This is a genomic window from Nocardiopsis ganjiahuensis DSM 45031 (assembly GCF_000341085.1).
In the GTDB taxonomy this organism is placed as follows: domain Bacteria; phylum Actinomycetota; class Actinomycetes; order Streptosporangiales; family Streptosporangiaceae; genus Nocardiopsis; species Nocardiopsis ganjiahuensis.
The window spans coordinates 1-43,042 of record NZ_ANBA01000038.1 but is presented as its reverse complement, the minus strand read 5'-3'; the positions used below and the strand labels follow the sequence as shown (position 1 = coordinate 43,042).

39 protein-coding genes and 1 pseudogene are annotated in these 43,042 nt (G+C 70.7%); 21 read left to right on the top strand and 19 right to left on the bottom strand.

Going from position 1 to position 43,042, the window contains the following annotated elements:
* Nucleotides 1-58 precede the first annotated feature (58 nt).
* The 3 genes from D458_RS0132435 to D458_RS0132425 all read right to left on the bottom strand — a co-directional run bounded on the left by D458_RS0132435 (nucleotide 59) and on the right by D458_RS0132425 (nucleotide 3,594).
* Nucleotides 59-3,070 carry a helix-turn-helix transcriptional regulator gene (locus tag D458_RS0132435; RefSeq protein WP_017590886.1) on the bottom strand — a complete coding sequence of 1,004 codons (3,012 nt, stop codon included), beginning with the start codon at nucleotides 3,068-3,070 and terminating at the stop codon, nucleotides 59-61.
* Nucleotides 3,070-3,225, bottom strand: a complete 156-nt coding sequence (locus D458_RS37125) for a hypothetical protein (protein WP_017590885.1) — start codon at nucleotides 3,223-3,225, stop codon at nucleotides 3,070-3,072. The genes D458_RS0132435 and D458_RS37125 overlap by 1 nt, the downstream gene beginning before the upstream one ends.
* A gap of 165 nt (nucleotides 3,226-3,390) precedes the next feature.
* The gene (locus D458_RS0132425) at nucleotides 3,391-3,594 is read right to left on the bottom strand and encodes a hypothetical protein (protein WP_017590884.1); all 204 of its coding nucleotides are present in this window, start codon (nucleotides 3,592-3,594) and stop codon (nucleotides 3,391-3,393) included.
* A gap of 296 nt (nucleotides 3,595-3,890) precedes the next feature.
* On the opposite strand from D458_RS0132425, the gene D458_RS0132420 reads away from it, so the two are divergent.
* From D458_RS0132420 to D458_RS0132410, 3 genes are all read left to right on the top strand, one after another.
* The gene (locus tag D458_RS0132420; RefSeq protein WP_026119901.1) at nucleotides 3,891-4,586 is read left to right on the top strand and encodes a hypothetical protein; all 696 of its coding nucleotides are present in this window, start codon (nucleotides 3,891-3,893) and stop codon (nucleotides 4,584-4,586) included.
* A 92-nt stretch (nucleotides 4,587-4,678) separates the two neighbouring features.
* Nucleotides 4,679-5,017 carry a hypothetical protein gene (locus D458_RS0132415; protein ID WP_017590882.1) on the top strand — a complete coding sequence of 113 codons (339 nt, stop codon included), beginning with the start codon at nucleotides 4,679-4,681 and terminating at the stop codon, nucleotides 5,015-5,017.
* A 337-nt stretch (nucleotides 5,018-5,354) separates the two neighbouring features.
* Nucleotides 5,355-7,169: a carbohydrate-binding module family 20 domain-containing protein gene (locus tag D458_RS0132410; RefSeq protein ID WP_017590881.1), complete on the top strand. Its 1,815-nt coding sequence runs from the start codon at nucleotides 5,355-5,357 to the stop codon at nucleotides 7,167-7,169.
* Between the two features lie 148 nt (nucleotides 7,170-7,317).
* Here D458_RS0132410 and D458_RS0132405 read toward each other — a convergent pair whose 3' ends face one another.
* Nucleotides 7,318-7,923, bottom strand: coding sequence for a M15 family metallopeptidase (locus D458_RS0132405; protein ID WP_017590880.1), 606 nt, complete (start codon nucleotides 7,921-7,923; stop codon nucleotides 7,318-7,320).
* Nucleotides 7,924-8,115: 192 nt separating this feature from the next.
* On the opposite strand from D458_RS0132405, the gene D458_RS0132400 reads away from it, so the two are divergent.
* Complete coding sequence (locus D458_RS0132400; protein WP_017590879.1) at nucleotides 8,116-8,790, top strand: response regulator transcription factor; 675 nt, start codon at nucleotides 8,116-8,118, stop codon at nucleotides 8,788-8,790.
* On the top strand, nucleotides 8,787-10,025 hold the full coding sequence (locus D458_RS0132395; RefSeq protein WP_017590878.1) for a sensor histidine kinase: 1,239 nt from the start codon (nucleotides 8,787-8,789) through the stop codon (nucleotides 10,023-10,025). Before D458_RS0132400 ends, D458_RS0132395 begins: the two co-directional genes overlap by 4 nt.
* Here D458_RS0132395 and D458_RS0132390 read toward each other — a convergent pair.
* Nucleotides 10,013-13,084, bottom strand: a complete 3,072-nt coding sequence (locus tag D458_RS0132390) for a bifunctional [glutamine synthetase] adenylyltransferase/[glutamine synthetase]-adenylyl-L-tyrosine phosphorylase (RefSeq protein WP_017590877.1) — start codon at nucleotides 13,082-13,084, stop codon at nucleotides 10,013-10,015. The two genes, D458_RS0132395 and D458_RS0132390, sit on opposite strands and share 13 nt — an antisense overlap.
* 92 nt (nucleotides 13,085-13,176) lie before the next feature.
* On the opposite strand from D458_RS0132390, the gene D458_RS0132385 reads away from it, so the two are divergent.
* A complete protein-coding gene (locus tag D458_RS0132385) occupies nucleotides 13,177-13,665 on the top strand; it encodes a glutathione peroxidase (protein ID WP_017590876.1) in 489 nt (162 codons plus the stop codon).
* A gap of 120 nt (nucleotides 13,666-13,785) precedes the next feature.
* On the opposite strand, the gene glnA is transcribed toward D458_RS0132385, so the two are convergent.
* Nucleotides 13,786-15,210, bottom strand: coding sequence for a type I glutamate--ammonia ligase (gene glnA / locus D458_RS0132380; RefSeq protein WP_017590875.1), 1,425 nt, complete (start codon nucleotides 15,208-15,210; stop codon nucleotides 13,786-13,788).
* A gap of 330 nt (nucleotides 15,211-15,540) precedes the next feature.
* Between glnA and D458_RS0132375 the strand changes: the two genes are divergently transcribed.
* The 5 genes from D458_RS0132375 to D458_RS0132350 all read left to right on the top strand — a co-directional run bounded on the left by D458_RS0132375 (nucleotide 15,541) and on the right by D458_RS0132350 (nucleotide 20,400).
* Nucleotides 15,541-16,047 (top strand): RDD family protein, encoded by a 507-nt coding sequence (locus D458_RS0132375; RefSeq protein ID WP_017590874.1) that lies wholly within the window; start codon nucleotides 15,541-15,543, stop codon nucleotides 16,045-16,047.
* A gap of 231 nt (nucleotides 16,048-16,278) precedes the next feature.
* Nucleotides 16,279-17,697 (top strand): LCP family protein, encoded by a 1,419-nt coding sequence (locus D458_RS0132370; protein WP_017590873.1) that lies wholly within the window; start codon nucleotides 16,279-16,281, stop codon nucleotides 17,695-17,697.
* A gap of 268 nt (nucleotides 17,698-17,965) precedes the next feature.
* Nucleotides 17,966-19,351: an LCP family protein gene (locus tag D458_RS0132360; RefSeq protein WP_026119900.1), complete on the top strand. Its 1,386-nt coding sequence runs from the start codon at nucleotides 17,966-17,968 to the stop codon at nucleotides 19,349-19,351.
* A gap of 165 nt (nucleotides 19,352-19,516) precedes the next feature.
* Nucleotides 19,517-20,176 carry a DUF2975 domain-containing protein gene (locus D458_RS0132355; RefSeq protein ID WP_017590870.1) on the top strand — a complete coding sequence of 220 codons (660 nt, stop codon included), beginning with the start codon at nucleotides 19,517-19,519 and terminating at the stop codon, nucleotides 20,174-20,176.
* The gene (locus D458_RS0132350; protein ID WP_017590869.1) at nucleotides 20,176-20,400 is read left to right on the top strand and encodes a helix-turn-helix domain-containing protein; all 225 of its coding nucleotides are present in this window, start codon (nucleotides 20,176-20,178) and stop codon (nucleotides 20,398-20,400) included. Before D458_RS0132355 ends, D458_RS0132350 begins: the two co-directional genes overlap by 1 nt.
* A 75-nt stretch (nucleotides 20,401-20,475) precedes the next feature.
* On the opposite strand, the gene D458_RS0132345 is transcribed toward D458_RS0132350, so the two are convergent.
* From D458_RS0132345 to D458_RS34685, 10 genes and pseudogenes are all read right to left on the bottom strand, one after another.
* The gene (locus D458_RS0132345) at nucleotides 20,476-21,192 is read right to left on the bottom strand and encodes a DUF4191 domain-containing protein (protein ID WP_017590868.1); all 717 of its coding nucleotides are present in this window, start codon (nucleotides 21,190-21,192) and stop codon (nucleotides 20,476-20,478) included.
* 217 nt (nucleotides 21,193-21,409) lie between these two features.
* Nucleotides 21,410-22,363 carry a lipoyl synthase gene (lipA, locus tag D458_RS0132340; protein WP_017590867.1) on the bottom strand — a complete coding sequence of 318 codons (954 nt, stop codon included), beginning with the start codon at nucleotides 22,361-22,363 and terminating at the stop codon, nucleotides 21,410-21,412.
* Between the two features lie 96 nt (nucleotides 22,364-22,459).
* The gene (gene lipB, locus D458_RS0132335) at nucleotides 22,460-23,164 is read right to left on the bottom strand and encodes a lipoyl(octanoyl) transferase LipB (protein WP_026119899.1); all 705 of its coding nucleotides are present in this window, start codon (nucleotides 23,162-23,164) and stop codon (nucleotides 22,460-22,462) included.
* Nucleotides 23,165-23,197: 33 nt separating this feature from the next.
* Nucleotides 23,198-24,106 carry a TIGR01777 family oxidoreductase gene (locus tag D458_RS0132330; protein WP_026119898.1) on the bottom strand — a complete coding sequence of 303 codons (909 nt, stop codon included), beginning with the start codon at nucleotides 24,104-24,106 and terminating at the stop codon, nucleotides 23,198-23,200.
* A 391-nt stretch (nucleotides 24,107-24,497) separates the two neighbouring features.
* Nucleotides 24,498-25,061 (bottom strand): NADPH-dependent FMN reductase, encoded by a 564-nt coding sequence (locus D458_RS0132325; RefSeq protein ID WP_017590864.1) that lies wholly within the window; start codon nucleotides 25,059-25,061, stop codon nucleotides 24,498-24,500.
* A gap of 208 nt (nucleotides 25,062-25,269) precedes the next feature.
* Complete coding sequence (gene sucB, locus D458_RS0132320) at nucleotides 25,270-27,033, bottom strand: 2-oxoglutarate dehydrogenase, E2 component, dihydrolipoamide succinyltransferase (RefSeq protein WP_017590863.1); 1,764 nt, start codon at nucleotides 27,031-27,033, stop codon at nucleotides 25,270-25,272.
* 121 nt (nucleotides 27,034-27,154) lie between these two features.
* A complete protein-coding gene (gene lpdA, locus D458_RS0132315; RefSeq protein ID WP_017590862.1) occupies nucleotides 27,155-28,531 on the bottom strand; it encodes a dihydrolipoyl dehydrogenase in 1,377 nt (458 codons plus the stop codon).
* Between the two features lie 145 nt (nucleotides 28,532-28,676).
* Nucleotides 28,677-30,200 (bottom strand): leucyl aminopeptidase, encoded by a 1,524-nt coding sequence (locus D458_RS0132310; protein WP_083936497.1) that lies wholly within the window; start codon nucleotides 30,198-30,200, stop codon nucleotides 28,677-28,679.
* A gap of 348 nt (nucleotides 30,201-30,548) precedes the next feature.
* Nucleotides 30,549-31,340, bottom strand: coding sequence for an adenosylcobinamide-GDP ribazoletransferase (locus D458_RS0132305; protein ID WP_017590860.1), 792 nt, complete (start codon nucleotides 31,338-31,340; stop codon nucleotides 30,549-30,551).
* A pseudogene (locus D458_RS34685) lies at nucleotides 31,337-32,333 on the bottom strand (bifunctional adenosylcobinamide kinase/adenosylcobinamide-phosphate guanylyltransferase). Before D458_RS34685 ends, D458_RS0132305 begins: the two are co-directional and overlap by 4 nt.
* 206 nt (nucleotides 32,334-32,539) lie before the next feature.
* Between D458_RS34685 and D458_RS0132295 the strand changes: the two are divergent.
* Nucleotides 32,540-32,743, top strand: a complete 204-nt coding sequence (locus D458_RS0132295) for a hypothetical protein (RefSeq protein WP_017590858.1) — start codon at nucleotides 32,540-32,542, stop codon at nucleotides 32,741-32,743.
* Nucleotides 32,744-32,910: 167 nt separating this feature from the next.
* On the opposite strand, the gene D458_RS0132290 is transcribed toward D458_RS0132295, so the two are convergent.
* Together D458_RS0132290 and D458_RS0132285 are read right to left on the bottom strand one after the other, a co-directional pair.
* Entirely contained in the window at nucleotides 32,911-33,915 is a 1,005-nt protein-coding gene (locus tag D458_RS0132290; RefSeq protein ID WP_026119897.1) for an aldo/keto reductase family protein, read from the bottom strand.
* A gap of 183 nt (nucleotides 33,916-34,098) precedes the next feature.
* Complete coding sequence (locus tag D458_RS0132285) at nucleotides 34,099-34,761, bottom strand: DUF3043 domain-containing protein (protein WP_026119896.1); 663 nt, start codon at nucleotides 34,759-34,761, stop codon at nucleotides 34,099-34,101.
* A gap of 96 nt (nucleotides 34,762-34,857) precedes the next feature.
* Here D458_RS0132285 and D458_RS0132280 point away from each other — a divergent pair, with 96 nt between their 5' ends.
* The 7 genes from D458_RS0132280 (at nucleotide 34,858) to rpsD (ending at nucleotide 40,533) form a co-directional block, all read left to right on the top strand.
* On the top strand, nucleotides 34,858-35,625 hold the full coding sequence (locus D458_RS0132280) for a PspA/IM30 family protein (RefSeq protein WP_083936496.1): 768 nt from the start codon (nucleotides 34,858-34,860) through the stop codon (nucleotides 35,623-35,625).
* Nucleotides 35,622-35,900, top strand: a complete 279-nt coding sequence (gene pspAA, locus D458_RS0132275) for a PspA-associated protein PspAA (RefSeq protein WP_017590854.1) — start codon at nucleotides 35,622-35,624, stop codon at nucleotides 35,898-35,900. The genes D458_RS0132280 and pspAA overlap by 4 nt, the downstream gene beginning before the upstream one ends.
* Before the next feature lie 328 nt (nucleotides 35,901-36,228).
* Nucleotides 36,229-37,155, top strand: a complete 927-nt coding sequence (gene htpX / locus D458_RS0132270) for a zinc metalloprotease HtpX (RefSeq protein WP_017590853.1) — start codon at nucleotides 36,229-36,231, stop codon at nucleotides 37,153-37,155.
* Nucleotides 37,156-37,185: 30 nt separating this feature from the next.
* Complete coding sequence (gene pspAB, locus D458_RS0132265; protein WP_017590852.1) at nucleotides 37,186-37,806, top strand: PspA-associated protein PspAB; 621 nt, start codon at nucleotides 37,186-37,188, stop codon at nucleotides 37,804-37,806.
* A 290-nt stretch (nucleotides 37,807-38,096) separates the two neighbouring features.
* A complete protein-coding gene (locus D458_RS0132260; RefSeq protein ID WP_017590851.1) occupies nucleotides 38,097-38,447 on the top strand; it encodes a HesB/IscA family protein in 351 nt (116 codons plus the stop codon).
* A gap of 215 nt (nucleotides 38,448-38,662) precedes the next feature.
* Nucleotides 38,663-39,634: a carbohydrate kinase family protein gene (locus tag D458_RS0132255; protein ID WP_017590850.1), complete on the top strand. Its 972-nt coding sequence runs from the start codon at nucleotides 38,663-38,665 to the stop codon at nucleotides 39,632-39,634.
* A gap of 287 nt (nucleotides 39,635-39,921) precedes the next feature.
* Nucleotides 39,922-40,533 (top strand): 30S ribosomal protein S4, encoded by a 612-nt coding sequence (rpsD, locus tag D458_RS0132250; protein ID WP_017590849.1) that lies wholly within the window; start codon nucleotides 39,922-39,924, stop codon nucleotides 40,531-40,533.
* A 291-nt stretch (nucleotides 40,534-40,824) separates the two neighbouring features.
* Here rpsD and D458_RS0132245 read toward each other — a convergent pair whose 3' ends face one another.
* Nucleotides 40,825-41,076 carry a sulfurtransferase TusA family protein gene (locus D458_RS0132245; protein ID WP_017590848.1) on the bottom strand — a complete coding sequence of 84 codons (252 nt, stop codon included), beginning with the start codon at nucleotides 41,074-41,076 and terminating at the stop codon, nucleotides 40,825-40,827.
* 370 nt (nucleotides 41,077-41,446) lie between these two features.
* On the opposite strand from D458_RS0132245, the gene ctaC reads away from it, so the two are divergent.
* Nucleotides 41,447-42,433, top strand: a complete 987-nt coding sequence (ctaC, locus tag D458_RS0132240) for an aa3-type cytochrome oxidase subunit II (RefSeq protein ID WP_449406598.1) — start codon at nucleotides 41,447-41,449, stop codon at nucleotides 42,431-42,433.
* Nucleotides 42,434-43,042, top strand: a 609-nt coding sequence (locus tag D458_RS0132235) for a cytochrome c oxidase subunit I (protein WP_017590846.1), incomplete at its 3' end; no start/stop codon positions are given.

Here is a 43,042-nt window from a genome sequence, read left to right as displayed (position 1 = left end):
TCAAGCGGTCATTGATCGCTTACGACCACTGACCAGGGCACATTTTCCCATCAACGATCTAGGCCAGGCCGAGTTCGCGGGCGCGGGCTCCGGCGGTCGCCCGGTTGGGGACGTCCAGCTTGCCGAGGATGTTGGACACGTGCACGCTGGCGGTCTTGGGGCTGATGAACAGCTCGGCGGCGATCCCGGCGTTGGTGGCGCCGGCGGCCAGCAGGCGCAGCACCTCCGTCTCGCGCGCGGTCAGGCCCGCGGGCGAGGGCGGAGGCACGGACTCCTCGGACAGCCCCGTGCCCAGTCTGCGGGCCAGGTCCTCGGCGGCGCGGGCCAGGGGCAGCGCCTCGCACTCCGTGGCCGCCTCGTGCGCTTCGCGGACCCTGCTCACGGCCAGGGCCCGGTCGCCCGCGGCGACCAGTGCCTCGGCCTGGCGCAGCCGCGCCCGGGCCAGGTGCAGCCGTAGGGGAGTGGCCTCCCAGGCCGCCACCGCCGCGGCCCACAGCTCGGCCAGTTCCGCGGGTTCGGTCCCCTCGGCCTCGGTGAGCAGCGCGGTGACCGTCGCCGCGTGCGCCGGGCGGACCAGGCCGTTGGCCGGCAGCTTCGCCGCCACCTCGCCGACCAGCTCGCGCACCCGCAGGGCCGACTTGGCCGTCCCGGCGTCACGGCCCCGTTCCGAACCCAGCCGGGCGGCGTCGGCCATCTGCTCCAGCAGCGGCCACGTGTACCCCGGGGAACGCTCCAGCGCCACCCGTTCCAGAACGTCCCGGGACAGCTCCAGCGCCTCGGTGACGTCACCCTCGGCCACAGCGGCGTCCAGGGCGCCCATGGTCCGCAGCTGGACGATGTTCATCCGGTGCGCGTCCAACATGGAGCGGTCGCCCACCGGACCCGCCTCGGCCCGCGCCGCGGCCGTGTCCCCCATCGCCGCGGCGGCCCGCGCCTCCACCGCCCTGATGTAGAACTGGTGCTTGCTGTCCCGGTGGTCGGGGGTCAGGTAGCGCCGGAAGATCTCCCGGGTCCGGCTCAGCTCGCCCAGCTCCAGGAGGATCTCGGCCCGGTTCTGGTGGTTGAAGGACTTGCGCGCCGGGGCCCAGCCCAGCGCCTCGTGCCTGGCCAGGGACTCCTCCAGGACCCGGAGCCCCTCCTCGTGGTGGCCGAGCTCGCGCAGGAAGTGGCCCAGGTTCCCGGCCCCGCGCACCTCCATGCCGGGCTGGCGCAGCTCCTTGGCCTTTTCCAGCCCCTCCTCCAGCAGCGGGCGCCCGCGTTCGAGGTCGCCGTCCTGCATGTAGGAGCCGCCGAGGGTGATGCGGGCGTCGGCGGCCGCGCACAGGTCGGAGAGGCTGTCGGTGTCGGCCGCCTCGATCGCCCGTCTGGCCAGGTCGCGCGGGGCGTGTCCGTCGCGGGTCAGCTCGCGGAGGAGTCTCTGCTCGTGGCTCTCCTCCCGGTCCTCGCGGTGCAGGACGCACTCCCGGGCCAGGATGGCCAGGAGCTGGCTGTACCCGGGCATGTGCGGCGGGTGCAGTTCCAGGGCCCGCACCAGGTCACTGATCCCGCCGTCGCGCACGTGGTGGGCGCGGGCCTCGCCGCGCTGGCGCAGCAGGACCGCCCGCAGTGTGAGGGTGTCGTCGTCGGCGGCGTCCTCGGGCAGGGTCGCGAGCGCCTCGTCGACCAGCTCCAGCGCCCGCCGGGTGCGGTTCGCGGAGAGCGCCGAGCCCGCGGCCCGGCTGACCACCGCAGCCCAGCTGAGCCCCTCCACCCGGCTGCTCGGGTCGGGCACCCGGTCCCACAGGGACAGGACCCGCTCCAGCATGTCCAGCCGCTCGTCGAAGGCGAGCACCTTCTGGGCCTGGGCCGCCGCCCACCAGGCGGCCTGCATGGCCCGGGGCAGGTCCTGCGCGGCCTGGTAGTGGTGGGCCTGTTCGGCGGCGCGGCGGTCGGCGGGCACCGCGTCGGGGTGCTCGTCGATGAGCTGGGCGAAGCGCAGGTGCAGCCGCGAGTGGGGGCCGGGCAGGATCTCGTTGTGCACGGCGTCGCGCAGGAGCGCGTGCCGGAACCGGTAGCCGGTGCGTCCGGGGCGCAGCACGTTGGCGTCCACCAGCGTGTGCAGCGCGGACTCCAGCTCGCGTTCGGGCAGCCCGGCCGCGTGGTAGAGCACCTCGTGCTCGATGCCGTCGGCCACGGCACCCACCGCGGCCACCCGCAGGACCGTCAGGGCGGTGTCGTCGAAGCGGTGCACCGGCTCCAGCAGGAGGTCGCGGAAGTGGTCGGGCAGATCGGGGTCCTCCTCGGCCGGACAGCTCTCGGCCGCGGCCAGTGCCTCCACGAACAGGGGTACGCCCTCACTGCGCCGGTAGAGCGTGTTCAGGGCGTCGGTTCCCAGCTCCTCCCCCCGGATGGCCGAGGCCTGGCGGCCCACCTCCTCGCGGTTGAGCGGCTCCAGGGAGATCCGGCCCACCCCGGGCAGGCGTTCGAGCTCGGGGAGCAGACGGCGCAGCGGGTGCGCGCGGTTCAGGTCGTCACTGCGGTAGGTGGCGACGATCTGGGTGCCGGGCCGGTCCAGGTTGCGGATCAGGAAGACCAGCAGGTCCCGGGTGGCGCCGTCGGCCCAGTGCAGGTCCTCCAGCACCACCGTGATCCCGTTCTCCCCGGCCACCTGGTCGAGCAGGCGCAACACCTGCTCGAAGAGGATGCCCCGGTTCTCCCTGCGGTCGTCGGACGGCTCGCCCAGTTCGGGCAGCAGGCGTGCGAACTCGCCGACCCCGCCCGGCGCCGCGGCGTCGAACGGGGTACGGCCGCGCTCGCGCAGTATCTGGCGGAGCACCGCGGTGAAGGGCGCGTAGGACAGACCGTCCCCGCCCAACTGCAGACAGGCTCCGAGGAACACCGTCCCGGCGGGCCGGGTGGCGGCGAACTCGGTGACCAGACGGCTCTTGCCGACTCCGGCGTCACCGCCGACCAGCAACGTCTCCGGCGGCCCTGTGCGCACACGGTGGGCCTGGTCGGTCAGGGTCCGCAGGTGTTCCTCGCGGCCGACGAAGAGGGGACTGGTGTCGGAAAGCAGGGGCATACCGCCCATTATGCTCTCCGCGGCCGAATACTCTTCCGGTTTTCCCGGTGCCGGGACCGCTCCTCGGCGCGCTGGCGGCGGGCGTGGCGGCTGAGTTCCGCCTGGCGCAGGCGCTCGTCGTGCAGGGCCTGGGCGGTGGCGGAGCGCAGGTCGTCGAAGCTCATGGTTTCCCCTGGTGTCGCGGGCCGGTGACTCTCACCGGCCCCACCACCCAAGGTGCCGCTAAGAACCCCCGGCGGGCATGGGGAGAAAACCCGGACTTCACGTGCCGGAACGGGGGTCCGCGGCCGAGTCCCTAAGACGCGCCCCCGCGACCCGGGGCTCCGCGCTCACTCCCGGTCGACCCGGTCGGCACCGCCCCGAAGGCCCACTCCGAAGCCGGGCCCGGGCCAGGTGGAAGGGTCGCGCCACCGTCGTCGGCGGCGCGCACGGGTCTCGGCGCGCGCCTGGCGTGCGGCGCTCAGCTGCTGGTGCTCGCGTTCGGCGGTCCTGGAGAGGGTCCGGCTGTCGGGAAACTGCTCGAAGGGGAACACGGTGGTCCTTCCGTGGCGAGGCGGAACCCGTGTCCCGCCTCCGTGGCCTCCACGTTCCGGCTGAGGGGGAGCCTCGCGCATCGGGAGGAAGGGCCGGGTTTCGGGGCGCGGTGCCCGTCGGTCGGGGCGAGTGCCCTAAGACGTCCGGGAAACTCCCTAAGCACAGGCCCCCAGGAGGGCCCGGAAGCAGTTTCCACCCGGGGTTCCGCTGGTCAGGGGCGTGTCACTGAGTGTTCGAGGGTGATCGCTCGTAGTTGTCTTGGAGTGTCACAGGGTGAACCTCAAGGAGGCGTGGGATGACTCTGGTCGCTTGCGGGACCGATCGGCGGGGCACGGGCGGAGGCGGTGGCCGGGCAGGGGGTGGCGGCGGCCGAAGGGCCGGGTGGGCCGTCACGGTCCTGGCCGCCGCAGTTCTGTGCGCGGCGCCCGCCGTCGCGGACGAGGAGGAGAAGGAGTGGGGTGTGCCCGCCGGCCTCTCCGAGGACGAGGAGGGGTTCACCGACGCGGACCTGGTGCAACTGGCCCTGTCCGGTCCGGGGCAGCCGCCGGTGCCGGGGGAGGAGGTGGTCTACCGGGCGACCGTGGCCAACGGCGGCGCTGAGCCGGTCGAGGGCGGTCTGCTCGCCCAGCACGTGCCCGAACCCGTGGAGGTGCTCGACATCGACCAGGGCGGGATGGTCGAGGAGGGCGTCGCCAACTGGCGGGTGGACGTTCCGGAGAACGGCGAGAGCGTCTACACCGTCCGGGTCCGGGTGCCCGAGGACGCGAAGGCGGGGGAGCGGGTGGTGAGCACGGCCTGCCTGCTGCTGGACCGGGACGCCGAACCCTCGGCCTGTGCGAGCGACACCCTTCTGGTCGCCGACCGGACGGTGCTCGCACGGGTGGGGGCGCTGGTCGACCGCGACGGCCTGGTGCGGGCGGCCGGCGTGGGAGTGTTGATGGTGCTGGTCTGGCTGCTGTGGCGGCAGTGGGGTCCGGCCCGGAAGGCGTGAGGCCGCGGCGTCAGGGGCGGGTTGTCTGATTTGTTACGTCAGGGCGTCAGTAAAACGAACTCATAAACTACAGCGCGTAGTAGTCTGTCGCCATGGACTTTCTCTACTCCGCGCTCGTATTCCTGCACATGCTCGGCCTCGCCGGGATCATCGCCGGTTTCCTGATGCAACTGATGACCGACAACGCCAAGGCGACCAAGGTCCTGCTGCACAGCTCCCTGCTCCAGTTCGTCTCCGGCCTGCTCCTGGTCGGGGTCGCCGAGATGGCGGACCTCACCGACCTCAACCACGTCAAGATCGCGGTCAAGCTCGTCATCGCCCTGGCCGTCGTGGTCGTCGGTGTGCTGAACCTGCGCAAGCCCGCCAAGAACCTGGCGGTCGTCGCCGGTGTCCTCGCCGTCGTCAACATCGCTGTCGCGGTCTTCTGGTAGCCCCTTCCCCTGACGGCTCCGGGAGTCCGCTCTCCGCGGGGCGCCTCCCCGACCCGCCCGCACGGGTCACCGCCGGTGGCGGCCCGGACCACGAGGTCCGGGCCGCCACCGGCTTTTCTGTGCCCTTCGGGGCCGCGGAGAAAGACTTTTCATGATCTTTCGTAGAGGTCACGCGGGCTTGCGGGCTCAGGTGCGGGCAAGACGCGCGAGATCAGCTGTTCACAAGGAAAAGCTGATCTGTTACCTTCGTCACTCCTACGCAAACTCTTGCAAAAACTGCAAGGGTGCGTCGGCGGGGCAGCGTGGCCCCGCTGAGGACTTCCCCCAAGGAGCGCACATGAGAACGACCCGCGTCGGCGTCCTCGCCGGAGCGGCTCTGCTGGGAGCCGGCCTGCTGACGGCTCCCGGCCTGGCCGGACCCTCGGACGCCGCCCCCGCATCCGCCGACACCCCCGCCGACACCCTCCAGGAGGGCGCGGCCGACACCATCGTCCACCTGTTCCAGTGGAACTGGGACTCCGTGGCCGCCGAGTGCGCCGACTTCCTCGGCCCCGCCGGATACGGCGGCGTCCAGGTCTCCCCGCCCCAGGAGCACGTGGTCGTCCCCTTCTCCGAGGGCGGCAACTACCCCTGGTGGCAGGACTACCAGCCGGTCTCCTACCGGATCGACAACACCCGGCGCGGCACCGCCGAGGAGTTCGAGGACATGGTCGCCACCTGTGCCGACAACGGTGTGCGGATCTACGTCGACGCCGTCGTCAACCACATGACCGGCCCGCGGGAGGGCGGCGGGACCGGCAGCGCCGGGACCGAGTGGGAGCAGTACGAGTACCCCGACCTGTTCGGGGACGGCGGGGCCGCCTACGGCTACGAGGACTTCGGACCCTGCTACGACACCATCGAGAACTGGGACGACAAGGAGGAGGTGCAGAACTGCCAGCTCCTCGACCTGGCCGATCTGGACACCGGCTCCCAGCACGTGCGGTCGCAGATCACCCGCTACCTGAACGGGCTGATCGGCATGGGTGTGGGCGGCTTCCGGGTGGACGCCTCCAAGCACGTCCCCGAGGACGACATGGGCGCCATCATCGGCGCCCTGGACGAGGTCCCCGGCTTCGGCGGCGCACCGCTCGTCTACCACGAGGTCTACGGCGACCAGACGATCCCCTACACCGCCTACACGCCCTACGGGCAGGTCACCAACTTCGACTACAAGCGCGACCTCGCCTCGGGTTTCGCGGGCGGTGACATCGCGGACCTGACCGACATGCCCGACCACGGCGGGCTCACCGCCGAGGAGTCCGTGGTCTTCGTCGACAACCACGACACCCAGCGCTACGGGCCGACCCTCACCCACGTCGACGGCGATCGCTACTACCTCGCCACCGCCTTCATGCTCGCGCACCCCTACGGAACCCCCGTGGTGATGTCGAGCTACGACTTCCAGGGCAACGAGACCGAGGGCCCGCCCAGCGTCGGCGAGGTCGACGGCAACCCCGCCGGGTGGATCACCGAGGACAGTGACTGCTCCACCTCGGACTGGGTCTGCGAGCACCGCGACGAGACCGTCAGCGGCATGGTCGCCTTCCGCAACGCGGTGAGCGGCACCGGCCTCACCGAACGCGCCCGGGACGGGTCCTCCCGCGTGGCCTTCGACCGGGGCGAGGAGGGCTTCGCTGCCTTCAACGCCTCAGGCGGGGCCTGGCAGCTGACCGCCGAGACCGCTCTGCCGGACGGAACCTACGACAACGCCGCCGGTCCCGGCAGCGCCACCGTCACCGACGGCCGGGTCACCGCCACCGTCCCCGCCGACGGCGCCCTGGCGCTGCACGTGGGCGGCGAGTGCGGGCAGGACTGCGGCGGCGGTCCGGAGGAGCCCGGAGACCCCGACACCCTCACCGCCACCGTCGAGACGGAGTTCGGCCAGGAGGTGCACGTGGTCGGCTCCACCCCCGAACTGGGGTCCTGGAACCCGGCTGACGGGGCTCCCCTGAGCACTGACGCCGACACCTACCCGGAGTGGTCCGGCAGCGTCACCATCGGCCCGGACACCGAGTGGAAGCTCGTCAAGGTGTCCCCCGACGGCAGCGCGGACTGGGAGTCCGGGGACAACCGGGTCGGCCCCGCCGCGTCCGTCACCTGGCGCGGCTGACCAACCACCGCAACCCGCCACCCGCCGCCGACCACCCCTCCAGGACCGTCCACTCCCCGGTCCGACCCGGGCACCTCCGCGCCGTACCCCTCCGGCACGGAGGTGCCCCTCCCGCGTTCGGCACCCGCGCTCCCGGACCACCGGGCGCTCAGCCCGCGGACGCGTCCGCGAGGGGCTCCGGACAGGTGCCACCGGGGTCCACGGTGAGCTCGTAGTGCCAGACCTCGTTGGCGTAGGTCTGGCAGAGCCCGAACCTGGCACCGTGCCGGGCGAACCAGTACGCCGCGTCCGTGCGGCCGATGTCCACCGCCGATCCGGTCACGTGCGAGGAATCCTCGGGTGAGGAGACCCACCTGGCCGCCTCCTCCTCGCTCCCGTACACCTCGACCGCCGAGTCCAGCAGGAAGCGCTGGTAGCGCTCGCTGCGCCATCCGCTGGTCACCACCGCCTCGATCCCGTCCTCCTCCAGGGCGGCGTCGGCGGCCTCGCGCACCGCCGCCAGGAGCTCGGGGTCGAGCCCGGTCAGGGCGGGCACGTCGTCGGAGGGGTCCAGGGACCCGCCCTCGGGGACGAACCCGTCCCCCTCGCCCAGGGGCGCCAACCGGTTCACCGGAAGCTCCGACGTCCAGTCCCGTCCCGCCTTCTCCTCCGACACGTCACCGCCGCCCGGGCCCGCCGCCGCACAGCCCGCCAGCGCCAGCACCGCCAGCACGGCGGTGGACAGAACGGTCGGTCGAAACCGCGCACAGCGCATGGGAACGCCCCTCCTCCTGGGCCGGGCCCTGTGCCCGGCGCCGAAGGGACCAGGCCACCAGAGGGGATGTTGCGCGGATGTGGGCCGAGGAGCCGACGTTTTCGCAACACGGCCCCTGCCTAGACTGAGTCCCCTCAGCCCGTGAGCTGCCCGGACACGGGGAGCCGGGGCGGTCGGACAGGGGGAGGCCACATGCGTGTGCTGGTCGTCGAGGACGAGGTCTTCATGGCCGAGGCCCTCCAGGCGGGGCTGCGCCACGAGGCCGTCGCCGCCGACATCGCACTGGACGGTGACACCGCGCTGGAACGGATCGGGGTCAACGACTACGACGTGGTGGTCCTCGACCGGGACGTCCCCGGCACCCACGGCGACCAGGTGTGCGCGGTCATCGCCCGCGACCACCCCGGCACCCGGGTCCTGATGCTCACCGCCGCCACCCGGCTCAGGGACAAGGTGGACGGGTTCGCCCTGGGAGCCGACGACTACCTCACCAAACCGTTCGCGGTGGAGGAACTGGTCATGCGCCTGAGAGCGCTCGCCCGGCGGCCCGCCGCCACCGTCCCACCGGTGCTGGAGCGGGCCGGTCTGCGCCTGGACCCCTACCGGCGGGAGGCCTACCGGGACGGCCGCTACCTGAAGCTGCCCCGCAAGCAGTTCGCCGTCCTCGAACTGCTCATGCGCGCCGACGGGGGAGTGGTCAGCGCGGAGACCCTCCTGGAGAAGGTCTGGGACGAGCACGCCGACCCGTTCACCAGCGCGCCCCGGGTCACGGTGTCCCAGCTGCGCAAGGCGCTGGGCGACCCCGACCCCATCGTCACCGTCCCCGGCTCGGGCTACCGCCTCGTCGCCCCGGACGAGGGCCGTTGAACGGCCGGGGGAGAGCCACGGCACCGCCCGCGCCGTCCGGGCCGAGGGTCAGCGCACGGCTGCGACTGACCCTGGGGTACGCGGCGTTCCTGCTCGTCGCGGGTCTGGCCGTCCTGGTCGGGATCTACGTGGTCCTGCGGTACGTCCCCGACTACCCGCTCACCGCCGCCAACCCGAGAGACGCCGACCTGGTGATCCCCGCACGCCCGCAGATCCTGGGGGCGGTCGTCAGGGTCTCCGGGGCGGTCCTGCTGGTGCTGTCCGTGATCGGTCTGGTCGGCGGCTGGTTCCTGGCCGGCTGGGTGCTGCGCCCCCTGCGGCAGATCAACGACGCCGTGCTGGTCGCCGCGACGGGCCGCCTGGGGCACCGGGTCGCGCTCTCCGGCCGCAACGACGAGTTCCGCCAGCTCGCCGACGCCTTCGACCACATGCTCGACCGGCTCCAGGACGCGTTCGAGGCCCAGGAGCGCTTCGCCGCCAACGCCTCACACGAACTCCGCACGCCGCTGTCGGTCAGCGCGACCCTCCTGGACGTGGCCCGACGCGACCCCGGGGGTCAGGACTACCCCCGCCTGCTGGAGCGGCTCGAGATCACCAACACTCGCGCGATCCACCTCACCGAGGCGCTCCTGCGGCTGGCCGACGCCAACGCCGTCACCGCGGCCTCCGCGCCGACCGACCTCGCCGGCATCGCACGAAGAGCGGTCGCGGAGAGCGGCGACGAGGCGCGGCGCTCGGGTGTGCGACTGAGCCACGCACTCGCTCCGGCGCCGGCGGTCGGAGACACCGCCCTGCTCACCCAGCTCACCGTGAACCTCGTCCAGAACGCCCTGCGCCACAACACCGGCTCAGCCGGGCAGGACACAGCCGGGCAGGACACAGCCGGGCAGGACACAGCCGGGCAGGACACGGCCGGGCAGGACACGGCCGGGCACAACACGGGTACGGCCTCGGTCACCACCGGCCGCGACCCCCGCACCGGCGGGGCCGTCCTGCGGGTCGAGAACACCGGACCCCTCTACACGGCGGAGGCCGCCGCCCGCCTCCACGAACCCTTCCTGCGCGGGCGGGGCCGCGTCGGCACCGGTCAGGGACACGGACTGGGCCTGGCCCTGGCGGCCCGGGTCGTCGACGTCCACGGAGGAACCCTGGACCTGCGGCCGCGCGGAGCCGGCGAAGGGGGAGGGCTGACCGTCACGGTCACGCTGCCTCCCCCTCCCGCTCAGTCGTCGTAGAAGACCCGCTCCATGACGGCGCGCGCCCGGCGGGTGGTCCGCAGGTAGGACTCGGTCAGCTGTTCCGCGGGGCCCTGCGGGTCGGGGCCCTCCTCGTCGCCCTCCTCGCCGTCGTCGTCGCCGTACCCCATGGCCTGGGCCAGCGCCGCGCGCACCCGCAGGTCGTGGGGGATCGAGTCGCCGCCCCGGCCGCGCACCAGCATGACCATCCCGCGCACCCGTGACGCCAGCCGCCAGGACTGCTCCAGCACCACGCCGTCGTCGGCCGCCAGCAGCCCGTGCGCCACCGCCACCTCCAACGCCGACAGGGTCTGGGGGGTACGCAGGTCCGGGTACTCGTGGGCGTGCCGCAACTGCAGCAGCTGCACCACCCACTCCACGTCGGAGAGCCCGCCCCGGCCCAGCTTCGTGTGCAGGGTCGGGTCGGCCCCGCGCGGCAACCGCTCGGCCTCCATCCGCGCCTTGAGCTTGCGGATCTCCAGCACGGAGGCGGGCGCGACACCGCCCTCCGGATAGCGGACGGGATCGATCAGCGCGGTGAACGCCGAACGCAGCCCCGCGTCACCGGCGATCGGACGCGCCCGCAGCAGCGCCTGGCTCTCCCACACCTGCGACCAGCGGCCGTAGTAGGCGGCGTAGGAGTCCAGGGTGCGCACCACCGGCCCGCTCTTGCCCTCCGGCCGCAGGTCCGTGTCCACCTTCAGCGGCGGCTCGGCCTGCGGCATCTCCAGCAGCCGGGCCAGCTCCCGCACGATCGCCATGGCCTGCTTGGTCGCGGCGCCCGTGTCCACACCCGGCAGCGGGTCGTGCACGTACATGACGTCGGCGTCGCTGGCGTAGGTCAGCTCACCGCCGCCGAACCGGCCCATGGCCACCACGCACACCCGGGTGAGCTCCTCGCCGCCGGACTCGGCCACCACCTTGGTGTAGGCGGCCCGCAGGGCGGCGTCGATGGTGACCGCGGAGATGCCGGTCAGCGCCCGGCCGACCTCCTCCACCGAGGACACCTCCAGCAGGTCCGCGGCGGCGGTGCGCAGCAGCTCCCGGCGGCGCAGGGCGCGCACCGCCGACACCGCCTCCTCCGGGGTGTCGTAGCGGCGCAGGGCGGCGTCCGCCTCGGCCAGCAGCGACTTGGTCTCCCGGCGCTTCAGGTCGGCGTCGTCGGCCAGGGTCGAGACCGCCTCGGGCGCCCGCAGCAGGAGTTCGGTCACGTACCGGCTCGTCCCCAGCAGCCACGCCATCCGCTCGGCCACCCGCACGTCGTCGCGCAGCAGCCGCAGGTACCAGGGGGTGGTGCCAAGGGAGTCGCTGACCTGGCGGAACCCGAGCAGTCCGGCGTCGGGGTCGGGGGAGTCCGCGAACCAGCCCAGCATCACCGGCAGCAGCGTGCGCTGGATGGCCGCCCGCCGGGACAGCCCCGACGTCAGCGACTCCAGGTGGCGCAGGGCCCCGCGCGGGTCCACGAACCCCAGGGCGCCCAGCCGCTCCACCGCCTGATCGGCGGAGAGCCGGATCTCGTCCTCGGGGAGCTTGGCCACCGCGTTCAGCAGCGGTCGGTAGAAGAGCTTCTCGTGCAGGCGGCGCACCTCGGCCGACACCCGCTTGCGGGCCTCGGTCAGCTCGCGCACCGGGTCGGCCGTGTAACCCAGGGCCCGGCCCAGCTGGCGCAGCTGCCCGGGGCCGTCCGGGGCCTTGGGGTCGGGAAGCAGGTGGGTGCGCCGCAGCCGCTCCAGCTGCAGCAGGTGCTCCACCCTGCGCAGGAACCGGTAGGCGTCGGCCAACCCGGCAGCGTCCCGCCGCCCCACGTAGCCGTACTCCGACAGCGTGGCCAGCGCCTGCAGGGTGTTGCCCGACCGCAACCGGTCGTCCGAGCGCCCGTGCACCAACTGGAGCAGCTGCACGGAGAACTCGATGTCGCGCAGGCCGCCGTGGCCCAGTTTCAGTTCGCGTTCGGCCTGTCCGGCGGGGATGTGCGCGACCACCCGGCGGCGCATCGCCTGCACGTCCTCGACGAAGTCCTTGCGCCCGGAGGCCTCCCACACCAGCGGGGAGATCGCCTCCGCGTACTCCCTGCCCAGTGCCACGTCACCGGCGATCGGGCGGGCCTTGAGCAGCGCCTGGAACTCCCAGGTCTTGGCCCAGCGCTCGTAGTACGCCAGATGCCCGGACAGCGGCCGCACCAGCGGGCCGTTCTTGCCCTCCGGGCGCAGCGCCGGGTCCACCTCCCACAGCGTGCCCTCGGCATCGGTCTCCGAGGGGATGCGCATCATCGTCGTGGCCAGCCTGGTGGCCGCTCGCTGGGCCTCCTGATCGTCGACGGGCACACCGTCCGCGTCCAGGGCGGGTTCGGCCACGAACACCACGTCCACGTCGCTGACGTAGTTCAGCTCCCGGCCGCCGCACTTGCCCATGCCGATCACGCTCAGCCGGCACAGCGCCGCGTCCTCGGGCGATTCGGCGCGGGCCACCGCCAAGGCGGCGTCCAGGGTCGAGGCGGCCAGGTCGGCCAGTTCGGCGGCGACCTCGTCGATGGTGTTCACACCGGTCAGGTCGCGCCCGGCCAACCGCAGGACCCTGCGCCGGTAGGCCACCCGCAGCGTGTTGCGCAGCACGGTCAGGGGGTCGTCGTCGGAACCCATCCCCAGGGTCAGGTCGGCGACCGGCGCGGCGTCGTCGGGCTGGGCGCCCACGGTGTGCATCAGCCCCCGGCGCAGCTCCTCGGGGTCCGGGGTGCGCGCGGCGTCGGCCCCGCGCAGCTCACGCCAGTCGCCGGGATGGCGGACCAGGTGGTCGGTCAGGGCCGTGCTGGCCCCCAGGATCCGGCACAATCGGGTCCGCAGGTCCCGTTCCTCCCGGAGCGCGACGAGGACCTCGTCGGGGTCGGACGAGGCCTCCAGCATCCGGAGCAGCCCCAGCAGGGCCTGGTCGGGATCGGGTGCCGCCGCCAGGGAGTCGATCACGTCGGTGTCGGCCTGAGCGTCCAGACCGGCCTCCGCCACCAGCCGCAGGGCCCGGGTACTGTCGCTGAAACCGCGCCGGGCGAGCGCACCTGCTGTCATGTTGGTTCTTCCGTCCCTTGCCACACGTCAACGGTAGCGGTCCGGTACCCGCCGGACAGCATGCGCCTGTCACCACGAACACAAGGAGAGACATGTCCGTCCTCGACGTAGAGATCGACGCCCTCACCGGCGGTTCCGCCCACCTGGAGCAGTACCGGGACACGGCGGTGCTCGTCGTCAACGTCGCGTCCCGGTGCGGTCTGACCCCGCAGTACACGGCCCTGGAGGAACTCCAGCAGAGGTACGCGAACCGGGGGTTCACCGTCCTGGGCGTGCCGTGCAACCAGTTCATGGGCCAGGAGCCCGGAACCTCCGAGGAGATCGCCGCCTTCTGCTCCGCCACCTACGGCACCACCTTCCCCATGACGGAGAAGGTCGACGTGAACGGTGAACGGCGCCACCCGCTCTACGCCGGGCTCGTCGGCACCGCCGACTCCGAGGGGCACAGCGGCGACGTGCGCTGGAACTTCGAGAAGTTCCTGATCGCGCCCGACGGCACCGTCGCCGCGCGCTTCGCACCTCAGACCGAGCCCGACTCCGACGAGGTCGTCAAGCAGATCGAGGCGGTCCTGCCGGGCTGACCCGGCGGCGCTGCCGCGGAAGGCGTCACAGAGAACGAGCGGGGCCACCGACGGCGTGGAGAACGCCGTCGGTGGCCCCGCTCAAGCCCCTCGGAAGCGGGGCCCCGGCCCGGTGAGGGCCTAGATGTCGTAGTAGAGCTCGAACTCGCGCGGGTGCGGGCGCAGACGCAGGGAGTCGATCTCCTCGGTGCGCTTGAAGTCGATGTAGGTCTCGATCAGGTCCTTGGTGAAGACGCCGCCCTCGAGCAGGAACTCGTGGTCGGCCTCCAGGGCCAGGAGGGCCTCGTCCAGGGACGCGGGGACCGTCTCGATCGCCGCGGCCTCGGCCGGGGGCAGCTCGTAGAGGTCCTTGTCGACCGGCTCCGGCGGCTCGATCTTGTTCTTGATGCCGTCCAGGCCCGCCATCAGCATGGCGGAGAAGGCCAGGTAGGGGTTGGCCGACGGGTCCGGCACGCGGAACTCGATGCGCTTGGCCTTGGGGTTGGAACCGGTGAGCGGCAGGCGGATGCAGGCCGAACGGTTCCGCTGGCTGTAGACCAGGTTGATCGGGGCCTCGTAGCCCGGGACCAGGCGGTGGAAGGAGTTCACCGTCGGGTTGGTGAAGGCCAGCAGCGCCGAGGCGTGCTTGAGCAGGCCGCCGATGTAGTAGCGGGCCGTGTCCGAGAGCTGGCCGTAGCCGGACTCGTCGAAGAACAGCGGCTCGCCGTCCTTCCACAGGCTCTGGTGGCAGTGCATGCCGGAGCCGTTGTCACCGAAGAGCGGCTTGGGCATGAACGTGGCGGTCTTGCCCGCCTCGTTGGCGACGTTCTTGACGATGTACTTGTACAGCTGGACCTTGTCGGCCTGGTGGAGCAGCGTGCCGAACTTGATGCCGATCTCGGCCTGGCCCGCGGTGCCGACCTCGTGGTGCTGGAGCTCCACCTCGATGCCGGACTCGATCAGGGTCTGCACCATGTCGGAGCGCAGGTCGCTGTAGTGGTCGACCGGCTCGACGGGGAAGTAGCCGCCCTTGAAGCGCGGACGGTAGCCGCGGTTGCCGCCCTCGATCGCGGAGCCGGTGTTCCAGGCGCCCTCGATGGAGTCGATCTCGTAGTAACCGGTGTTCGCACGCGTCTCGAACTTGACGTCGTCGAAGATGTAGAACTCGGCCTCGGGGCCGAAGAAGGCGGTGTCCGCCACGCCCGAGCCCTTGAGGTAGGCCTCGGCCTTGCGGGCGACGTTACGCGGGTCGCGGCTGTACGACTCCAGCGTGAGCGGGTCGTGGACGAAGAACGTCATGTTCAGCGTCTTGTGCTTGCGGAACGGGTCCAGGACGCCGGTGCTCAGGTCGGGGAGCAGCAGCATGTCGGACTCGTGGATGGCCTGGAAGCCACGGATCGACGAACCGTCGAACATCTGGCCGTCGGTGAACGTGGAAGCGTCCACGTTCTGGACCGGGAGGGTAACGTGGTTCACGCCTCCGAACAGGTCCGTGAACCGGACGTCGAGGAACTTGACGTCCTCGTCTCGGATGTAGGCGAGAACCTCGTCGACGCTGCTGAACAAAACGGAACCTCCGTGCAGGTGGCTGAGACGGCGGGCTCGCGATCCGCTCCATCGCGGACATGTCGAACCACACGCCGTCTCCCGGCTTCGTCACTGAAGCTAGGAGCGCGTGATTTCCACGCCGTGTCTCTATTGTTTCCTGCATGTTACGGAGCCAGGTGTTTTCGCAGACCAAGGCGGATGACCCGGTGATTCCGCCTGTTTCCGGGCGAAACCAGGGCGTAGTGAAGCCTTCGGAGTGACCGGCGACACGGTCGGCCCCGTCCCACGTCACACCGCTCGTGCGGGCCCGCGCGCGGGGTCCGACAGAGGACGGATAACGTGAAAAACATGAGCGACAAGAGCCGGAGCGGCACCTCCGCGGCCCCCGAAGACGACTTCCGCTACCGGGGCAACCGGCTGGGTCTGCCCGAGGACGGTCCCGGTTCGGTCCCCGGTCCCGTGCGCCGTCTGGTCGGCCTCACCCTGGACTGGGGTATCTCCGCGATGCTCGTGTGGGTCGCGATCAACCTCGGCCTCATCGGCCAGGAGGTGTCAGCGGCCGCGGCCGGCGGCGGGGACCCCGAGGCCATCGCGCTGACCAACTTCACCACCCTGTCCACCCTGGTGGTGTTCGCGGCGATGAGCCTCGTCCTGCTGACCCTGTTCGGTACAACGATCGGGCGGCGGATCGTCGGCGTGGGCATCACGGCCACGGGGGAGCGCGCCTGGCCCTGGTTCGTGTCGATGGCCGTGCGCACCCTGTTGTTGTGCCTGGTGATCCCGGCCGTGGTCTACGACCGCGACACCCGGGGCCTGCACGACCGCGCGGCGGGGACCGTCGCGACCCGCTACTGACCGCTCACCAGCGGTTCCCGACCCGTTCCCGGTGCGCTTTCTGCCGTGCGCACCCTCCACGAGCTGCTGTTAGCATCCGTTCACAGCATTTTCGCAGGGGCCCCGCGACCTCGAGTCGTGTTTCCTCACCGTTCCCTCACCGCCCCGGTGAGAGCGTCCCACGGAAACGAAACACACCCTGGCTGCCCTGACCCCGCCCCCTCAGGTCTCACCGCACCCTCGAAGGTTCGCATGGCTGGAAAACGCTCCGCCCCTCACACCTCCGGCGCCCTGAGCGCCGCGCGACTGTCCGCCGGACAGTGGATCGCCTGTGTCGCGACCGCGCTGGCCATCATCGCCAGTCTGGGTGGTTACGGCTGGTACCAGGGTCTGGTCGGTAACATCACGACCGCTCAGGTGGACACCGACGAGTGGGACCGGCCCACGAGTGTGGAGGGGGTCATGAACCTCCTGATCATCGGGTCGGACGTGCGCTCGGGTGAGAACGCCGAGTACGGAGAAGCCGAGGGTGAGCGCCCGGACACGATGCTCATCGCGAGCGTCAACGTGGACAACGGCGCGGCCACCCTGGTGAACCTGCCGCGTGATCTGATGGTGGACCTGCCCGCCTGCGAGGCCGTGGAGGGATACGAGGGTATGAGCCCCCACCAGGGGATGATCAACTCCGCGATGACCTTCGGCGGGGTGGGCTGCCAGTGGAACGCGGTGGAGCAGGTCACCGGGGTGCACCTGGACCACTTCGTGATGATGGACTTCACCGGGTTCAAGGACATGGTGGACGCGATCGGCGGGGTGGAGATGTGCATCCCCGAGCCGGTGGACGACCCCAAGGCGCACCTGGTACTGGACGCGGGGTTGCAGACCCTGGACGGTGAGGACTCGTTGGGGTTCGTGCGCTCGCGCTATTCGCAGGGCGACGGCAGTGATCTGTCGCGGATCGACCGCCAGCAGGAGTTCATGGGGGCGATGCTGCGCGAGGTGCTCAGCAGCGAGGTGATGACCAGCCCGGTGACCATCACCAACTTCCTGGGCGCGGTGACCGACTCGATCACCACCGACGACGATCTGACCATCGACACGATGGCCGACATCGCGATCTCGATGCGCGAGGTGGACCTGGACCGGGTCCAGTTCGTGACGGTACCCAACGGCGCCCACCCCGACGACGAGAACCGCATCATCATGAGCGACGCCGCTCCGGCGCTGTTCGAGGCGATCAACTCGGGCGCGGACCTGTCCGGCGGGGAGGACGAGGAAAAGGGCGACGAGGCCGAGGAGAGCTCGGTCGAACCCTCCGACGTCTCGGTGGAGATCCTCAACAACACCACTCTGGAGGGCTTGGCCCTGGAGATCCAGGCGGTCCTGGCCGGTGAGGGATACGTGGTCACCGGGGTCGGCAATCCGGAGCTGCGGGCGCCCGAGCTGACCACGGTCTACCACGGGCCGGGTGACGAGGCGGCGGCCGAGCTGTTGGCCGGGGAGCTGAGCAACGCCCAGACCGAAGAGGTCGAAGGGCTGGAGCAGACCCTGGAGCTGGTCGCCGGCTCCGACTGGAACGGGTTCGACAACGGCTCCTCCTCCGAGAGCGAGCTGTCCGTCACCGACGACCTCGGCGGCAAGACCGCCGAGAAACAGGAAAGTGCCTGCTAGGGCATCGTCTCGCAGCGCCTTCAGCTTCGCGTTCCGGCGGGTCCCCGAGGGGCCCGCCGGTGCCGTCGAGCGGATCAGGACCGCCTCCTTCCAGCAGGCGCCGGTCCGGTGACCGCCGTCTGACACACCGAGACCGGTCCGGTACCATCCGGTGAGGTTACGTCCGAGTAGACGTGCGGCTCCCCCCGCAGCGGCTCCCCCCACCGGACGGCAGCCCTCCTCTCATGTCCCAGATCGGATCGCAGGTGCCCTCTTGGCCCCAAGAAACGTGTCTACGGCCGCCGCCAAGATGAGCCTTGGCAAGTGGGCGGCGTGCGGGATGACCGGTGTGGTCATCGCCGGGAGCCTGGTCGCCTACACCGGCTACCAGGACGTCTTCGGTATCGACACCGCCGAGGTCGACCCCGACAGCTGGGGGGACCGGCCCGCGCAGGTGGACGGACTGCACAACATCCTGCTCCTGGGCACCGACGAGCGCGCGGGGGACGAGGCAGGCTACAACGAGCTCAACGGGATCCGTCCCGACGTCCTCGTGGTCGTCAGCATCGACGTGGACAAGGGCGGGGTGACCATGGTCAACCTGCCCCGCGACACGATGGTCGAGATCCCGCCGTGCGAGGGCGGCGACGACGGCGAGGGCTGGAACGGCGGCGTGGACCAGCTCAACCACGCCATGACCTACGGCGGCATGGACTGCCAGGGCAACACCGTGGAGACGATCACCGGCATCCACCTCGACCACATGGTCCTCGTGGACTTCGCCGGGTTCGAGAACATCGTGGACTCCGTCGGCGGCATCGAGATGTGCGTCCCCGAACCCATCGACGACCCCAAGGCCCACCTGAAGCTGGACGCCGGGCTCCAGGAGCTCAACGGCGAACAGGCCCTGGGACTGGCGCGTTCCCGGGACAGCGCGGCGAACGGCAGCGACCTGGGCCGGATCGAGAACCAGCAGCGCATGATCGGCGCCATCCTGCGCGAGGTCACCGGGGGCGACATCCTGTCCAGCCCGAGCAACCTCTACGGGTTCCTGAACTCGGTCACCGACAGCCTCACGACCGACGACAACCTCAACGTGGACACGATGGCCGAGCTGGCCATCGCCATGCGCGAGGTCGACCTCGGCCGAATGAACATGGTCACCGCCCCGGTCACGGACTACCCTCCCAACAACAACAAGGTGATGCTGGACGAGGCCCCGGCGCAGGAGCTGTTCTCCGCGGTGGCCGCGGGCGAGCTGACCGCCGACGAGGACGAGGACTCGGGGGGCGGGGACACGGAGAGCGCCGTCGAACCCTCCGACGTCTCCCTGCGGGTGCTCAACAACACCGGCATCGACGGTCTGGGCAGCCAGGTCGAGGCGCTGCTGGTGGACGAGGGCTTCGTCGTCACCGACACCGGCAACCCCGGCGTGCGCGCTCCCGAGGCGACCACCGTCTACCACGGGCCCGGCCAGGCCGAGCACGCCGAGGTCCTGGCCTCGGCCCTGTCGGTCGCCGAGGTCGTCGAGGAGCCCTCGCTGGGCGAGGAGCTGGAACTGGTCATGGGCGGCGCCGACTGGGACGGCCTCGCTGTCAGCGGCGGCGGGGAGGGGACCGCGCCGGGGGGCGTCGACGCCACCTCGGCCGCCGAGGACGAGGTCGACTGCTCCTAGGGAGCGCTCCGCGGCCCGTTCCGCGCTCGCGACAACTGAACGGCGTTCCCGCGAGGGGGCGGCGGCCCGGCCGGGCCGCCGCCCCCTCGCCGCGTCCCGGCGGCGTGACACCGGGCGGCATATCGTTTATCGTTATTATCGAATATCGATATGACGGAGGTTGCCATGTCTTCCCCTGGAAGGCCCCGGATCCACTGGACCCGAGCGGACTCGGTCCTTCTCCAGGGCACCCTGTTCCTCGGGCTGCTCCTGTTGTCCCTGTCCTTCCTCGCCACCCTCCTCTGGATCCTGGCGGTCGTGCCGGCCGGGGCCATGGGGTGGATGAACGAGATCACCGTCCACCACACGTCCGAGGTCGCCCGGGCCGTGCCCGACGTGACGCTCCTGGCCGACGACGTCGGTGTCCGCGGCACGGACACGCTGGTACTCGTCTTCGAGGACCCGGGCGCCCCGGAACGCCTCCTGCTGGCGCTGCCGGTCCTGCTCCAGCAGGTCCTCGGGCTGGTCGTGGTCGGCCTGGTGCTGAGGATGCTGCAGAGTCTCAGCAGCGGTGACCCGTTCGTGCCCGCCAACGTCCGCCGCGTCTACGCGGTGGCGTTCGCGGTGCTCCTCGGCTCCCTGCTGCTGCCCGTCGTGGAGTCGGTCTGCGACATCGCCCTGTGGCAGGACAGGGTCCCGGTCGACGAGGTGGCCCTGCTCGCGTTCGACCTGGGACTGGGCTCGGGACCGCTGACCGGTTTCCTCGTCGGGCTGCTCCTGGTCTCCCTCGCCGAGGTCTTCCGCCGGGGCGCCCGGATGCGCGAGGACGTCGAGGGGCTGGTCTGATGCCGCCGGAGGAGGCCAGCGGGATCAGCATCCACCTGGACAAGCTCCTGGCCGAACGGGGGATGACCCTCACCGAACTGGCCGACCGGGTGGGGGTCAGCGTCGTCAACCTGTCCGTGCTCAAGAACGGCCGGGCCAGGGCGATCCGCTTCTCCACGCTGGCCGCGCTCTGCCGGGCGCTGGACTGCCAGCCCGGCGACCTCATCAGCCACGATCCGGACTGACCCGCACACACAGGGGCCGCCACGCCCGGATCGATCCAGGTGTGACGGCCCCGTTCGCGAGTCGGAGGCGGAGGCTCAGCCCCCGGCCTTGTTGCCGCGCATGCCCTTGGGCAGCTTGGCGCCCTTCGGCATGGGGCCCTTGGGCATCTGCATCGCGGGCGGCAGCGCCTTGAGCCGGTAGTTCAGCTCGGCCGTGTCGGACTTGTCCAGGTTGCGGGGCAGCTTGACCAGCGTCCGCTGGAGCTTGGAGACCGGGACCTGGTCCTCGCCGTTGCCGACCTTGAAGTCGTAGATGGGTGTGTCGTAGGCGACGCGGGCGACGCGCTTCTTCTCCGCGGCGATCAGGCCCTTGAGGCGACCGGGGTCGCCCTCGCCGACCAGGACCACACCGGGACGGCCCACCACGCGGTGGACGACGTCCATCTGCTTGTTGGCGGCCACGCCGGGCTCGACGACCCAGTTGCCGCGCATGTTCTCCAGGATCGCCATACCGGCGCCCAGGCGTCCGTCCAGCATCTTGTACTGGACCCGCTGGGCGGCACGGGTGAACATGATGAAACCGACCAGGAAGGCGATCGGCAGACCGGTCAGCGGCCAGATGATCCAGGAGCCGGTCCAGATGCCGATGCCGACGAAGACGGCAAAGATCAGGAGCGCGACGGAGACCGCGATCGGGATCGTGCGCGGACTCTGCTGGTGCACGACCTTGGCGACCATGCCGATCTGCTTCAACCGGCCCGGCTGCTTCTCTCCACCCTTACCGGCGGTCGTGTTCTCGGGCTTCTTCGCCATCGTGCTTTCAGGCAGTGCACACCGAACGGATCGGCGGGGAAGGGGTTCCCTGAGCTGCCTTGCCTCCTCTTCGCGATCGACCTACGGTGCGGCGCCTTCCGGCGCCACCTGCGGGGGCGCCATGGGAACACCAGGATATGCGTCCGGACCCCGAGATGCGGAACGGTGGCCCGCGGGCCACCGTTCCAGCTTGGTCACGACTCGGGCGAATCGGCCGTTATGCGTTGCTCGTGGCCTCGGTGTTCTCGGCGTCACGCTTCTCGAGGGCCTGCTTGTACAGGGTTCCGGCGCGGTAGGACGAACGCACGAGCGGACCGGACATGACCCCGGCGAAGCCGATCTCCTCGGCCTCCTTGCCCAGATCCACGAACTCCTGCGGCTTCACCCAGCGGTCGATCGGGTGGTGCAGCTTGGAGGGGCGCAGGTACTGGGTGATGGTCAGCAGGTCGCAACCGGCCTCGTGCAGGTCGCGCATGGCCTCGCTGACCTCCTCACGGGTCTCGCCCATGCCCAGGATCAGGTTCGACTTGGTGACCAGACCGGCCTCGCGGGCCATGGTGATGACCTTGAGGGAGCGCTCGTAGCGGAAGCCCGGGCGGATGCGCTTGAAGATCCGCGGCACGGTCTCCACGTTGTGCGCCAGGACCTCCGGACGCGAACCGAAGACCTCGGCCAGCTGGTCGGGGTCGGCGTTGAAGTCCGGGATGAGCAGCTCGACGCCGCCACCGGGGTTGAGCTCGTGGATCTTGCGGACCGTCTCGGCGTAGAGCCAGGCGCCGCCGTCCTCGAGGTCGTCGCGGGCCACACCGGTGACGGTGGCGTAGCGCAGCTCCATCTTCTGGACGGAGGTGGCGACCTTGGTCGGCTCCAACTTGTCCAGAGGGCTGGGCTTGCCCGTGGCGATCTGGCAGAAGTCGCAGCGCCGGGTGCACTGGTCGCCGCCGATGAGGAAGGTGGCCTCGCGGTCCTCCCAGCACTCGTAGATGTTGGGGCAGCCGGCCTCCTGGCAGACCGTGTGCAGGCCCTCACCCTTGACCAGGGACTGGAGCTCCGTGTACTCCGGCCCCATGTGCGCCTTGATCTTGATCCACGGCGGCTTTCTCTCGATGGGGGTCTCGCTGTTGCGCGCCTCCACGCGCAGCAGCTTGCGGCCCTCAGGAGCGATGGTCAACGCGAACCCGTTCCCTTCTGTACCCCTTGGCGGGGACCCTCGCGCCCCTTGTGGGGGCGGCACGTCCCGATGGGGACTGGCTCATGGTGTGGTCTGTCATCCGAGCGCGGTGGCACCGGAGAGCATTCCGGTGCCGTCGGTGTGGCTGTACTCCGCCGCGCCGAGGACGTCGGCCAGATGTCGTTCGAGGTGCGGCCGGACGTCGGCGACGGTGACGGCGCGCCCCAGTTCGTAGGTGAGCGAGGTGACCCCCGCGTCAGAGATCCCGCAGGGGACGATCCGGTCGTACCACGACAAGTCATTGTCGCAGTTCAACGCCAGACCGTGCATACCGACCCCGCGGGCGATGCGGCAGCCGATCGCGGCGACCTTGCGCTCGATCAGCCCGCGCTCGGGGTCGGCGTCCAGCCAGACCCCGGTGCGGCCCTCGACCCGGCGGCCCGTGAGGCCGTACTCGGAGAGGGTGCGGATGATGGCCTCTTCCAGCATGCGGACGTAGGCGATCACGTCGATCGGGTCGGACAGCTTGACGATCGGGTACACCGTCAGCTGGCCGGGACCGTGCCAGGTGATCTTGCCGCCCCGGTCGATGTCCACGACGGGAGCACCGGGGTCGGTGATGGGACGATCCGACCTCCCGGTGCGCTTGCCCGCCGTGTACACGGGTTCGTGTTCCAGGAAGAGGACCGTGTCGGCCACTTCATCGGCGACGCGGCTCTGGTGGAGCCGTTTCTGGAGATCCCAGCCCTGGTGGTACGGGACGGGAGTGTCGCCCAGCCATGCGTAAACGAGATCACTCACACCACCACCTTACGCCCCGGTGGGAGGGCCGGGTCAGGGCAGGATGTCGGATAGCGCACTGTCGACGGTGGGCCAGAGGAAGGAATACCCCGCCTCCTCGAGGCGTTTCGGCCGCGCCCTCAGGTCGATCAGAGCGGTCTCCTCCGCGAAGTCGCCCAGGGTCGCGCGCATCGCCGTCGCCGGGACCGGCAGGATCGTCGGGCGGCCCAGGGCCCGTCCGAGCGCCTCGGTGAACGCGGCGTTGGTGACCGGCTCGGGCGCGCACGTGTTCACCGGCCCCGTGATATCGGGCCGTTCCAGCAGGAAGCGGATGGTGCCGACCTGGTCGGCCAGCGAGATCCAGGTCATGTACTGGGCCCCCGACCCCAGACGGCCTCCCAGTCCGAGCCGGTACAGCGGCAGCAGGTGCCTGAGCAGACCGCCGGAGCGGGCCAGCACCACGGCCGTGCGCAGGTGCGCGACGGACAGCCCCGCCTCCTCCGCGGGACGGGTGGCCTCCTCCCAGCTCTGGCACACCTCCGCGAGGAAGCCCTTGCCGGGCGGGCTCTCCTCGGTGGCGACCGTCCCCCCGGTGTCCCCGTAGAAGTGCATTCCGGAGGCGCTGAGAAGGCGCGGTGGCGGCGACGGCATCCGGGCCAGGGCCCGGGAGAGGGTCAGGGTGCCCCGGACCCTGCTGCGGCGGATGGCGGCCCTGCGCCGGCGCGTCCACAGGGCGGGGCCGATCGGCTCGCCCGCCAGGTGGACCACGGCGTCGGCGTCCTGGAGGGCCACGGTGTCCACGCGCCCCTGTTCGGCCCGCCACTCGGCCTCCTCCAGCCGGGGGACCCCGCTGTCCCGGGGCAGCCGACGCACCAGGCGCACCACCGTGTGCCCGTCCCCGAGCAGGGAGGCGGTCAGGGCCCCGCCGATCAGCCCGGTCGCTCCTGTGATCGCCACTCGCATAGGAGAAGGTCTATCGCCCTACCCCCTCCGGCGCCACGACCGAGGGCCGGTGGCGCCCCGGGGCTGCTGGACCCGGGAAGTTTTCTTCGGGTTTTTCGGCGAAAGGCCTGCGGGGGGCAGCCGGGTCTTCTAGGTTGAGTGTGGGACATGGAACTCCGCGTCAGCGCGGGGCTACCGTGGGCGACGTCCTGTCGGGCTGGCAGGCGTTCGCTTACCTGCAGACCTTTGATGATGGGGATCATCAGGGGATGGTGATTGGTGGGGTAGAAAGACGGGGCGGTGCCGTTCAGGCGCCGCCCCGTCCACCGTTCGGGGCCCGAAGAGGCGCCCTCCAGCGCCCCCAGCGCCCGAACGCGGGCCCGAAGCGCGGCGGAAGCCCCAAGAGGCGCTGTCAGCCGGGGTAGGGGCGGCGGCCGCGGGCCTCGCGCAGTGCCAGGGCCCACCACACCAGCTGGTCGAACATCTCCTCGACCGCGTCCTCGGCGCCCCGCAGCTCGTCCACGGGGCCGCCCTCGGCGCCGAACATCCGCTGGGCGTTGTGCAGGCTCACGGAGGTGCGCACCGACGTGACGTGCAGCTCGGCGAAGACCGAGCGCAGCTGCTCCACGGCGCGCAGGCCGCCGGACATGCCTCCGTAGGAGACGAACGCGACCGGTTTGGCGAACCACTCCTTGCGGGCGGAGTCGATGGCGCTCTTCAGCGGGCCGGGGTAGCCGTGGTTGTACTCCGGTGTCACCACCACGAAGCCGTCCGCCGCCTCGATCCGGGGCGAGAACGACTCCAGCGACGTCCCGTGGCCGTCACCGAGGTCGAGCTCGGCGACGTCCAGCACGTCCACGGCGACACCGTCCCGGGAGGCGGCCCGGTCGAGGAACCAGCTGGAGACCACGGGTCCGGTGCGGCCACTGTGGTTGCCGCCGAGGACCACCGCGATCCGAAGCTTCTCCTGCTGCATGTGGTTCCTTCTCGTCTTCGGCTGTACAGGGGAACGGGGACGAGGGGCGGGTCAGGCGATACAGCCACGTTAGGACGTCAAGTTGAGTTGAGGTCAAGCCGGGAGGGGTGACGGAAGGGGAGACGGTCGTCACGCGAAGCGGCCCGGGCCGGGCACCGTCGGACGGTGCCCGGCCCGGGCCGAGAAGGACCCCCTGGCGGGGGACCGGTCAGGACAGACCCAGGTCGCCCTCGAAGGCGCCCTCTTCCAGGCGTTCCTTCACGGTCTGGAGGAAACGGCCGGCGTCGGCGCTGTCGATCAGACGGTGGTCGTGCGCCATCGACAGGTAGACCATCGAGCGGACCGCGATGACCTCACCGCCCATGGCCTCGTCCTCGACGACGACCGGACGCTTGACGACCGCGCCGGTCTCCAGGATCGCGACCTGCGGCTGGTTGATGATCGGCGTACCGAACAGCGCGCCGGTGTGGCCGGTCTCGGAGATCGAGAACGTGCCGCCGCCCAGCTCGTCCGGGCCGAGCTTGCCGGTGTGGGCGCGCTCGGTCAGGTCGGTGAGGTTGCGGGCCAGGTCGCCGAGGTTCAGCGAACCGGCGTCCTTGACCACCGGGGCGAGCAGCCCGCGCTCGGTGTCCACCGAGACGGCGAGGTTCTCGACGTCGTGGTAGGTCACCGTCTGGTCGGCGGCGTTGATCACCGCGTTGACCTTCGGGTGGACCTTGAGGGCCTCGACCGCGGCCAGGGCGAAGAACGGGAAGAAGCTCAGTTCCACGCCCTCGCGCTTGGCGAAGTCCGTGGCGGACTGGTCGCGCAGGCGCGCGATCTTGCTGACGTCGACCTCGATGACCTGCGTCGTCGTGGCGGAGACGCGCAGCGACTCGACCATGCGGTCCGCGATGGACTTGCGCAGGCGGCTCAGCTTCTCGGTGCGGCCGCGCACCGACGTGTCCGCGGTGACCTTGCGCGGGGCGGCGGCCGGAGCGGAGGCGGCGGAGCGCTGTGCCTCGGCGGCCTTGAGCACGTCCTGCTTGCGGATGCGGCCGCCCACGCCGGTGCCGGAGACACGGCTCAGGTCGACACGGTGCTCGTTGGCGAGCTTGCGGACCAGAGGCGTCACGTAACCCTCGGCCATGGCGTCGGTGCCCGAGGCCTGGCCGGTGCCGCTGAGCGTCTCGATGTCCACCGACGGGCTGCCGGCGTCCTGCTCACGTGCGGCGGGAGCAGGTGCGGACCGGGCGGTCGGGGCGGACTCGGGCTCGCTCTTGGCGGCGGGCTCGGGCTCGGCCTTGGCCGCGGGCTCGCTCTTGGGCTCGGGCTTGGGCTCGGGCTCGGCCGGGGCGGCGGAGGCGGAACCGGAGCCGCCGCCGATGATCGCGATCTCCGTGCCGATCTCGACCGTCTCGTCCTCGTCGACGAGGATCTTGGTGAGTACACCGGCCACCGGGGACGGGATCTCTGTGTCCACCTTGTCGGTGGAGACCTCGAGGAGCGGCTCGTCCTCCTCGACGGTGTCGCCGACGCTCTTCAGCCACTGGGTGATGGTGCCCTCGGTGACGCTCTCACCCAGGGCGGGGATGGTCACGGGGGTACCGGGGCCGTCGGAGTCGGATTCGCCTGCGGCGGGCGCGGCGGGAGCCGGCTCGGGCTCAGGCTCGGGCTCGGGCTCGGCGGCGGGCTCCTCCGCGGCCGGCTCCGGCTCCGGCTCGGCGGCCTGCTCGGGCTCGGCGGCCGCGGGGGCGTCGTCGGCGCTGTCACCGTCGCCGCCGATGACCGCGATCTCCGCGCCGATCTCCACGGTCTCGTCCTCGTCGACGAGGATCTTGGTGAGTACACCGGCCACCGGGGACGGGATCTCTGTGTCCACCTTGTCGGTGGAGACCTCAAGGAGCGGCTCGTCTACCTCGACGGTGTCGCCCACGTTCTTCAGCCACTGGGTGACGGTCCCCTCGGTGACGCTCTCACCCAGGGCGGGCATGGAAACGGAAGTCGGCATGGGTTCCTCGTTGGATCTGGACGCGGTACCTGCCCAAGGCCTTGATGGGCAGCGCGGATGTGTGCGGGGGCGGGCCCGTGAGGCCCGCCCCCGTGTGAAGCGGTCAGTCGTGGACGTGCAGCGGCTTGCCCGCCAGCGCGAGGTGCGCCTCGCCCAGCGCCTCCGACTGGCTCGGGTGCGGGTGGATCAGCTGGGCCACCTCGGAGGGCAGGGCCTCCCAGTTGTAGATCAGCTGCCCCTCGGCGATCAGCTCGCCGACGCGGCTGCCGACCATGTGGACGCCCAGCACGGGGCCGTCCTTCTCGGCGATGACCTTGACCGCGCCCTGGGTCTGGAGGATCTGGCTCTTGCCGTTGCCCGCCAGGTTGTAGTTCATCTCGACGACGTCGTGTCCGCGCTCCTTGGCCACCTTGGTGGTGAGACCGACGGAGGCGACCTCAGGCTCACAGTACGTGACGCGGGGGACACCGTCGTAGTCGATCGCGGGCGGGTTCTGCCCCGCGATGTGCTCGGCGACGAAGATGCCCTCGGCGAAACCGACGTGCGCGAGCTGCAGGGTCGGGATGAGGTCGCCGACCGCGTAGACGTTGCCGACGCCGGTGTGCAGGTTCTCGTCGACCTGGACGAAGCCGCGGTCCAGGGTGATGCCCTGCTCCTCGTAGCCCAGGCCCTCGGAGACCGGGCCCCGGCCGATGGCGACCAGCAGGACCTCGGCCTCGAGGGTCTTGCCGCCCTGGAGGGTGACGACCACGCCGGAGTCGGTGGTCTTGACCGACTCGAACGGGGTGCCCAGCTCCGACTTGATCTTCCGCTTGCGGAAGGCGCGCTCCAGCAGCTTGGAGCTGGACTCCTCCTCGACGGGGACCAGGTGCTTGAGGGCCTCGACGATGGTGACGTCGGCGCCGTAGGAACGCCACACGCTGGCGAACTCCACGCCGATCACGCCGCCGCCCAGGACGATGACGGACTCGGGGACGCGGTTCAGCTCCATGGCCTGGTCACTGGTCATGACCTTGTCGCCGTCGATCTCCAGGCCCAGGGTCTTGGGCTTGGAGCCGGTCGCCAGGAGGATGTTCTTCCCCTTGTAGACCTTGCCGTCGACCGTGACCTCGTCCTTGCCGGTGAGCTTGCCCTCACCCTCGACGACGGTGATCTTGCGGGACTTGATCAGCCCGCTCAGGCCCTTGTGCAGGCCGCTGATCACCTTGTCCTTGTAGTGGTGCACGGCCTCGATGTCGATGCCCTCGAAGGTGGCCTTGACACCGAAGTTCTCGCTCTCCTTGGCGGAGTCGGCGACCTCGGCCGAGTGCAGGAGGGCCTTGGTGGGGATGCAGCCGCGGTGCAGGCAGGTGCCGCCGAGCTTGTCTTTCTCGATCAGGACGACGCTCATGTCCAGCTCGGCGGCGCGCAGTGCCGCCGCGTAGCCGCCGCTGCCGCCGCCAAGGACGACGAGGTCGAAGGTGCCGCCGCTCTCACTCACGGGAACGAACTCCTAGTTGTGGTGGCTGGTGATGGGTGGTGGAAGACCGGGTCCGCTACCGCCGGGGGCGGCGTGTCATCAGGGACCGCGGCTGCCGGGGAAGGGGCGGCACACCGGCTCAGGAGTGCCGCCCCGACCTTCCGGACTACGCCTTACGGGCGTACTCCTCGGCGATACGGACGAGGGTGCGGGTACCCGCACCGGTTCCGCCCTTGGGGGTGTAACCGTGGGGGCCGCCCTGGTTGAAGGAGGGCCCGGCGACGTCGAGGTGGGCCCACTTGGTGCCCTCCTCGATGAACTCCTGGAGGAAGATGCCCGCGGAGAGCATGCCGCCCCAGCGCTCGCCCGCCACGTTGGCGATGTCGGCGACCGAGGAGTTGAGACCGGCGCGCAGCTCGGCCGGGAGCGGCATCGGCCAGGAGGCCTCGCCCTCGGCGCCGGCCGCGGCGACGATCTCGTCGCGCACGGAGTCGTCGTTGGACATGACCGCGAACACGCGGGTGCCGAGCGCGACCAGCTGGGCGCCGGTCAGCGTGGCGATGTCCACGATCAGGTCCGGCTCGTCCTCGTGGGCGCGGACCAGGCCGTCGGCCATGACCAGGCGGCCCTCGGCGTCGGTGTTGAGGACCTCGACGGTCTTGCCGCCGTAGATGCTCAGGACGTCGGAGGGGCGCTGGGCGGTGCCGCTGGGCATGTTCTCCGCGACGGTCAGGTAACCGACCGCGTTGACCTTCAGGCCCAGGGTGGAGATGGCGCGCATGGCGGCCAGCACGGAGGCGGCGCCGCTCATGTCGGACTTCATCCAGTCCATCGAGCCCGCGGGCTTGAGGGACAGGCCGCCCGAGTCGAACGTGATGCCCTTGCCGACGAAGGCGACCTTCTTGGTGGCCTCGGGGTGGCTGTAGGCCAGCCGCACCAGGCGGGGCGGGTTGGCCGAACCCTGACCGACGCCGGTCAGGCCGCCGTAGCCGCCCTCGGACAGGGCGTGCTCGTCCAGGACCTCGATCTCGAGGTCGGCCTGCTGGGCGATCTCCTGGGCCGCGGAGGCCAGGTCCTCGGGGACCAGGTCGGCCGGGGCGGTGTTGACCAGGTCACGCGTGAGGGAGACGGCCTCGGCCAGGACGGCCGCGCGCTCCACGGCGTCGGCGGCGCCGGCGGCCTCGCTGACCACGGTCAGCGTGGTCTCGGCGGACCTGGCCGCCTTCTTCTCGGCCTTCTCGCCGGTGCGGTACCGGTCGAAGCTGTAGCTGCCGAGCTCGGCGCCCAGGGCCACGGCACCGGCCTGGTCGGCGGTGGTCGCGGGCAGGGCCAGGACCACGCGGCCCGCGCCCTCGGGGCGGGCGCTCAGCGAACGCAGCGCGGCGCCGGCCGCACGGGACAGCACGTCGGAGTCGACGGGGCCGTCGGCGGGCGCCGGGCCGAGACCGACCGCGACGACGACCGGGGCCTTGACGGCTCCGAGGGAGGCAATGGTGTGCACCTCCTCAGGGGCGCCGCTCGCTCCCAGGAGCGACAGGGTCGAGCCGAGGCCGCCGGTGAAGGCGGCGTCGACGGTATGAGCGCCCGATGCAGGCTCCGGGGCGTCGCCTCCGGAGTGGTAACCGACGACAACCGCGTCGGCGTCGAGCGAACTGGGGGACTCCGTGTTTACTGACAACGTCGTGCTCACGTCCTCGATGCTAGTCCTCCCGCGCCCCCGGCGGCGACGCGGCGCCCCGCACCCTCCGGGGCCCTGACGCTGCGCTCTGGGCCGCTGTGCGCCGCAGGGGTGTCCCCCCGGCGGACCCGTCTCCGTCCGTGCCATGTGGGGGCTCTGGTCTCTCGCGGGGGGTGTCGCACGCGGTCGGCGGCGGGAGATCGCCTCTGCCCCTGCGTCAACCACGTGAAACTCCGTGTGAAAAAATGTGATCATGGCGACATCCCGCCACTGTGGAAAACTACCAGTCGGTACGAATCGCCTGGTGGGACTCGCCCGGAACCTTCACACCCGCACGGGCCGCCGCGCCGGCGCGCAGCCTCACGCCCACGTGACCGCCGCCGCGGTCACCAGCAGCACCGTGGTCCCGGCCGTCTCCACCAGGGCGCCCAGGACGTCCCCGGTCAGACCGCCCAGCCGCCGCACCGCGCGGCGCAGCAGGAGGCCGGCCGCCAGCAGCCCGGCCACCGCTGCGAGCGCACAGGCCGCGGCGAACCCGGGGGAGCGGGCGAGTCCGAGCGCGCACAGCGCCAGCACCCCGGCCGCGCACACCGCCGCGGGCAGGGGGCGCACCGTTCCCGCCACGAACGCGCCCAGGCCCTCCGGGCGGGCCGAGGGCACACGCGGCGTGCACGCCAGGGTCACCGCCAGGCGCCCGCAGGCGCCCGCCGTCACGGCACCGGCCAGGGCGGCCCAGTAGGAGGCCTCCAGGAGCTGGGCCAGGGCCAGCGCCTGCGCCCCCACCGCCACCAGCAGGGTGAGGACCCCGAACGGACCGATGTCGGAGCGCCGCATGACCTCCAGCGCACCCTCGGCGGGGCGGCCGCTGCCCAGACCGTCGGCGAGGTCGGCCAGACCGTCCAGGTGCAGCCCCCGGGTGAGCAGCGCGCCCAGCCCCACCGACAGCAGCGCGGCCAGCGGGGCCGACCAGCCCCACCACACACCGGCCACCGCGACCGCCCCGGTGACCGCCCCCAGCAGCGCGCCCAGAGCGGGGGCCCAGCACATCGCCCAGCCGGCCGCGGCGCGGTCCACCCGCTCCACCCGCACCGGCCAGACCGTGAAGGTGCCCACGGCCATCCGGGCGCCGGCCGCGGCGTCGGAGCGGCTCACTGGAGTTCCAGCACGCGCCCGGCGGTGGCCAGCACCACGTCCTCGGACTCGGCGCCCACCCACTGGTTCAGCAGCCCGAGGTGGTCGCGGAAGAGCCTGCCCGAACGGGTCGGCGGAACCACGCCCGAACCCACCTCGTTGGTGACCGCCACGACGTAGGCCTGGGTCGAGCGCCAGGCCTCCAGCAACTCGTGCACGGCCGCCTCCACCCGCTCCTCGGCGTCCTGGGGCGGCTTCTCCTCCCACAGGCCGCACTCGTCCATGACCGAGGTCAGCCAGGTCCCCAGGCAGTCGACCAGGACCGCGCCCCGCGTCCTCTTGAGCAGCAGCGCGAGGTCGGTGGTCTGCTCGGTCCGCCACCACCACGGTCGGCGCCGCACGTGGTGGGCGACCCGCTCGGCCCACTCCGGGTCCGCCTCGGCGTCCACGAGGGGTCCTGTGGCCGCGTAGACCACGTGGGGCTCGGCCATCAGGCGCAGCTCGGCCTCGGTGGACTTGCCCGAACGCGCCCCACCGGTGACCAGGGTCCGGTGCGGTCCGCGCGGCCGGGACTCCGGCCACACCGCGGGCGGGCACGACATGACGCTGCCGTCCCCCGGGGCCAGGGCGCCCCACAGGCGGGCCCGCCGGGCGAACTCCTGCGGGGACCGGACCCGGTGGTCGCCGCCGACCGCGACCACGGCTGTGGTCACCCCGATCACCCCGGAGCGGCGCAGCTCCCCGATGATCTCCGGGCGCTGGGCGGCGTCCACGATGACCATGTCCACCTGTTGCGAGGGCGCGGAGGAGTCCTCCGACGTCCGGCCCCGCGGGCCGGGCGTCGGCGGGCGGTCCCCCCGGCAGCGGGCCCGGACCCGAGCGGGCGTACAGCAGACGGCCGCCGTCGGCGCCCTCGACCAGGGCGCCCTCCGGGGTGAGCGTCACCGTGTAGCCGGGTGGTACCGGACCGACGGCCCCGGACTCACGCAGGCGGAAGCGGTCGTCGACGGTCACCCTCAACGGAAGACGGCGATCCACATGGGCCTTGTTGCAGGACGAGCAGGTGCACTGTGGGGCCGGCCAGCCCGTGTGACCCGCTGTCCCCAGAAATCGGATACGCACCCAAAAAAGTAAACAGCATGGTGGACCAAGCCTTGGTTAAGCTCGGCACAGGATCGCGGTGCACCCACCGTGGAACCGGCGACGAAGGGCGGTCGAACATGGCGTGGACGTGGCGGTACATCGAGGCGGACGGCGCTCAGATGAAGGCGGAGGAGCTGCCGGTCGAGTCGTTCACGTCGCGTGGCGACGCCGAGAGCTGGCTGGGCGAGAACTGGGCCGAGCTCGCGGAGGGCGGCGTGGGCAGCGTCGCCCTGCTGGAGGAGGACCGGGAGGTCTACACGATGCCCCTCGCGGCCGAGTAGACCCGGTTCCCCGAGCGCCGCGCCCGTACCCGGGCGCGGCGCTTCCGTCTCCCGGGCCGGCCGTCCCCGGCCTGACCGCGTCCGGTCACGGAACGGGCGAGGGGCCCGGAGGCGCACTCGGCCTCCGGGCCCCTCGCCCGCGTGTGCGCACGCGCTCTGCGCGGACGTCAGCCGCGGATGTTCTCCGGGCTCTTGGTGAGCGCCGGGTCGCGCTCGACGCTGTCGCCCAGGACCTCGTCGATGCGGGTCATCAGCGCGGCGTCCAGCTTGACCCCCGACGCCTTGACGTTGCTCTCGACCTGCTCGGGGCGCGAGGCGCCGATGATCGCGGCCGACACGTTGGGGTTCTGCAGCACCCAGGCCACGGCCAGCTGCGACAGGGTCAGGCCGGCTTCGGCGGCCAGCGGCTCCAGCTGCTGCACCCGCTCCAGCAGGGCCTGGTCCGAGACCTTGTCGGCGAGGAACTTCTCGCTCTTGGGGTCGCTGGCGCGCGAACCGGCGGGGAGCTCCTGGCCGGGCTTGTACTTGCCGGTCAGGATGCCGCCCGCGATCGGGGACCAGACGATCTGGCCGATGCCCTCGCGCTCGGAGAGCGGGACGACCTCGGACTCGATGACTCGCCAGATCATGTTGTACTGCGGCTGGCTGGAGACGATCCGGTCGAAGCCCATCTCGTCGGCGATCTTGAGCGCCCGCTCGATCTCCTCGGCACGCCACTCGGAGACGCCGATGTAGAGGGCCTTGCCCTGGCGGACCAGGTCCTCGAAGGCCCGCATCGTCTCTTCCAGCGGGGTGGTGTAGTCGAACCGGTGCGCCTGGTACAGGTCCAGGTAGTCGGTTCCGATGCGGCGCAGGGAGTCCTCGCAGCCGCGCATGATGTGCTTGCGGGACAGGCCCTTGTCGTTCCTGCCCTCGCCCATGGGCCAGTAGACCTTGGAGAAGATCTCCAGCCCGTCGCGGCGCTCGCCCTTCAGCGCGCGGCCCAGGACCTCCTCGGCCCTGCCCTGTGCGTAGACGTCCGCGGTGTCGAAGGTGGTGACGCCCGCGTCGAGTGCGGTGCGGACGCAGGAGACCGCCGTGTCCTCCTCGACCTGGGAGCCGTGGGTGATCCAGTTCCCGTACGCGATCTCGCTGATGATCAGACCGCTGTTGCCAAGATGCCGAAATTCCATGAGGAGCACTCTAGTAGGCCGGTCCACAGGTGCGGTGGTCCGCCCACCGGATCTTTGGGAACGCTCCCAGCGGTGTTTGCGGGGCGCGCACGCGGTGTTTACGGGGCGCGCACAGTGAAGGGCCGGTGCACGCACCGGCCCTGCTCACGACGGACGGGATGGGGAAGTGGGACGGCTGGCCGTTCAGCTTGCGCTGTTCGGTGTGGGGTCCTCGCCGACCTTGATCCGGGGCTTGGGCAGACGCAGGCGCCGGAACTGGAGCTGGCGCATCGCGGCGTACATGCCGATGCCCTTGACCATGGGGTCGTCGGGGAAGTACTCGCCGGCGCGGCGCTTGACCGTACGGCCGATCAGGATGCCCTCGGCGATGATCGTGACCATCATCAGCGGCCACATCACGTAGACCACACCCACCTGGAAGAGCGGGTTGTTGATGAACATCAGCACGATGATCAGGATCGAGAACGGCAGGAAGAACTCACTGGCGCTGCGGCGCGAGTCGATGAAGTCGCGGGCGTAGGCGCGCGCCTTCCCGAGGTCCTGCTGACGGAAGTACTTGTCGTCGCCCTTGGGGGTACCGGAACGACGCGGGCTCGTGCCGCGTTGACGTTCGAGACGGTCCCGGTAGGCGCGGTAGGCCTCCTTACGGGTCTCAGGGGCCTTCACCGGTCGGCGCGGGGTGCTTTCGGATTCCCTGCGCTTAGGGGTGGGCACACCCTTCTTGGGGGTATATCCCTTAGGTTGGGTGGCCTCAGTGGCCTCAGGGCTGGCGGATTCGGCAGAGTTCGAATCCGGGGCTGCGGAAGCGGAGCGACGTCGGAACACACCCTCAGGGTAGCCGGTCATAGCTTTATGGCGACCGCGGGCCAGACCGCGTAGGGTTGGGCAAAGCGCCCGCTGGGAACAGCCGATGTACGCACCGAGAAGGGGACGGCCACGCCAATGAGCGTGTTTCAGCGACTTTCATTGATTTTCAAGTCCAAGGCCAACAAGGCCTTGGACGGTGTCGAGGACCCCAGGGAAACCCTCGACTACTCGTACCAGAAGCAGCTCGAACTCCTGCAGAAGGTCCGTCGCGGTGTCGCCGACGTCGCGACCTCCCGCAAGCGGGTCGAGCTCCAGATCCAGCAGCTCGAGCAGCAGTCCGGCAAACTGGAGAACCAGAGCCGGGCGGCCCTGACCCAGGGCCGTGAGGACCTCGCCCGCGAGGCCCTCACCCGTCGTTCCGGCCTCACCGGCCAGATCGAGGGCCTGCGCGAGCAGCACGCCAACCTCCAGGGCGAAGAGCAGAAGCTCACGATGGCCGCCCAGCGCCTCCAGGCGAAGGTCGACGCCTTCCGCACGCGCAAGGAGACCATCAAGGCGACCTACACCGCCGCCCAGGCCCAGACGCAGATCAGTGAGGCCTTCTCCGGCATCTCCGAGGAGATGGGCGACGTCGGCATGGCCGTGCAGCGCGCGGAGGACAAGACCGCCGAGATGCAGGCCCGGGCCGGCGCGGTGGACGAGCTCCTCGCCTCCGGTGCGCTGGACGACGTCACGGGCTCCGGCCCCAAGGACGACATCCAGCACGAGCTCGACCAGATGGCGAGCACGACCGGCGTCGACGCCGAGTTGGAGCGCATGAAGCTCGAGCTGGGCGGCGGCAACGGCGGCAGCGCCCCGCAGATCGAGGGCGGTAACAGCGCCGGGAACCGGGAGGGCTCGTGATCGTACGCATCATGGGTGAGGGCCAGGTGGACCTCACCGACGCTGACCTGGAACTGCTCAACGACTTCGACGCCGCCCTGGAGGAGGCGATCGAGTCGGGTGACGAGGCGAAGTTCCGCCAGGCCCTGCACGACCTCCTGGAGAGGGTGCGGGAGGATGGCAAGCCGCTGCCGCCCGACTCCCTGGAGCCCTCGCAGTTCATCCTCCCCCACGCCGGCGCCAGCATGGACGAGGTGCGCGAGATGCTGCAGAACGACGGCCTCATCCCGGGATAGGGGCCGCGCCCCTGCCGGGCCCGCCACCGTCCGGGTGAGTCCTTGAGGCAGGCGTGCCCCACGGGCCGACCGATCCCTCGGTCCGGTCCCCCCGGTCTGAGCCACGCTCGGTGCCTGCGTGCGCGTTTTCCAGCGCGGCCGCCGTGACCACGTCACGGCGGCCGCGGTGCGTCCGGGACCATGTGGGTCCGGGACCGGTCCTGACGGACCCGCGGCCGGGGCCGGCGCGTCCGGGAGACCGGGGTACGGGAACACGCGGTGACCCGCTTTAACCCGTTTCTCACCTGTCCGAACTACACTCCGAACATCCGCAGGGGAAGGAATCGGCGTGGCAGGTTCGAAGTTCCGTCCGGACCGGGGGCTGACGGCCCGGATGGTCATGACCATGGTCCTGCTGTTCCTGGTCTACGTCGCCTTCGTGGTGGGACTGGTACTGGCGGGCCTCAACATCGTCCTGGTCCTGGTCCTCGTCGCGGCCTTCGCGGCGTTCTCCTACTTCTCCTCCGACAAGATCGCCATGTTCGCCATGGGGGCCAAGGAGGTCACCCCCCAGCAGGCCCCGGACCTGCACGCCATGGTCGACCGCCTGTGCGCCATGGCCGACATGGCCAAGCCGCGTGTGGGCATCGCCGACACCGACGTCCCCAACGCCTTCGCCACCGGGCACAGCGAGAAGTCCGCGGTCATCTGCGTCACCACCGGGCTCATGCGCCGCCTGGACGGCCCGGAGCTGGAGGCGGTCGTCGCCCACGAGCTCTCGCACATCGCCCACCGCGACGTCATGGTGATGACCATCGCCGGGTTCCTCGGCATCGTCGCGGGCTTCCTCACCCAGGCCGGACTGCGGTTCGCCATGTTCGCCGGTGCGAGCGGCGGCCGCAGCAACAACAACGGCCCGGCCCCCGCGGTCGTCGCGCTCCTGGTCGTCGTGGTCAGCGCCGTCGCCTGGGTGCTGAGCTTCCTGCTCACCCGCGCCCTGTCCCGCTACCGGGAACTGGCCGCGGACCGTGCCGCCGCCTACCTGACCGGCCGCCCCTCGATGCTGGGCAGCGCCCTGTCCAAGATCACCGGCGACATGGCCAGCATCCCCACCCGGGACCTGCGCCAGGTCGAGCCGTTCAACGCCTTCTTCTTCGCCCCGGCCTTCGCGAAGAAGGGCTTCAGCATGAACCAGCTGATCGCCACCCACCCGCCGGTCGAGCAGCGCCTGTCCCAGCTCTCCGACATCTCCCGCCAGCTCGGCAGCGGAGCCTGACCGAACCACCCACGAGGGGAACCCACCACGATGAGTTTCTGGCGCGCGCTGCTGGGCCGCTCCAAACCGGTCAAACCCGACCTCGACGCGCTCTTCGGCCTCCCCTCGGCGGCGCTCACCCTGCGGGCCGGGATCGGCCTGGTCCCCACCGGTTCGGGCTCGGTGGCCTTCCGCGCCTCCGAGGGCGCCGCCTTCGCCGACGTCGAGCGCGACGTCACCGCGCTGCTCAACGCCGGGGACGGCCCCCCGGTCGAGCAGGCCACCGACGACTACGGCTACACCTGGCTGGTCGTGCGCGCCGGAGCCGCCGAGGGCGCGGGCCCGGACGAGCGGAGCCAGGGCGGTGAACTGGTCGACACCGACATCACCGGCCTCGTCACCGATCTGCACGCGGTCAACTCCACTCTCGAGGCCAACGGCTACGGCCCCTCCCTGCTGTGCTCCCTGGTGGGTTTCACCGACAGCGCAGGCCGTTCGGTCGGCCTGGTCTACCTGTACAAGCGCGGCACCTTCTACCCCTTCGCGCCCAAGGGCGGGAAGCAGCGCGACAACGCGCTGGAACTCCAGGTCGAGGCGGCGATCGGTGACGACCTGCCGATGGAGAAGGACCGGTCCCGCTGGTTCCCGGTCTACGGGGCCCCCGGGCTGTGACCACGGGTCCCGGGGTGTGCGTTCGGTCCCGCGGGACCTGCGAAGATGGCATCCGGGGCCGGGACAAATTACCCTTGGACGCAAGAGCACACCCGTGCGTCGCCGAGGCCACACGTGCACCGTGTGACCGAGGCGGCAGGGCGAACACAGCGGCCACGCGGCGGAATGCCACACAGGCTCCCGGCGTTGGGACCCGTTGAAGAGGACAGGACCCGTCGAGGCGGGGCCGATCCGGTACGCGACCGGGGTCGCCAGACGGCCGCAACCCCTTTTAAGAGGAGCTTTACAACATGACGGTTCAGAGCGAAGCCACCGCGCAGGGAGTCATCCTCACCGACGGTGCGGCCGACAAGGTTCGGGCGCTCCTTGAGCAGGAGGGCCGGGACGACCTGCGCCTGCGCGTGGGCGTCCAGCCCGGTGGTTGCTCGGGGCTGCGTTACCAGCTCTACTTCGACGAGCGCGACCTCGACGGCGACGTCGTCGCCGACTTCGACGGTGTCGAGGTCGTCACCGACCGCCGCAGCGCCGCCTACCTCATCGGTGCGAGCATCGACTTCGTGGACACGATCGAGAAGCAGGGGTTCACCATCGACAACCCCAACGCCACCGGTTCCTGCGCCTGCGGTGACTCCTTCAACTAGGACCGCCCGAAGGAGCCCGGAGGACCGGGAACCAGCCAGGGGGAGGACGGACGCGAACGAGCGTCCGCCCTCCCCTTCGCCGTGCCCGTACGCCTAGCGGTGCACGGCTCTGGGTACCCTTGGCAGGTCCGAACGGGCACGGCCTCGGCATGCCCGAACAGCTCGCTCAGCTCGTCTCCGAGCGAACCACTTCCCCATCAAGGAGCCCACGTCCCGTGCGTATCGCGGTTGCCGGATCCATCGCCACCGACCACCTGATGACCTTCGAGGGTCGGTTCGCCGAGCAGATCATCCCCGAGCAGATCCAGCAGTTGTCCCTCTCCTTCCTCATCGACGAGCTGGACGTGCGCCGCGGCGGCGTCGCGGCCAACATCTGCTTCGGCATGGGCGGCTTCGGCCTCAACCCGGTCCTGGTCGGAGCCGCCGGAGCGGACTTCGAGGAGTACCGCGCCTGGCTCGACCGCCACGGCGTCGACACCTCGGCCGTGCACATCTCCGAGCTGCGCCACACCGCCCGGTTCGTCTGCACCACGGACCGCGACCAGAACCAGATCGCCTCCTTCTACACGGGTGCGATGGCCGAGGCCCGCAACATCGAGCTCCAGCCGATCTCCGACCGCCTGGGCGGCCTCGACCTCGTCCTCATCGGCGCCGACGACCCGGCCGCCATGGTCCGCCACAGCGAGGAGTGCCGTACGCGCTCCATCCCCTTCGCCGCGGACCCCTCCCAGCAGCTCGCCCGGATGGAGGGCCCGGAGGTGCGCACCCTCATCGACGGCGCCGCCTTCCTGTTCAGCAACGAGTACGAGAAGGCCCTGGCCGAGCAGAAGACCGGCTGGTCCGACGACGAGATCCTGGCCAAGGTCGGCACCCGGGTCACCACCCTCGGCGCCAAGGGCGCCCGCATCGACCGCCGGGGCGAGCCGAGCATCCACGTGCCCTCCGCCGCCGTCGACGAGCTCGTCGACCCCACCGGCATGGGTGACGCCTTCCGCGCCGGCTTCCTGTCGGCCCACTCCTGGGGCCTGTCCCTGGAGCGCGCCGCCCAGGTCGGCAACGCCACCGCCGTGCACTGCCTGGAGGCTGACGGCCCGCAGGAGTACACGCTGACCGGTGCCTCCCTGCTGGAGCGCCTGGAGCGCTCCTACGGCGCCGAGGTCGCCGCCGAGGTCGCGCCCTTCGTGTGACCCGTGCCGTCTCCGGCCGGAAAAACGCGTCTTCTGGTCGGGGCGGTGCCCCGAAGCCCGTAAAGTGGATGGTCGTGACCCGCACGGGTTTTTCCCGTGCCCACCCGGTGCGTTGAAACGCGTGCCGGGTCATTTCGCCCAAGCCGTTAGCGCCGGGTCACGCGCGACGGTGGGGAACCCGCTTCCGACCCGCACCGCGGGACACCGGGGCTCGGGCGCCGTGAGCGCCTCCCAGATCTAGGCAAGCCTTACCTGGGATTCCCTGATTCACCCTGAAAGGACTTTGCATGCGCTACACCGGACCGAAGGTGCGGTTGTCCCGGCGCGCCGGCACCCCGCTGACCCGTAAGGCGGTCAGCTACTTCGAGAAGCGTCCGTACCCGCCCGGCGAGCACGGTCGCCGCGTCCGCCGCAACAGCAGCGACTACGCCGTTCGTATGGCGGAGAAGCAGAAGGTGCGCTGGTACTACGACCTGACCGAGAAGCAGCTGGTCAGGATCTACGAGAACGCCAAGAAGCGTCCCGGCCGTACCGGTGAGGAGATGCTCGGCGAGCTCGAGCTGCGCCTGGCCACGGTCGTCCTGCGCGCCGGTCTGGCCGCCTCGATCTACGCCGCGCGCCAGTTCATCAACCACGGTCACATCACCGTGGACGGCAAGAAGGTCGACATCCCGTCGTACCAGGTCAAGCCGGGCCAGATCATCAGCGTTCGGGAGAAGTCCCGTTCGATGGTCCCGTTCGTCGAGGCCGCCGAGGGTGTCCACGCCGACGACAAGATCGCCGGTTACCTGGCCGTGAGCCACAAGGACCTGCGCATCGCGGTCATCGACCGCCCCAAGCGTGAGCAGATCCCCGTGCCCTTCGACGAGCAGCTCGTCGTCGAGTACTACGCTCGCTGATCAGTGCCCGCACTCGCGGTCCCACCCCCCTCCAGGGGCGGGCCCGCACTCGCGGGGAAGGCCGCGCGGACCCCGTGTCCGCGCGGCCTTCGCGTTGCCCGGCGCATCCGGAAGAAGGGCGCGGACCCCTCGCGCCACTCCCGGAGAACCGGGCGGCGCGAATCGTTATCGCAACGGAACCGAAAACCTGGCCTCGCCCCTGAGGTGCCGAGGCGCCCTCCGGACGTGCCGCGTCTCGGTACATCCTCCGGATGTGCTGCGTCTCGGTACATCCTCCGGATGTGCTGCGTCTCAGTACATCCTCCGGATGTGAAATGCGCTACCGACGGCCAGCGGCCGCTCGACGACGAACTCGTGCATCTTCATCCGGCACCAGGACGGTATGTCCGCGCTTGCCGCGGGATCGTCCGCGGTGACCGCGATGACCGCTCCGATGGGCACTTCGTGCAGTCGGGCGGCCAGCATGATGATCGGGATCGGGCACTTGCGGCCCACCGCCTCCACGGTGACCAGCGGCTGCTGAGAAGTCGGTCGTTCGGGCACGTCCCACCCCCGTTGGTTGTCGTCCTGTGGCCCAATCTTGACCCGGCGCGCGCCAAAAGGCGCACCCGGTTAAGGGTGTCGTAAACCCAGCGATACGCTCGCCTTAGTCTCGTGCCGCGAACGCGCACACCACCGCCGCAGGCGGCGATGCGCACGGTCGTGGACGAGGGCCCGGGGGAGCGCCGGGCCGCGCCTCGTAGCCAGCCGGGAGGACATCCCTCGCAGGCGACCCGGCCCGGCTCCGTGAGACCACCGCACGTTCCGGGAGGGCGAGTCTGGCAACACGCTGACCAGGCAAGCCCATGAACGGCACGCTGGGCGGTTCGCGATAATGTTTCCCCCTGACAAGCTTTGGATACTTAGGCCGCCCGTGGAGAATCCACGGGCTTCACCGCTGGGAAGGCAATCCGTGAGTCCGACCCGCCAAAAAAATCGGCGCTCAACTCTGCGCCGATGGGCACCACGCGGCGCCGCGCTCGCCGTGCTGGGGCTGGCCGCGACCGGCTGCGCGTCGAACGATCTCACTCGTTTGGGCATGCCGGAGCCGATCACCGAGCAGGCCGAGCGTGTTATCTCGCTCTGGCAGGGCTCGTGGGTGGCGGCTTTCGCGGTCGGCATTCTCGTGTGGGGACTGTTCATCTGGACAATCCTCTTCCACCGCAAGCGCTCTGAGCAGTTGCCGCCGCAGGTGCGGTACAACATGCCCATCGAAGCGCTGTACACCGTTCTGCCGATCGTCGTTATCTCGGTGCTCTTCTTCTTCACCGCGCGAGACCAGGCCTACCTGCTCGACACCGAAGAGCCCGCCGACGTCCACGTAGAGGTCGTGGCCTTCCAATGGGCCTGGCAGTTCAACTACATGGACGACACCAAGGAGAACGGCGGAGAGGTGCTGTTCTCCGAGGTCGGCATCCCCAACCCGGACGGCACCGCCAACCGCGACACCCAGACGACCCTCACGCTCCCCGAGGGCGCCGTCGTCCACTTCGACCTCCACTCGCCCGACGTCATCCACTCGTTCTGGATCCCGGCGTTCGGTTTCAAGATGGACGTCGTCCCTGGCCGCGACAACGCCTTCCAGGCGAACCTCAACGAGGGCACCGCGGGTGACTACGTCGGCCGTTGCGCCGAGCTGTGCGGTGTGGACCACACCCGCATGCTCTTCAACGTCGAGGTGCTGCCGCAGGACGAGTACGACGCCTGGGCCGCCGAGCAGGAGGCCGACGCCGAGGAGGCCGCCGCGGCTGCCGAGGACACCGGTCCCGACACCGACCTCGCCGAGGGCACGGGCGCCGACGGCACTGACGCTGAGGGCACGGGCGCCGAGGCGACCGAGTCCGAGGAGAATGACGAGTAGATGACCACGACGGCAACCGAACCCCGCACTGACGGTCATTCACCGTCACGCAAAGGGTCGCTCATCGTCAGTTGGCTGACGTCGACCGACCACAAGGTCATCGGGTACATGTACCTGATCACCTCCTTCGCCTTCTTCCTCTTCGGCGGCGTGCTGGCGCTCCTGATGCGTCTCGAGCTGTTCTCGCCGGGCATGCAGTTCCTGTCCAACGAGCAGTTCAACCAGATGTTCACGATGCACGGCACGATCATGCTGCTGATGTCCGCGACCCCGCTGTTCGTCGGGTTCTCGAACATCCTCATGCCGCTGCAGATCGGCGCCCCCGATGTGGCCTTCCCCAGGATCAACCTGTTCGGCTACTACCTGTTCCTGTTCGGCAGCCTGATCGCCATCAGCGGGTTCCTGACCCCGGGCGGCGCCGCCAGCTTCGGCTGGTTCGCCTACGCCCCGCTGTCCGACGCGGTCCGCTCGCCGGGCCTGGGCGGCGACCTGTGGATCCTGGGCCTGGTCGTCTCCGGTCTGGGCACGATCCTGGGTGCGGTCAATTTCATCACCACCGGCCTGTGCATGCGCGCGCCCGGTATGACGATGTTCCGCATGCCGATCTTC

Excerpts from the sequence above, each read along its gene's own strand:
- D458_RS0132410 (WP_017590881.1), top strand. The coding sequence starts at position 5,355 with ATGAGAACGACCCGCGTCGGCGTCCTCGCCGGAGCGGCTCTGCTGGGA.
- D458_RS0132375 (WP_017590874.1), top strand. The coding sequence starts at position 15,541 with ATGAGCGACAAGAGCCGGAGCGGCACCTCCGCGGCCCCCGAAGACGAC.
- D458_RS0132435 (WP_017590886.1), bottom strand. The coding sequence starts at position 3,070 with ATGGGCGGTATGCCCCTGCTTTCCGACACCAGTCCCCTCTTCGTCGGC.
- D458_RS0132295 (WP_017590858.1), top strand. The coding sequence starts at position 32,540 with ATGGCGTGGACGTGGCGGTACATCGAGGCGGACGGCGCTCAGATGAAG.
- D458_RS0132405 (WP_017590880.1), bottom strand. The coding sequence starts at position 7,923 with ATGCGCTGTGCGCGGTTTCGACCGACCGTTCTGTCCACCGCCGTGCTG.
- rpsD (WP_017590849.1), top strand. The coding sequence starts at position 39,922 with ATGCGCTACACCGGACCGAAGGTGCGGTTGTCCCGGCGCGCCGGCACC.
- D458_RS0132345 (WP_017590868.1), bottom strand. The coding sequence starts at position 21,192 with ATGGCGAAGAAGCCCGAGAACACGACCGCCGGTAAGGGTGGAGAGAAG.
- sucB (WP_017590863.1), bottom strand. The coding sequence starts at position 27,033 with ATGCCCGCCCTGGGTGAGAGCGTCACCGAGGGGACCGTCACCCAGTGG.
- D458_RS0132400 (WP_017590879.1), top strand. The coding sequence starts at position 8,116 with ATGCGTGTGCTGGTCGTCGAGGACGAGGTCTTCATGGCCGAGGCCCTC.
- D458_RS0132355 (WP_017590870.1), top strand. The coding sequence starts at position 19,517 with ATGTCTTCCCCTGGAAGGCCCCGGATCCACTGGACCCGAGCGGACTCG.
- D458_RS0132420 (WP_026119901.1), top strand. The coding sequence starts at position 3,891 with ATGACTCTGGTCGCTTGCGGGACCGATCGGCGGGGCACGGGCGGAGGC.
- D458_RS0132390 (WP_017590877.1), bottom strand. The coding sequence starts at position 13,084 with ATGACAGCAGGTGCGCTCGCCCGGCGCGGTTTCAGCGACAGTACCCGG.
- D458_RS0132325 (WP_017590864.1), bottom strand. The coding sequence starts at position 25,061 with ATGCAGCAGGAGAAGCTTCGGATCGCGGTGGTCCTCGGCGGCAACCAC.
- D458_RS0132330 (WP_026119898.1), bottom strand. The coding sequence starts at position 24,106 with ATGCGAGTGGCGATCACAGGAGCGACCGGGCTGATCGGCGGGGCCCTG.
- D458_RS37125 (WP_017590885.1), bottom strand. The coding sequence starts at position 3,225 with ATGAGCTTCGACGACCTGCGCTCCGCCACCGCCCAGGCCCTGCACGAC.
- D458_RS0132415 (WP_017590882.1), top strand. The coding sequence starts at position 4,679 with ATGGACTTTCTCTACTCCGCGCTCGTATTCCTGCACATGCTCGGCCTC.
- pspAB (WP_017590852.1), top strand. The coding sequence starts at position 37,186 with ATGAGTTTCTGGCGCGCGCTGCTGGGCCGCTCCAAACCGGTCAAACCC.
- D458_RS0132385 (WP_017590876.1), top strand. The coding sequence starts at position 13,177 with ATGTCCGTCCTCGACGTAGAGATCGACGCCCTCACCGGCGGTTCCGCC.
- D458_RS0132285 (WP_026119896.1), bottom strand. The coding sequence starts at position 34,761 with ATGACCGGCTACCCTGAGGGTGTGTTCCGACGTCGCTCCGCTTCCGCA.
- D458_RS0132370 (WP_017590873.1), top strand. The coding sequence starts at position 16,279 with ATGGCTGGAAAACGCTCCGCCCCTCACACCTCCGGCGCCCTGAGCGCC.
- D458_RS0132280 (WP_083936496.1), top strand. The coding sequence starts at position 34,858 with ATGAGCGTGTTTCAGCGACTTTCATTGATTTTCAAGTCCAAGGCCAAC.
- D458_RS0132350 (WP_017590869.1), top strand. The coding sequence starts at position 20,176 with ATGCCGCCGGAGGAGGCCAGCGGGATCAGCATCCACCTGGACAAGCTC.
- D458_RS0132290 (WP_026119897.1), bottom strand. The coding sequence starts at position 33,915 with ATGGAATTTCGGCATCTTGGCAACAGCGGTCTGATCATCAGCGAGATC.
- D458_RS0132260 (WP_017590851.1), top strand. The coding sequence starts at position 38,097 with ATGACGGTTCAGAGCGAAGCCACCGCGCAGGGAGTCATCCTCACCGAC.